The sequence below is a fragment of the Chloroflexota bacterium genome, from assembly GCA_016235055.1.
Taxonomy (GTDB): domain Bacteria; phylum Chloroflexota; class Anaerolineae; order JACRMK01; family JACRMK01; genus JACRMK01.
Window position 1 is genome coordinate 1 of sequence record JACRMK010000025.1, and the last position, 57,671, is coordinate 57,671.

General features: G+C 63.8%; 44 protein-coding genes (1 of these 44 running past the window's edge). 18 read left to right on the top strand and 26 right to left on the bottom strand.

Annotation, left to right across the window (positions count from 1 at the left end; translation table 11 throughout):
- The first annotated feature begins 293 nt into the window (after positions 1-293).
- From HZB53_06535 to HZB53_06580, 10 genes are all read left to right on the top strand, one after another.
- A complete protein-coding gene (locus HZB53_06535; GenBank protein ID MBI5877287.1) occupies positions 294-500 on the top strand; it encodes a hypothetical protein in 207 nt (68 codons plus the stop codon).
- Positions 501-742: 242 nt separating this feature from the next.
- Entirely contained in the window at positions 743-1,591 is an 849-nt protein-coding gene (locus HZB53_06540) for a transposase (protein ID MBI5877288.1), read from the top strand.
- A gap of 252 nt (positions 1,592-1,843) precedes the next feature.
- Positions 1,844-3,253, top strand: a complete 1,410-nt coding sequence (locus tag HZB53_06545) for a PAS domain S-box protein (protein ID MBI5877289.1) — start codon at positions 1,844-1,846, stop codon at positions 3,251-3,253.
- A 2-nt stretch (positions 3,254-3,255) separates the two neighbouring features.
- Positions 3,256-3,930 (top strand): response regulator transcription factor, encoded by a 675-nt coding sequence (locus tag HZB53_06550; GenBank protein MBI5877290.1) that lies wholly within the window; start codon positions 3,256-3,258, stop codon positions 3,928-3,930.
- Between the two features lie 71 nt (positions 3,931-4,001).
- Positions 4,002-5,939, top strand: coding sequence for an FAD-dependent oxidoreductase (locus HZB53_06555; protein MBI5877291.1), 1,938 nt, complete (start codon positions 4,002-4,004; stop codon positions 5,937-5,939).
- A gap of 65 nt (positions 5,940-6,004) precedes the next feature.
- Complete coding sequence (locus tag HZB53_06560) at positions 6,005-7,444, top strand: c-type cytochrome (GenBank protein MBI5877292.1); 1,440 nt, start codon at positions 6,005-6,007, stop codon at positions 7,442-7,444.
- A gap of 84 nt (positions 7,445-7,528) precedes the next feature.
- On the top strand, positions 7,529-8,278 hold the full coding sequence (locus HZB53_06565; protein ID MBI5877293.1) for a cytochrome b N-terminal domain-containing protein: 750 nt from the start codon (positions 7,529-7,531) through the stop codon (positions 8,276-8,278).
- Positions 8,278-9,072 carry a hypothetical protein gene (locus tag HZB53_06570; GenBank protein ID MBI5877294.1) on the top strand — a complete coding sequence of 265 codons (795 nt, stop codon included), beginning with the start codon at positions 8,278-8,280 and terminating at the stop codon, positions 9,070-9,072. Before HZB53_06565 ends, HZB53_06570 begins: the two co-directional genes overlap by 1 nt.
- A gap of 9 nt (positions 9,073-9,081) precedes the next feature.
- The gene (locus HZB53_06575; GenBank protein ID MBI5877295.1) at positions 9,082-9,579 is read left to right on the top strand and encodes a Rieske 2Fe-2S domain-containing protein; all 498 of its coding nucleotides are present in this window, start codon (positions 9,082-9,084) and stop codon (positions 9,577-9,579) included.
- Positions 9,580-9,588: 9 nt separating this feature from the next.
- Positions 9,589-10,713: a c-type cytochrome gene (locus tag HZB53_06580; protein ID MBI5877296.1), complete on the top strand. Its 1,125-nt coding sequence runs from the start codon at positions 9,589-9,591 to the stop codon at positions 10,711-10,713.
- 125 nt (positions 10,714-10,838) lie between these two features.
- Here the strand turns inward: HZB53_06580 and HZB53_06585 are convergent, their stop codons facing one another.
- Complete coding sequence (locus HZB53_06585) at positions 10,839-12,827, bottom strand: dehydrogenase E1 component subunit alpha/beta (protein ID MBI5877297.1); 1,989 nt, start codon at positions 12,825-12,827, stop codon at positions 10,839-10,841.
- A 1,094-nt stretch (positions 12,828-13,921) separates the two neighbouring features.
- Here HZB53_06585 and HZB53_06590 point away from each other — a divergent pair.
- Genes HZB53_06590 through HZB53_06600 form a run of 3 tightly spaced genes read left to right on the top strand, consistent with a single transcriptional unit; the run spans position 13,922 to position 18,320 of the window.
- On the top strand, positions 13,922-15,142 hold the full coding sequence (locus HZB53_06590) for a DegT/DnrJ/EryC1/StrS family aminotransferase (protein MBI5877298.1): 1,221 nt from the start codon (positions 13,922-13,924) through the stop codon (positions 15,140-15,142).
- A 5-nt stretch (positions 15,143-15,147) separates the two neighbouring features.
- Positions 15,148-16,668 (top strand): M81 family metallopeptidase, encoded by a 1,521-nt coding sequence (locus HZB53_06595; protein MBI5877299.1) that lies wholly within the window; start codon positions 15,148-15,150, stop codon positions 16,666-16,668.
- 29 nt (positions 16,669-16,697) lie between these two features.
- Positions 16,698-18,320: a thiamine pyrophosphate-binding protein gene (locus HZB53_06600; GenBank protein ID MBI5877300.1), complete on the top strand. Its 1,623-nt coding sequence runs from the start codon at positions 16,698-16,700 to the stop codon at positions 18,318-18,320.
- A gap of 270 nt (positions 18,321-18,590) precedes the next feature.
- Here the strand turns inward: HZB53_06600 and HZB53_06605 are convergent, their stop codons facing one another.
- From HZB53_06605 to HZB53_06640, 8 genes are read right to left on the bottom strand one after another with little or no spacing between them, the layout of a single operon-like run.
- The gene (locus HZB53_06605; protein ID MBI5877301.1) at positions 18,591-19,967 is read right to left on the bottom strand and encodes an ABC transporter substrate-binding protein; all 1,377 of its coding nucleotides are present in this window, start codon (positions 19,965-19,967) and stop codon (positions 18,591-18,593) included.
- A gap of 29 nt (positions 19,968-19,996) precedes the next feature.
- Complete coding sequence (locus tag HZB53_06610; GenBank protein MBI5877302.1) at positions 19,997-20,845, bottom strand: carbohydrate ABC transporter permease; 849 nt, start codon at positions 20,843-20,845, stop codon at positions 19,997-19,999.
- A gap of 7 nt (positions 20,846-20,852) precedes the next feature.
- Positions 20,853-21,752: a sugar ABC transporter permease gene (locus HZB53_06615; protein MBI5877303.1), complete on the bottom strand. Its 900-nt coding sequence runs from the start codon at positions 21,750-21,752 to the stop codon at positions 20,853-20,855.
- Positions 21,749-22,591 carry a sugar phosphate isomerase/epimerase gene (locus tag HZB53_06620; protein MBI5877304.1) on the bottom strand — a complete coding sequence of 281 codons (843 nt, stop codon included), beginning with the start codon at positions 22,589-22,591 and terminating at the stop codon, positions 21,749-21,751. Before HZB53_06620 ends, HZB53_06615 begins: the two co-directional genes overlap by 4 nt.
- A 2-nt stretch (positions 22,592-22,593) precedes the next feature.
- Positions 22,594-23,610 (bottom strand): ADP-ribosylglycohydrolase family protein, encoded by a 1,017-nt coding sequence (locus HZB53_06625; protein MBI5877305.1) that lies wholly within the window; start codon positions 23,608-23,610, stop codon positions 22,594-22,596.
- Positions 23,607-24,632 (bottom strand): alcohol dehydrogenase catalytic domain-containing protein, encoded by a 1,026-nt coding sequence (locus HZB53_06630; protein MBI5877306.1) that lies wholly within the window; start codon positions 24,630-24,632, stop codon positions 23,607-23,609. Before HZB53_06630 ends, HZB53_06625 begins: the two co-directional genes overlap by 4 nt.
- 22 nt (positions 24,633-24,654) lie before the next feature.
- Positions 24,655-25,665, bottom strand: coding sequence for an NAD(+)/NADH kinase (locus HZB53_06635; protein MBI5877307.1), 1,011 nt, complete (start codon positions 25,663-25,665; stop codon positions 24,655-24,657).
- Positions 25,662-26,654, bottom strand: coding sequence for a sugar-binding transcriptional regulator (locus HZB53_06640; protein MBI5877308.1), 993 nt, complete (start codon positions 26,652-26,654; stop codon positions 25,662-25,664). Before HZB53_06640 ends, HZB53_06635 begins: the two co-directional genes overlap by 4 nt.
- 88 nt (positions 26,655-26,742) lie before the next feature.
- Between HZB53_06640 and HZB53_06645 the strand changes: the two genes are divergently transcribed.
- The 5 genes from HZB53_06645 to HZB53_06665 all read left to right on the top strand — a co-directional run bounded on the left by HZB53_06645 (position 26,743) and on the right by HZB53_06665 (position 32,184).
- A complete protein-coding gene (locus tag HZB53_06645; GenBank protein ID MBI5877309.1) occupies positions 26,743-27,510 on the top strand; it encodes a hypothetical protein in 768 nt (255 codons plus the stop codon).
- A gap of 686 nt (positions 27,511-28,196) precedes the next feature.
- Positions 28,197-28,745, top strand: coding sequence for an MlrC C-terminal domain-containing protein (locus HZB53_06650; GenBank protein MBI5877310.1), 549 nt, complete (start codon positions 28,197-28,199; stop codon positions 28,743-28,745).
- 278 nt (positions 28,746-29,023) lie between these two features.
- Entirely contained in the window at positions 29,024-30,337 is a 1,314-nt protein-coding gene (locus HZB53_06655) for an aspartate aminotransferase family protein (GenBank protein ID MBI5877311.1), read from the top strand.
- A gap of 699 nt (positions 30,338-31,036) precedes the next feature.
- Entirely contained in the window at positions 31,037-31,876 is an 840-nt protein-coding gene (locus HZB53_06660; GenBank protein ID MBI5877312.1) for a hypothetical protein, read from the top strand.
- A 155-nt stretch (positions 31,877-32,031) separates the two neighbouring features.
- A complete protein-coding gene (locus HZB53_06665; GenBank protein ID MBI5877313.1) occupies positions 32,032-32,184 on the top strand; it encodes a hypothetical protein in 153 nt (50 codons plus the stop codon).
- Positions 32,185-32,802: 618 nt separating this feature from the next.
- Here HZB53_06665 and HZB53_06670 read toward each other — a convergent pair.
- From HZB53_06670 to HZB53_06750, 17 genes are all read right to left on the bottom strand, one after another.
- Positions 32,803-34,323: a glucosaminidase domain-containing protein gene (locus tag HZB53_06670; protein MBI5877314.1), complete on the bottom strand. Its 1,521-nt coding sequence runs from the start codon at positions 34,321-34,323 to the stop codon at positions 32,803-32,805.
- A 53-nt stretch (positions 34,324-34,376) separates the two neighbouring features.
- Positions 34,377-34,691, bottom strand: coding sequence for an FHA domain-containing protein (locus HZB53_06675; protein MBI5877315.1), 315 nt, complete (start codon positions 34,689-34,691; stop codon positions 34,377-34,379).
- A 180-nt stretch (positions 34,692-34,871) separates the two neighbouring features.
- Complete coding sequence (locus HZB53_06680; GenBank protein MBI5877316.1) at positions 34,872-35,525, bottom strand: FHA domain-containing protein; 654 nt, start codon at positions 35,523-35,525, stop codon at positions 34,872-34,874.
- 255 nt (positions 35,526-35,780) lie between these two features.
- Positions 35,781-40,388, bottom strand: a complete 4,608-nt coding sequence (locus HZB53_06685; GenBank protein MBI5877317.1) for a LamG domain-containing protein — start codon at positions 40,386-40,388, stop codon at positions 35,781-35,783.
- 119 nt (positions 40,389-40,507) lie between these two features.
- Positions 40,508-42,163 (bottom strand): protein kinase, encoded by a 1,656-nt coding sequence (locus tag HZB53_06690; protein ID MBI5877318.1) that lies wholly within the window; start codon positions 42,161-42,163, stop codon positions 40,508-40,510.
- A gap of 58 nt (positions 42,164-42,221) precedes the next feature.
- Positions 42,222-43,925 carry a hypothetical protein gene (locus tag HZB53_06695; protein ID MBI5877319.1) on the bottom strand — a complete coding sequence of 568 codons (1,704 nt, stop codon included), beginning with the start codon at positions 43,923-43,925 and terminating at the stop codon, positions 42,222-42,224.
- 113 nt (positions 43,926-44,038) lie between these two features.
- The gene (locus HZB53_06700) at positions 44,039-46,222 is read right to left on the bottom strand and encodes a hypothetical protein (GenBank protein MBI5877320.1); all 2,184 of its coding nucleotides are present in this window, start codon (positions 46,220-46,222) and stop codon (positions 44,039-44,041) included.
- 33 nt (positions 46,223-46,255) lie between these two features.
- On the bottom strand, positions 46,256-47,890 hold the full coding sequence (locus tag HZB53_06705) for a protein kinase (protein MBI5877321.1): 1,635 nt from the start codon (positions 47,888-47,890) through the stop codon (positions 46,256-46,258).
- 7 nt (positions 47,891-47,897) lie between these two features.
- The gene (locus tag HZB53_06710) at positions 47,898-48,557 is read right to left on the bottom strand and encodes a hypothetical protein (GenBank protein ID MBI5877322.1); all 660 of its coding nucleotides are present in this window, start codon (positions 48,555-48,557) and stop codon (positions 47,898-47,900) included.
- Positions 48,476-49,012: a tetratricopeptide repeat protein gene (locus tag HZB53_06715; GenBank protein ID MBI5877323.1), complete on the bottom strand. Its 537-nt coding sequence runs from the start codon at positions 49,010-49,012 to the stop codon at positions 48,476-48,478. Before HZB53_06715 ends, HZB53_06710 begins: the two co-directional genes overlap by 82 nt.
- A gap of 105 nt (positions 49,013-49,117) precedes the next feature.
- Positions 49,118-51,307 carry a PPC domain-containing protein gene (locus HZB53_06720; GenBank protein MBI5877324.1) on the bottom strand — a complete coding sequence of 730 codons (2,190 nt, stop codon included), beginning with the start codon at positions 51,305-51,307 and terminating at the stop codon, positions 49,118-49,120.
- Positions 51,308-51,340: 33 nt separating this feature from the next.
- Entirely contained in the window at positions 51,341-52,870 is a 1,530-nt protein-coding gene (locus tag HZB53_06725) for a protein phosphatase 2C domain-containing protein (GenBank protein ID MBI5877325.1), read from the bottom strand.
- Between the two features lie 86 nt (positions 52,871-52,956).
- Positions 52,957-54,315: a serine/threonine-protein phosphatase gene (locus HZB53_06730; GenBank protein ID MBI5877326.1), complete on the bottom strand. Its 1,359-nt coding sequence runs from the start codon at positions 54,313-54,315 to the stop codon at positions 52,957-52,959.
- Between the two features lie 8 nt (positions 54,316-54,323).
- Positions 54,324-54,581 carry a TM2 domain-containing protein gene (locus HZB53_06735; GenBank protein MBI5877327.1) on the bottom strand — a complete coding sequence of 86 codons (258 nt, stop codon included), beginning with the start codon at positions 54,579-54,581 and terminating at the stop codon, positions 54,324-54,326.
- A gap of 200 nt (positions 54,582-54,781) precedes the next feature.
- Positions 54,782-56,164 carry a Stp1/IreP family PP2C-type Ser/Thr phosphatase gene (locus tag HZB53_06740; protein ID MBI5877328.1) on the bottom strand — a complete coding sequence of 461 codons (1,383 nt, stop codon included), beginning with the start codon at positions 56,162-56,164 and terminating at the stop codon, positions 54,782-54,784.
- Between the two features lie 11 nt (positions 56,165-56,175).
- Positions 56,176-57,162 (bottom strand): hypothetical protein, encoded by a 987-nt coding sequence (locus tag HZB53_06745; protein ID MBI5877329.1) that lies wholly within the window; start codon positions 57,160-57,162, stop codon positions 56,176-56,178.
- A gap of 62 nt (positions 57,163-57,224) precedes the next feature.
- Positions 57,225-57,671, bottom strand: partial view of an FHA domain-containing protein gene (locus tag HZB53_06750; GenBank protein MBI5877330.1) — the end only. 3,564 nt of this gene lie beyond the right edge of the window; only the last 447 of its 4,011 coding nucleotides appear in the window; its start codon lies beyond the right edge, outside the window; it ends in the stop codon at positions 57,225-57,227.

The window sequence follows — 57,671 nt, forward strand, 5'->3', positions numbered from 1 at the left end:
GCGCACCTCCCCTAAGAATCTCGCCCCCTCCCAACGAAGTTGGGAAGGGGTCGGGGGGGAGGGCAGCGCCACTTTTTCGGCGGGCCAGCTTGCGTGACAAGCGCCTGAGAGCCAGCGCATCGCAAGCGGCATTGGAAAGTACCCGTACAAAGCCAAATTGAGAATTGCTGGACCCCACCGGCCAAAGTCACCGCTCGGCTCGGACCCGGTGAGTACAAGCCCGATACCGCGTATGCGCGCGTTGAAGACCTGCCCAAGCCGGTGCTCATCGCCATTGATCGCAACGCCAAGCAATGTACCTGCCCGCACTGCGGCTACGCCGCCCGGCGCAACCGGCACTACAGCGGCAGTTGCACGATCTGGGTGAGCTGGTGTCCGGTCGGACGCATGAATTGGTGGTCACCTATTCGCAGCATGTCTGTGCCGGCTGTGGCCGCACGTTCAGTATGGATCTGAGCGACCTGGCGCCGGCCAACGCGCGCTACACACACACCGCGTGATCAGCCTCGCGGTGCGCTTCGTGGTTTAGTGGTGGAAGACGGCTTACCCTACCGCGGTGCCAGTTGGCACCTCTGGCGTGATCATCGAGTGTTCGTCCCCTTCGCCACCATCCAGAACTGGGTGGAGGCTGGGGGGGAAAAGGGCGGCTGAACGATGGACGCGCGACTATCTGGACTGGGCGCTGACGGACTTTTCGGGCTATCTGAGCGCCGACGAGCTGTATGACGGTCCGTATTGTATCTTGTCGCTGGTCGACAATCGCACGTTCAAGCGGCTGTACTACCACGTGCTGACGCACAGCCCCACGCAGGCGGATATCATCGCCTTCTTCCAACCGTTTGCGGCCATGGTGCAGGCGCGCCAGTTGAGTGTCAAGGGCATCACGACCGATGGTTCGGCGTTGTATCCGGGCGCGATCCAAGCGGTCTGGGGTGAGCTGCCACATCAGATCTGCGTGTTTCATGTCAGCAAGGACCTGCACCAGGCTGTGGTACGTGCCGTGGCGCAGGTGCGCAAGCAGTTAGCGGCGCGCCAACCCGTGCTCAAGCGCGGCCGGCCCCGCGGCGCGAACCGCACGCGGGCGCAGCAGCGGCAACGCCTGCAGACCAAGATCGGCGACCTGTTTGAGCATCGCCACCTGTTCGTGCAGCGTGAGCTGACGGCCAACGAGCAGGCCACGCTCACGCGCATCACACGCGGCCAGCCGCAGTTGCGCGCGCTGCGTGCGATCTGCGATCAGATCTACCAACTCTTTGATCGCCGCTGCCGGACGGAGACGGCGCGGGCCAAATTGGCCACGTTGCGCAAACGCGTCCAGCGCTTCAAGTCCTTGCGCCAGGTGTTGAAAGGGTTGTTTGCGGCTCCAATCGAAAAAGCGCTGACCTTTCTGGACGATCGACTGATGGGCGCGACGTCGAACGCGGTCGAACGGTCGAATCGGCGCTTCCGCAAGATGCAGCAGACGGTCTACCGCGTGCGCACGGCGGCGCATGTCCGGGCGCGCATTGCGCTGGATCTCTTCCGCGAAGCCGACGCACCACCGCGGACTGCAACGCTCAACCAGCTTCACCAGCAACGGCGGCGGCCATAAACCCTGTGGCGCGCTACAGGGTCGTTTCAACCGCCGTTTTTGTGTCCAGTTTTTGGGGGTCACTACACCTGGTATCCTGTGGAATGTCAGTTCCTCCAGTATGCCAGAAAGTCGCCTAATCGCTTATTTGGAAAGGTATTGGGGTTAAAGCCCCACCCGCCGCTAACTGCTTTACTTGATTGCTCCGGCATGTCAAGTATAATCCTGCCATTGACCGCGCAGTAAGTTGTCGCTGCGCTTGGGAGGTTGCCTATGCTCCTCGCTCCACCGTCCGCGCGTATGCGTCGCATTCAATGGACGCTTCCTGTGGCGCTCGGCATCGTGGCAGTACTATTCGAATTTGGATTGGCGCACTGGGTGCACAATGTCTTCGGTGACGTCGCGTATTTCGGCGTGGACGTCGTTTTCTACGCGACCGTCGTGCCGCTGATTGCGTGGTTGATCACTCGCCGGCTCGCGTCCTGGCTGGAGGCAAAAGAAGGCGCCGAGCAACGAGCCCGCGCGACGGAGCGCCGGCTCGCCTCGATTAGCGCTGCGTCCGCCGACGCGATTCTCGGCCTTGATCCGGATGGACGCATTGGATCGTGGAATCGCGGCGCAGAGATGCTCTTTGGTTTTTCGCCTGCGGAGATTTGCGGACGGCCGCTGGCCGATTTGCTCGGCAGCGGCGATGCCGCGCAAGTCGAATCGCACTGGCTCACGGAGGCGGTGCAATCTGCGGGATTCGTGCGCGGGCACGAAACGACGTGCCAGGATGCCGCTCAACATCAAGTGGCCGTGGAACTGACCGCCACGCGCTTGACGGACGATGCGGGAAACCCGCTCGGCATGTCCGTCATCCTGCGCGATGTCAGCGAGCGCAAACGCCGCACCGAAGATATCCAGCGGCTCAACGACAGTCTGAGCGCACAGGTTGCTGCCCGCACGCGTGAACTCGCGGAGAAGGTCGAAGAACTCGCGCGCGCGAATGTCGAATTGCAGGAACTCGACCAGATGCGCTCCGATTTTGTCTCTCTCCTCGCACACCAACTGCGCGCCCCGCTGGCCAATATGGCCGGCGCCGTCGAACGCATCCAAACAGACTGCGGGGCGATGAACCCCACCTGCACGCGCATGGTGGCGATTCTGAACCAGCAAACTCAGCGGCTCGACCGGCTGGCGCGCGAGGTGCTCAGCGCGGCGGCCATCGAATCGGGCCAGCTCGCCTTGCATCCCGAACCCGTTTCCGTGCTGCCGATTGTTCAGCAAGTCGCCGAACAAATGCGCACACGCGGACGGGCGTTCCGCCTGCCGACCAAGCCCGGACTGCCGCTCGTCTTCGCCGATCGCGACCGCGTCGCCGAGGTGCTTGCCAACTTGTGCGATAACGCGGACAAGTACTCGCCGCCGGGCAACGACGTGCTGATCGAGGCGCGTGCGGACGAAACACACGTCACGCTCAGCGTGCGCGATCTCGGTCCCGGCGTGCCGCCGCACGCGCTGGAACGCATTTTCGACAAATTTTACCGTACTGACAGCAGCGACGCGCAGCCCGTCTATGGATACGGCCTCGGCCTCTACATCTGCCGCCGCCTGGTTGACGCGCAGGGCGGGCACATCTGGGCGGAGAATCATCCCGACGGCGGCGCCGTCTTCTCGTTCACACTGCCCGCCGCGAGGTGAGCATGCAGACGCTCCTCCTGATTGACGACGACCCCGTCCTGCGTGAACTGTTGTCCAGCCAGTTGCAGGCGGCGGGTTATCGCGTGCAGGCGGCTCCCGATGGACCCACCGGGCTGATACTCGCCGCCGAAGCCAGTCCTGACCTTGTCGTGTTGGACGTGATGATGCCCGGCATGGACGGCTGGGAAGTGTGCCGGCGGCTGCGCGAGAAATCGCCCGCGGCGGTCATCATGCTCACCGCGAAAGGCACAGAGATCGACAAGCTGCGCGGCTTTCGCCTCGGCGTAGACGACTATGTGACCAAGCCGTTCTCCTTCGCGGAACTGATGGCGCGCGTTGGCGCCGTCCTGGCGCGCGTTGAGCGTGGACGCCGCCCGACCCATCGCCTGACGAGCGGCGATTTGACGATTGATTTCGACCAGCGGCGCGTGAGCGTCGCCGGGCGCGCCGTCGAACTCACGCCGACGGAGTATCGCCTGCTCGAATTGCTCGCGCACCATGCGAAGCGCCCCGTGCCGAGCGAGACGCTCCTCGAACAGGTGTGGGGGGCGGAGTATGCCGGCGAAATCGAGCACGTCAAGCATTTTATCTGGACGCTGCGCAAGAAGATCGAAGCCGATCCGGGCGACCCCAAACATCTCATCACCGAGCGGGGGTTCGGCTATCGGTTAGAATAACCTCCACCGTCTTCACATTGTTCCTACACCTGATCTACACCTTCATCTGATATAGTGGCGGTAGGTGTCTGATGACCGAACCATCCTACCGCGTCGCCTGTCCCGACCTCACATTCTATCAGCAGGGTGTGGCGTGCCAGAACGCCTGTCCCGTGCGCACCGACGGGCGTGCCTACGTCACTGCGATTGCGCGCGGCGAGTACGAACGCGCCTACCTTATCGCGCGCGAGACGAATCCGTTTGCCTCGACGTGCGGCTGGGTCTGTGGCGCGCCGTGCGAAGCCGCGTGCCGGCGCGGCCAGATCGACGCGCCGGTCGCGATTCGCGCGCTCAAGCGGTTCGTCAACGACCGCTATGGCGTGTATCTCGGCGAGAGCGGTCAGCCGCGCCAAGCGCCAGCCTGGCCCGCATATGTCGGCGCGACCAATGCGTTCGACCTCGGCAACACGACATTCCCGACCAGCCGCAGCGGACTCGTCACCGCCCGCCAGCGCAGCCCCAAAACCGGCAAACGGGTCGCCATTGTTGGCGCCGGCCCCGCCGGCCTCTCTTGCGCTCACGATTTGGCATTGCTGGGTCACGAAGTCACGCTCTTCGACTCGGCGCCTATGGCGGGAGGCATGTTGCGCCTCGGCGTTCCCGCATACCGCTTGCCGCGCGAATTGATTGACCTTGAGATTCAAGCGATCCTCACACTCGGGCCCACACTCAAACTCAAGCAAGCCATTGGCCGCGACTTCACACTCGCGGATCTGCGCCGCGATTTCGAGGCGGTGTTCCTCGCGATTGGCACGTACAAGAGCCGCAACCTCAACGTCGAGGGTGAGCAATTCGACGGCGTATTGCGCGCGGTGGATTTCTTGATCAACGTCAACCTCGGCGGATACAACCTTGACCTAGGCAAACGCGTGCTTGTGATCGGCGGCGGCAACGTGGCGATGGACGTGGCGCGCACCGCTGCCCGTTTGGGTCATCCTGCTCAATCGGGCGGCGACCTCGAGGTCGCACTCGATGTGGCGCGCGCCGCGCTTCGCCTCGGCACGACGCGCGAGGTGCAGTGTCTCGTCGTCGAAGACCGGAGCGAAATGCTCGCGAATCCGGTGGAAATTGCCGAAGCCGAAGAAGAGGGCATCGCGATCCACAATCACTTTGCGCCCAAGCGCGTTCTCGGGGCGAAGGGGCATGCCATCGGACTCGAAACGCTGAATGTCGCACGCGCTTTTGACGAGCGCGGACGCTTTAATCCGCAGCTGACCCCGGGCACCGAGAAGGTTTGGGAATGTGACAGCGTGATCGTTTCCATTGGACAGACCGGTTCGTTCGAATGGGTGCATCCTGAAGACGGCCTAGAGGTTACGCCGCGCGGCACTTTGGCCGTTGACAGAGAAACGCTAATGACCAGCGCGCCGGGCGTGTTTGCCGGAGGCGATATTGCGTTTGGTCCGCGTCTGATCGTCAACGCGGTTGCCGATGGACAACGCGCAGCGCGCGGCATGCACTCGTATTTGCAAAACGTCCAGCCGCGCCTCATCCGCAAAGGTTTCTTCACGCCGATCGCCAAAAGCGAATATCCGAACGTCGGGCCGCTGCGCGGCTATCTACGCCAGGCGCGCCAACAGCCACCCGCGCTGCCGGTCGCGCGGCGCATCGGGGTCGCGCGCGTCGAAATGGGGTACGACGAGGCTACCGCGCGCGCGCAGGGTGCACGCTGTCTCATCTGCACGCTCAACCCGATTTTCGACGGCGAGTTGTGTATCGCGTGCAACGGCTGCGTCGACGTGTGCCCCATGGATTGCCTGAAACTCGTGCGCGCCTCCGCGCTGAGCGGCGACGACCACCTCGCCGCCGTCATCCAGAGCCGCACCCGTGAGTGGGGCGCAGCCTCCGCGATGCTGCTTGACCCGACACGCTGTGTTCGCTGCGGCTTGTGCGCCGCGCGCTGCCCCACTGAAGCGGTCCGGATGGAAGCGTTCCGCTTCACCGAAGCGATATCGTTCGAGCATGCCTGACGCGCCGGCCCGTCAGATCGTTCCCGGCAAATGATCGGCCACCAATACTCAACAGGAGGTGTTCGATGAAGCATTTCTTTTTCGTTTTGGGATGGTTGGTGTTGACGGGCGCGTGGGTGAATGGCTGTGCGCCATCGACCCCTGCGCCCCAACCTACGGCCGCCCAGCCCGCCGCCACGGCCGCAGCGAAATTGCAGGGCGATGGGACGCGCGGCGGCGTATTGTACGATGCGTGGTGGGAAGTCATCGAAGTCAAAGTGCCGGCGGGCGACCAGCCGCTCTGGAAGACGCAGACCACCAACACGCGCAAAGGCGCCGACACCTGGCGCTGCAAAGAATGCCACGGTTGGGACTACAAAGGCAAGGACGGCGCGTACGGCTCGGGCTCGCACAAGACGGGCTTCGTTGGCATCGTGGGCGCGAAGAGCAAAGCCGCCGACGATGTACTGGCCGCTCTCAAAGGCAAGACCAGCGCCGATCACGATTTCTCCAAAGTGTTGAAAGAGCAGGACCTGATTGACCTGACGCTCTTTATCACGCAAGTGCAGATCGACACGGCCACGCTCGTTAACGCCGACAAAACCGCCAAAGGCGGCGACGCGGCTGCGGGCAAGACTCAGTATGAAAAGGTTTGTGTCAATTGTCACGGGCCGAATGGCAATGCGATCAATTTCGGCACGATCGCGGAGCCGGAGGTTGTCGCACAACTCGCGGCGGACAATCCATGGGAATTCATCCACAAGGTGCGCGTGGGCCAGCCTGGCTGGCCGATGCCTTCGGGCATCAGCAACGAGTGGAAACCGCAGGATTATGCGAATGTGCTGGCTTACGCGCAGACGCTGCCCAAGACGGTCGGCGCGAGCGATGGCGGCCGCCTCTACGACGCGTGGTGGGAAGTAACGGGTGCGGAAGCTCCCACGACCGATCAACCGCTCTGGAAGACGCAGAGCACCAACACGCGCAAAGGCGCCGACAGCTGGCGCTGCAAAGAGTGTCACGGATGGGATTACAAAGGTAAGGACGGCGCGTACGGTTCCGGGTCGCACAAGACGGGGTTTGGCGGTCTGCTGAAATCCGCCACACTCTCGGCGGATGAGTTGACGGCCTGGCTCAACGGGAAGAAGAATGCGAACCACGACTTTTCCAAGGGGATGGATGCCCCCAGCCTCCAGGCGCTGGTCACGTTCATCCAGAAGGAAATGAAAGACCCGTCAGCCTACATCAACGCGGACAAGTCGGCGAAGGGCGACCCCGTGAAAGGCAAAGCCAGGTTCAGCGCGACCTGCGCCGCCTGTCACGGCAACGACGGCAAGAAGCTCAACTTCGGCGATGCCGCCGCGCCGGAGTTCGTGGGCACGCTGGCCGCGGACAACCCGTGGGAGTTTTTCCACAAGGTGCTGGCTGGGCAGCCCGGCGAGCCGATGCCTTCCGGTTATGGCATGAACTGGACGCTGGAGGATGTCGCCAACATCGCGGCGTACGCGCAAACCTTGCCCGTGAAGTAGACACTGAGACTTCCAAATCCCAACAACCGCCAGCCCTTGGGCAGTTGGTTGTTGGGATTTGGAGGTGGGGATTTGGACGTTACCATGACCCGCACATCGCTTCTGGCGCGCATCAGCGAATCGCGCGTGTGGCGCTCGTTTTTTCGACACGGCTGGCCGGACAATCCGCTTGACCGCTCGCTGGTGATGACCAGCAACGTCTTTCTCCACCTGCACCCGGTCAAGGTCAGCCGCAAGAGTTTGCACTGGGCGTACTCGTTCGGACTCGGCGTTATTTCCGCGATCCTGTTCGCCGTGCTCGTGTGGACCGGCGTTCTGCTGATGTTCTACTACGTGCCGTCCGTGGAGCGCGCGTACTCGACGATGAAGGAGATTCAGTTGTCCGTCCCGCTCGGCCAGTTCACACGGGACATGCACCGCTGGGCAGCGCACGCCATGGTGCTCGTCGTGATCCTGCACATGGCGCGCGTGTTTTACACCGGCGCATACAAGCCGCCGCGTGAGTTCAACTGGCTGATCGGCGTGGCGCTGCTCCTCTTCACGCTCGGCGCGAGCTTCACCGGCTATCTGCTGCCGTGGGACCAACTGGCGTACTGGGCTATCACCGTCGGCACGAACATCGCAGGCTACGCGCCGGTCGCGGGACCGGCGGCGCGCCAGATGCTGCTCGGCGGAGGCGAAGTCGGGCAGAACTCGCTCCTTCGGTTTTACACCCTGCACATCGCCATATTACCGCTGCTGATCACGCTGTTCGTGTCGGTGCACCTATGGCGCGTGCGCAAGGACGGCGGATTGGCGGCCAATGACCAGCGGGCCGCGAGCAGTGAACACTGATGGCCGACCACCAGGGGTCCAGTATGGCGAATCAAACGCCGATCACCGACGAGATTTTCCCCAAGCATACGAGCAAAACCTACGCGCTCGTCGAGCTCGTGCGCGGCGAGAGCGCCATGGTCGACAAAGGGCCGGATGACACGCTCTTTGCTTTTCCCAGCGTACTGCTGCGGGAAATCGTCTTGTTCCTCGGCGTGACGCTCGCGATTTTCCTGTTCTCGCTCGTCAAGCATGCGCCGCTGGAGGAAATTGCCAACCCGTTCGTCACGACCGACCCCGCCAAAGCGCCGTGGTATTTTCTCGGCCTGCAGGAACTGCTGGAACACATGCACCCGTTGCTGGCGGGCGTCATCATTCCCGCCGTCCTCGTTCTGTTTCTCGTCGTGCTGCCGTACATCGACCGCTCCAGCGCGGAGGCGGGCGTGTGGTTTGGCTCGGCGCGGGACAAGCAGATCGTCGCGTGGACGGCGTTGTACACGCTGTTCGTGATGAGCGCGTATGTCGTGCTCGACAACGCATTCAGTCTGCGTGAACTGCTGCGCGCGGGCGCCCCCCAGTGGGTGGCGCAGGGCTTGTTGCCCGGCGGCATCCTCGCGCTGCTCGTCGCGCTGCCCGCATTCGCCCTGCGGCAACGCCAGACGACGACGCATCAGATCATGCTGGTGCTGTTTACGGTCATGCTCGTCTCAGCCGTTGTGTTCACCGTGAGCGGCTTTCTGTTCCGCGGCCCGGGGTTCAAGTTGTACTGGCCGTGGCAAATGCCGGGCGGCTACAATCCGTGGGATGGGCTGTAAGGAGGTGGCATGATGGCAGAGACGATCAGAGACGATAAACTCACGCGTCGGAACTTCCTGCTTGTGCTGTGGGGCGCTTCGACCCTGGGACTGTCCGGGCAGGGCTTGGCCGCGTTGTTCCAGTTCTTGCAGCCGCGCGTTGACGCGGGCGGTTTTGGAAGCAAGGTGGTTGCCGGCAATCTGGACGAGTTCCGACCGGGCACGGTCACGTACGTCCAAAAAAGCCGCTGCTATATCTCACGCCTCGCAGACGGCGGCATGCTTGCGCTCTGGCAGCGCTGCACGCATCTCGGCTGCACGGTGCCGTGGCGCGAAGAGCAGGGTCAATTTCTTTGCCCGTGCCACAGTTCGGTGTTCAACCGGCAGGGCGAAGTGACCGGCGGTCCGGCGCCGCGCCCCCTCGACCTATTCCCGCTCAGCGTCAAGGATGGCAAACTGCTTGTGGACACGAGCCGGCCGACCGAGCGCGCGGCATTTGAACGCGCCCAAGTCTTCTACCCCGCATGAGGTCCGCCGATGCGACCGCGAGAGAATCATAACCCACTTGTCGCCGCAGGAGTCGTATTCACGCTGGCGATCGCCATTACGTTCCAGCTTACTCTGGGCTTCGAGCCGGCGCGCATTCGGAGCGTCGAGGCGGCGGACCGCGCCCAGGCCCGGGCCGCGGGGAACACACTGTACGCCGAAAACTGCGCCGCCTGTCACGGCGACCAGGGCGAGGGCAAACTTGGCCCTGCGCTCAACTCAAAAGCGTTCCTCAACGCGACGGCGGACGAGACGCTCGTCAGCTTGATTCGCACGGGCGTGCCGGGCTCGGTCATGCCGGCGTGGGGACAAGCGTTCGGCGGGCCCTTCACCGACCAGCAAGCCGCGCAGGTCGTCGCCTACCTGCGCGCCTGGGAGCCGACCGCGCCGGACGTCAAGCCCGTCACCAGTGCGCCCGACCCCGTGCGCGGCGCAGGCGTTTTTGCGAACACCTGCTTCATTTGCCACGGCGAAGACGGACAGGGCACCGCGCGGGCGCCCGCGTTGAACGATCCCAGGCGGCTCAAGGAGTTTGACGACGGGTGGTACCGCGATGTCATCGCGCACGGCCGCCCGGCTAAGGGGATGCCAACGTGGGGCACCGTCCTCTCGCCCCGGCAGATCAACGATGTGGTGGCACTGCTTGCCGCGTGGCGCGCAGGGCGCACGGTGACGCCCTCAGCGACACTGGCGACCCAGATCAACAGCGCACTATACGCGCTGCGCCAATTCGACCGCGTTGACGCGGCGTTTTTTCTGAGCGCGGCCATCCCATTGGCGAACTCCGCCCAACAAGCCGAGATCGTAGCCGTAGTGGACCTGGTCAAACAGAATCATCTGTCCGAAGCCGAAGCGCGCCTACTGCTTCTCCTGCCCCCATCCGAATTGGGCAAGGAGATATTCGAGAGCAACTGCGCGTCCTGTCACGCCTCGGATGGCAGCGGCGGCATGGGCAAGAACTTGCGCGGCAGCAATTTCGTCAAATCCAAGACCGATGCGGAACTCGTCACGTTTCTAGTGGCGGGCAGGTCCGGCACGGCGATGAACGGTTTCCAAGGCATACTGAGCGAAGAGCAACTCAAGTACGTCATCGCGTTGATGCGGACGTGGCGATAGTAGGATCGAGTCAATCGGCTAACAAGGTTCTGCGCGCCGATTCTCGCTCGGCGGGCAACTGCTGAACGAGGCGCGTGCGGCCTTCCGATGCAGTTCGTGCGGTTCGTCCCAATTGGCGTCGCCCATTACGCCTTGCGTTCGACGACCGCATGCACTGCGGCCACGATATCATCGGTATCGGGTAGGACGACCGGATGAAACGCCGGGCTGAACGGCACCGGCACGCCCGGGTTGGCGACGCGCCGAATGGGCGCTTTGAGCGCGGCCATGGCGTTCTCAGCCACCAGGGCTGCGATCTCCGCGCCCGGGCCGGCCGTCTTGACGGCTTCGTGGGCGATTACCAGCCGGCCTGTCTTGCGGACGGAAGCCAGGATGGCATCGGTATCGAGTGGCGCGAGGCTCCGCAAGTCGACCACCTCGACGTCGATGCCTTGTTCGGCGAGTAGCTGCGCCGCCTCCAGGGCGTAGGGTACCATACTGCCATACGTTACCACGCTGACATCGCGCCCGCTGCGCGCTACCGCTGCGCTCCCGAGTGGGACGACGACATTCCCCGCCGGCACGGCGCCGCGGCGAGCGTAGAGCGGCTTGCTCTCGATGAATACGACCGGGTTTGGGTCGCGGATGGCGGCTTTGAGCAGCCCTTTGGCGTCGGCGGCATTGGAGGGCGCGACGACCTTCAATCCCGGCACATGCATGAACCAGGCATCGAACGACTGGCTGCTGTACACGGTGCCGGAGCGCAAGTTGACGAGGCGTACGACCAGTGGCGCGGACATCCGGCCGTTGTGGACGTAGCTGACCTTCGCAGCCGTATTGACGATATGATCCAGCGCGATGGGGACCGCATCGGTGAACTGAATTTCAACCACGGGGCGCATACCCAGCATAGCGGCGCCCACCGCCATCCCCATGATGCCCGACTCCGAAATCGGCGTGTCGAACACGCGTGCCGGGCCGAATTCCGCCTGCAACCCGCGCGTGACGCTGGCGATGGCGCCGCCATAGGCAGCCACGTCCTCGCCAAACACAAATACGCTCGAATCGTGCCGCATCTCTTCGCGAAGGGCGGTATTGAGCGCTTCTTCAACGGTCTGCGACGTTTCGGCAGCGGATACGGCGGGTGCCGCGTTAGCCGGCGGCGCGGCCTGCTCGGCATAGATGTGCTGCGTTACTTCGCTCGGCTCCGGCCATGGGCTGTCTTCGGCATACTGGATCGCTTCGGCCAACTCCGCATGGATCGCCGCATCCATCTCTTCGGCGGCCTCGGTGCTCAGGATACCGCGTGAGCGCAAGGTTGCACCCAGCAGGTGGATCGGATCACGCGCCTTCCAGCGCGCGACCTCGTCGGCCGGGCGCTCTTCCGGGAAGGTGGGATAGTGGGTCTCGAAGCGGTAGGTCTTGCACTCGACGAGCGTCGGCCCGCCGCCGGCGCGCGCGCGCTCGACGGCAGTCTGTACAGCTTCGTGGACCGCGAGGACGTCCTGACCGTCCGCGATCACGCCGGGCATGCCGTACCCGGCGGCGCGCTGAGCGACATCGGCGATGCGCATGCCGATGCTGGCCGGCACCGTTTGGGCGTAGCCGTTGTTCTCGCAGACGAACACGACCGGCGCCTGGAGCACGGCCGCCAGGTTCAAGCCTTCGTGGAAATCGCCGCGATTGCTTGCCCCGTCGCCAAAGAAGTTGATCACGACGTTATCCGTACCCTGCATCTTGAGCGCCAGCGCGGCGCCGACGGAAACGGGGACGTGGCTGCCCACCAGGCCCGTGCCGGCCAGCACGCCGAGATCGGGATAGCCCGCGTGATGCGAGGTATCCTTGCCCCGCGAGATGCCGCCGATACGCCCATTCATGGCGGCGACATGCTGTCGCAGAGAGACGCCACGGACGAAGAAAGCCTCGGTCGTGCGCAACGATGGATGAACCCAGTCGCCTGCGCGCAGCCCGTAGCAAGCGCCGACCCCGACGGCCTCCTGACCGATGCTCGGGTGCAGACCCTGCACGAGCCGTCCCGCCCGGTACCAACCCAGCACGTGCTCCGTGTAGCGTCGCGTGAGCAGCATGAGACGGTAGAGTTCGATGAGATCAGTGTCCTTGAGCGAGTGAGACATGGCACGCACTCCTATCGGTCGGATAGACTGCAAGGTGATTCCGGTTTAGCTGATGAGCCGGGCGTGGGGCCGTTTGATCAGACATCTGACGGGCTGTGGAGCCGCTCTTCCGCGCGGCTGCCACGCGATGATCGAAGCGTGACTCAACGCAAACGATTATAGGAGATGTAACATATATCTGCCAACGGGTATACCGCCAAACTGTCGGGGCTGCGACCAATCGTCATGCCGGCATGTAGTTAGCCGGCATCCACTATTTCCATAACCGGTGCCACCTATTTGAGTGGATTCCGGCCAAAAACGTGCCGGAATGACGATTTGGCTGGCCATACGATCCCGACACTTTTGCGGTATACCCCTGCCAACGATTAGCTTGCTTACCTACAGCTCGTAAACGAGTGATGCGATTTGTAGATCCTTGACAATCACAATCGACTCTGCTACCTTGTTTGTCACCGAATCTACGAGACGAGTAAACAGTTGCAGCTTTGTGGATTCTGGGTGGACCTACGGCGGCTCCTGCAATCGCACAGCGAAGAGCTATGTGATACTGTGTGGGAGAGAACGTCAGGAGCCAGTGCGATGCGACCGGCGCTCACGCGGCGATTGACCGTGAGCGGTAGGTCGTGAGCGCGCCGGACGTGCGGTCCGGTCAAGCATCCCGACCGCCGCGCGGCCGGGCGTAAGAATGGACTGCTGATGCGCGCCAGTGCACATTGGATTGCGCTGGGCCCGCCGCTCATTTCCACCGAGAGCGACATCGATGATATGCTCGCCATCGTCGATAGCAGCATTGCCGAAGTCGCGCAGGAGCTCACAGGAGCCTGAAACGATTCACTCGCGCTCGCGCCGCGCCAATCATTTTCACGGCTGGATAATGGCAAGCAGCCTAGCGCAGTTTGCGGAATAATCCGACATATGCCGCAGGGCTGTACGCCGCATGTAGGGACAGGCCTTTGGCCTGTCCGACGGGCAGGTCAAAGACCTGCCCCTACACGGCGAACCGCATGGCGGGCCCGATGTTTTTGCAAAATGCGCTAGCATTGGGGGAGGCGAATCCTGGCGCAATCCCATCTGAGCCGAGGGAGCTTGGTATGAGCGACAGATTGAGCATCGACGGCGGAACACCAGTGCGGTCCGCGCCTTTGCCGTTCATTCGCGCCAGTTACGGTTACGAGGAACTGCGCGAAGTGCTGGATGTCTTTGAGAGCGGTGTCTTCTGCTCCGTCTATCCCGATGCGCCCAAGGTACGGGCGCTCGAAGCCGCCTTCGCCGCGTACGCCGGCGCCAAACACGCCGTCGCCTTCAATTCCGGCACCACCGCCCAGCACGCGTCGCTGGTGGCAGCGGGCGTCGGCCCGGGCGACGAGGTCATCGTGCCGCCGCTGACCTTCGCCTCCACGGCTTACACCGTCTTGATGGTGGGCGCGACGCCGGTGTTCTCCGACGTGGACGACAACACGATTTCGCTCGATCCGGAGTGTGTCGCCGAGCGGATTACGCCGCGCACGCGCGCGATCGTGCCCGTGCACTGGTTTGGCCATCCCGTTGCGATGGATGAGTTGATGGGGCTGGCGGGGGCGCACGGGCTGACGGTGATCGAGGACTGCTCCCACGCCTTCGGCACCGTCTATCGCGGACGGAAAGCCGGCACGATCGGCGCCATGGCCTGCTGGAGTCTTCAGGAATCCAAGATACTCACCGCGGCGGGCGAAGGCGGGATGCTGACCACCGACGACGACGCGTTGGCCGCGATCGCTCGTTCCATATGCGATCACGGGAAGGACAAAGGCCCGCAAGCCGCCGGCGCAGCCGGCTATCGCATCGTGCGGGTCGGCAACAACTACCGTATGTCCGAGTTACACGCGGCCTTCGCGCTCGCCCAATTGCGCAAGGCCGAGCGATTGCGCGCGGCGCGCCAGGCGCATAGCGAGTATCTCGCTGCGGGCCTGCACGGCGTGCCCGGGCTGCGCCGGACGCAGCCGTGGCCGGACGTCGAGTTGTCCTACGCGTACTATGCGGTGCGCTGCGACGAACGATGCTTCGGGTCAGATGGCGCGCCCTGGCAAGCCCTCAACCGGATCTCGGCGGCGCTGACGGCTGAGGGCATCGGTAATGTCGTCATGGGCCGCGAGGAGTTCCTGCCTCCCCATCCGCTCTTCCGTGAACGCTGCGGCGCAGCCAGCGTGCCCGTGGCCGAGCGTATCGCGCGCGAACTGCTGCTGCTGCCGCTCTACCCCGATCTAACGCGCGCCGATCTGGACGATATCATCGCCGCTGTACGCAAAGTGGTCGCAGCCTATTCGAAAGGGTGACGACAGTGACCATCCGCATAGCCATCGGTCGTTTTTGGACGGAGTCCCATTCCTTTTCGCCGCTGCTCACCAACCGGCAGATGTTTGAGTGCGGCGTGTTGGAAGAAGGCGATGCACTGCTGAAGAAACTGCGCGGCACCCGCACGGAAGTTGGTGGATTCTTAAGCGTCCTGGATGCTGAAGGCGTCACGGTAGCGCCGACGCTGGCGGCCCAGTGTATGTGTGGCGGTCCCATTGAGCAGCCGCTTTGGGAGCGATTGCGCGATGGGTTGCTGCAGCGCCTGTCTGAAGCGTTACCCGTTGACGGCGTGCTCCTATCACTGCACGGGGCCACGGTGGCGGAGCAGGAGGACGACTGCTGCGGCACGTTGCTGGCAGCCGTCCGGCGGCTGGTTGGTCCTCATGTGCCGGTGATTGCCACGCTGGACATGCATGGCAATGTGACCGCCGCGATGATCGCCAACAGCACGGCGCTCATTGCCTACAAAACCTATCCTCACCACGATTTCCACGCGCGCGGCGAACAGGCGGCTCGGCTCATGCTCAGAACCGTGCGGGGAGCAGTGCGGCCGGCCACGGTGATGACGGCGCTGCCACTCTCCATCGGCCGCTCGACAGACCTGCAACTGGAACTCATCGCCGAAGGCGCCGCGCTGGAGGAGTCGGGGCGCATCCTCGCCTGCTCGATTATGAACACCCACACGGGGCTGGACGTGGCGGAGATGGAGTCGTTCAGCGCGCTGATCGTCACTGACAACGATCCGGGCCTGGCGAGTCGCATCGGGCAGGACATGATGTGGAAGGCGTGGCAGCAGCGCCAGCGGGTGCGCGGCGGCACGGCGCCGTCGGGCGTCACGATGACGGAGGCGGTCCCTGCCGCGCTGGCTCACCCGCCGGGCACCGTCGTGCTCACCGAGTGGGGTGATGCGGTCACAGCCGGGTTTCCGGGCGACAACGCCGAACTGATCGCGCAGCTGCTGGAACGGCGAAGTCCGGCGCGCGCCTGCCTGCTCATCACCGATCCCGACCTGGTGCAGAGGGCGATTGCCGCGGGCATTGGCAACCCGGTGTCAGGTCCGATCGGCGGTCGCTGGGGCGGGACGTACTACAAGCCCGTGCCGGTCGATGGGCGCGTGCGGCTGCTGTTCGACGGCGTGCTGCCCCCGAGCCATGAGGCGCATCCAAGCCATCTGGCGGTGTCTAATACCAGCATGGGTCCGACCGCGGTGGTGCAGGTGGGCGACAACATTACCGTCATCGCCACGTCGGTGCCGGTGGCCTCGACTGAGCCGACGGTGTTTCGGGCGGCGGGCGTGGAGCCCGCAGACTACCGGCTGGTGCTCTGTAAGGCAATCATCCAGCACCGGGCACACTTTGCATCCATGGCTGTGGGCTTTGTGGACATCGACGGGGGTCGCTACGACAACAACACCCATCCCTGGCGCAAGCACGATCCCAAGTCCAGCTACCCCTACCGCGAATTCACCGATGACGAGATCCGCAGCCGCCTCGGTTACGAGGGCTGACCGCGTGAACGCGCACAACGGGAGGAGCCATGCAGCGGATGACGGGCGGTGAGGCGATTGTTGAATGCCTGGCGGCGCAGGGGGTAGATGCGGTGTTCGGCATCCCCGGTGTGCACAACCTGGCGATCTACGATGCGCTGCGCCGCCGCCCAACCATCCGCGCCATCACGACGCGGCACGAGGGCGGCGCAGGGTTCATGGCCGACGGCTACGCGCGGGTGAGCGGCCGGCCGGGCGTGTGCCTGACCATCACCGGGCCGGGCGCGGCCAACGCGCTGGCGCCCCTGACCAATGCGTATGCCGATTCGGCGCCGGTGATGCTCATCACGTCCGAGGTCGACTTGACAGTGCGCGGGCGCGGTTTGGGTGCGTTCCATGAGATCCCGAATCAGCTGGAGATGCTGAACGGTGCGGTCGGGCGGGCCAGTCGCGTGACGCGCGTCGAGGAGATCCCATCTGCATTTGAGCACTCGTGGGAAGCGATGCTGAACGGCCGACCGCGACCCGCTGCGCTGGAGATTCCGCTCAATGTATTGCAGGGCGAGGGAGACGTCGAGATTCCCTCACGGCATATCCCGGTACGCACAATGCCTGATCCCGAAGCGGTCGCGCAGGCCGCTGCGCTGCTGGCACAGGCAGAGCGCCCGATTATCTATGCGGGCCAGGGCGTGCTCGCGTCCGGCGCATCGGCGGCCCTCAGCCTTTTGGCCGCAGCGCTCGGCGCGCCTGTCTTCACTACGTGCCTGGGGCGTGGGGCCATCGCGGGCGATCACCCCCTGTGTCTGGGCTTTGGCTGGACGTGGCCCGAGGGCCCGTTTGCACCGCTGCTGGCCGAAGCCGACGTGGCGCTCGTCGTCGGGTCGAGCCTGGATGCATATGATACGGGCGTGGGTACTCTGCCGCTGCCGCCACGCGTGATCCAGATCGATATCGACGCGCGGGAGATCGGCAAGCTGTACAGGGTGAGCGTGCCGATGGTGGCCGACGCGCGACTAGCGCTGGAACAACTGACCGCGAGGTTGCCGGCCAGGCCTGAACGGCTCTCAGCCGTGACGCGCCGCGTAGCCGCGCTGCGCGCCGCCGGCCATCGGCAGGTTGCGGGTAAGGCCGGATGGCAGATGATGCAGGCAATTCAAGCGGCGGCGCCGCGCTCGGCGATCATCGCGGGCGATGCGGCATCGATCAATGCCTGGCAGATCTATCACCTGCCGATCTTCGAGCCACGCAGCGCGCCCTTCCCGATGCACAATGCCGCGCTCGGGTATGCGTTTCCGGCGGCGTTGGGTGCAAAGATCGCCCGGCCCGACCGGGCCGTGATCGCCATCTGCGGCGACGGCGGCGCGCTGTTCACCGCGCAGGAACTGGCGACGGCAGTGCACTACGGCATCCGCGTGGTGTTGATCGTGTTCAACGACGGCGGCTATCGCTCGATCGAGGCGTACCAGCGGAGGATGTACGGGCAGCCCTATGCGGGCACACTGACGAATCCCGACTTCGCGCTTTTCGCGCAGTCGTTTGGCGCGCTGGGACTGCGGGCGGAAACGCCGGAACAGTTACAGGCCGCCGTGCAGAAGGCGCTAACGGCATCCGGGCCGGCGGTGATCGAGGCGCCGGGCGCCATCGGACCGCCAACCTGGGCAGCGACGGGATGACCGGTGATGCCGCGCGCGGCCCGACGAACCCGCGCCGCCCCCCCATGGCGCTCTTCACAAGTAAACGGCCCGCCCGCAATATATCGGAGCTATGCGACTTTCGTAGGGGCCGACCCGTGTGTCGGCCCTCAGCTCATCAAGCGGGCGCACATGCTGGCGCGCCCGCGCTCGTGAACGAAGCGTGGAACACCCGGCGTCCCAATCACAAAAAAAGGCGCCGCGGCATTCAATGCCGCGGCGCACGCACGGCCTGCCACCGGGTAATTGCGGTTACGGTCCTGCCAGCGCCTTGTTGATCACAGCCGCGGCGGCATCCAGTGCATCCTTCGCCGGGGCGGTGCCCAACTCCACCTTCTCGACTGCCTTGCGGAGTTGCTCATCGCTGTTGCCCAGTTCGCTGAAGAGTGGGATCGCGCTGGCGTACTCCAGTTGCTTCACAACCGTCTCGGCATTCAGCGCCGTCTTAAAGTACTCCTTGATCGCCGGGAGGTTCGCCACGGACTTGCGGATCGGCACGTAGCCCGTCTGCATGAATAGGTCCAGCGAGTTTTCCGCGCTGGTCATCCACTGCACGAATTCCCATGACGCCTTCTGCCGTTCAGCGGTCGTCTTGAAGATGACGAGGCTCGCGCCGCCAATCGGCACCGAGCGCACCTTCTTCATCGGCAGGAACCCGACGCCGACCTTAAACTTGGAGTCCTTCTCGATGGTAGCGAGCGTTGCCGAGGAACGCATCAGCATGCCCAGTTTGCCCGTCGTGAAGTCGGCGCCCGCCTGCGCGTGCTGGTTCGCGGGCATCGCCTTGTGCACCGTCACCAGATCGCCCCAGAACTTGAGCGCCTCGACGCCTTCCGGGCTGTTATAGACGACCTTCTTGCCATCGTCGCTGAGGATCTTGCCGCCGTTCTGCATGATCATCGCGCTCAGGTACCAGTGCGTATCGGTGTGTGTATTGAAGCCCCACTGGTCAGGCTTGCCATCGCCGTTCGTGTCCTTGGTCAGCGCTTTCGCAGCCGTCACCAACTCGTCCCAGGTCTGCGGCGGCTTGTTCGGGTCCAGCCCCGCCGCCGTGAACAGGTCCTTGTTGTAGTACAACACCGGCGTGCTGTTGTTGAACGGCATCGTCACGATTTTCCCCTGGAACTTGTTGTAGTCCCAGAAGCCGTCGAAAATGTCGGCGCGTGCGGCGGCGTCGGCGAAGTCGGTGATCGGCACGATCGCGCCGGATTCGGCGAGCGTCGGCGCCCCGCCCATCTGGGCAACATCGGGCACCGTCTTGGCGGTTATCGCTGCCGTCAACTTCTGCGCGATGTCGGCATAGCTGCCCTGAAAAACGACCTCGACCTGCGTGTTGGGGTGGCCCTTGTTGAACTTCGCCACCATCTCCTCAATGACCTTGCCCTGCGCCCCGCTCAACGCGTACCAGAACGTCAGCTTGACCTGCCGCGGCGCGCTTGTGGCGGTCGGGGCGGCGGGCGCCGCCGTTGGCGCGACAGGCGCTGTCGTCGAGGCAACGGCCATCGTCGTGGGCGCCTGCGCAGGTGGACTGGTGGGGGCGGCGGTCGGCGCGCTCGTCGCCGATGGACCGCACCCCGCGAGCAGCGCCAGGACTAGCGCCAGGCACAACCCGCTACGGAACTTGAACATAGTCTGCTCCTCCTGGTGATGTGGTTTGACTACTGCCGGATGCCGGTGGCGGCAATACCCTGCACGAACTGCTTCTGCACGAACAAATAGAGCACGACGACGGGAATTGAGACAAACACGGCGGCGGCCATTAAAAGCCCCCATTGGCTCGCCCCCTCCTGCCCCACGAAGTAGCGCAAACCGATCTGCACCGTGCGCATGCTGTTGCTGTTCGTTACGATCAGGGGCCACAGGTAGCTGTTCCAATTGCCCATGAAAGCAAACAGCGCGAGCGTGGCCAGCGCCGGACGCGAGAGCGGCAGCACGATGCGCCACAGAAAGCCCAGCCGCCCGCACCCGTCGAGAATGGCCGCATCCTCCAGATCATTCGGGATCGTCAGGAACGATTGGCGCAATAGGAAGACGCCGAACGCGCTGGCGAGGAATGGGGCAATCAGCGCGAAATATGAATCCAAGCCCAGCGCGGGGCTGATCTCGCCCAGCGTGTTGAGCAGCAGAAACGAGGGGATAATCGTCATCTGGTGCGGGATCATCATGCTACCCAGATAGATCGTAAAAAGGGCGTCGCGCCCGGGAAAGCGCAGGCGCGCGAACGCGTACGCCGCCAGCGCGCCCGTCGCGAGCTCGCCTAGCGTCACGGCCACCGCCACAATTCCACTGTTGAGGAAGTAGCGTGGGAAGGGGGCTGCCTGCCACGCGCGCGCATAGTTGCTCCACGCGAACTCGGTCGGTATCCATTGCGGCGGGTAAGTGAGCGCCTCCGCCTGGCTCTTCAGCGACGTGCTGATCATCCACAGGAACGGCATCACCATGACTGCGGCGCCGGCGATCAGCAGTAGATGGATTACCACGCGCTCGAACTGTTTGGCGAACGTCATACCGGCCTCACTGGTAGTGGACTCGCGAACCCAGCATCTTCGTCTGGATCAACGTCAGGATCAAGATGATGCCGAACAGCACCATCGCAATCGCCGAGCCGTAGCCCATGTTGAACTGCTGGAACGCCTGCTGGTAGAGGTAGTAGACGATGACGGTGGTGGAGCCGAGCGGCCCGCCCTGTGTCATGACATGCACCTGCGTGAACGACTGGAACGAGTTGATCACAGCGACGATCAGGATGAGGAACGAGGTCGGCGTCAGCATGGGCCATGTGATGTAGCGGAACAACTGCCAGCGGTTCGCCCCGTCGATTTGTGCCGCCTCGTACAAATGCTGAGGGATGTTCTGCAGGCCCGCGAGATAGATGATCACGTTGTAGCCCATCCCGCGCCAGATGCCAAGCAGGATGAGAGCAGGCATGGCCGAGCCCGGCTCATTCAGCCAGCGCACGCCGGGCAGACCGACGGACTGCAAAAAGTAGTTCATCAAGCCCACGTCCGGGTGATAGATCCACATCCACACCACCGAAACGGCCACCAGCGAGGTGATCGTCGGCACGAAGTATGCCGTGCGGTAAAGCGCCAGCCCCCGCAGGGGACGGTTCAACAGCAACGCGATAAGCAGCGCCACCGCCATGCCGGTCGGGATCGAGCCCAGCGCGAAATAGAAGGTGTTCCACAACGCCTGCCAGAACTCCTCGGAACTGAACAGGAACTCGTAGTTGCCCAATCCGATGAACGCCGCCGGACCACGCAGGAGTCGCCAGCGCTGGAACGACAACCCGAACGCATAGACGACCGGGTAGTAGATGAAGACCGACAGCACGATAAAGCTCGGCAGCAGGAAGGCGTATGCGGTGAGCCATTCGCCCCACTGGCGGCGGCTGATGTTTCGTGAGGAGATCATGCCGCGTTCCCGTTCCAGGCGGCGCGCATCCGCGCGAAGCTTTCCGCCATCCGCTCATGTAGTCGTTCGACGCGCTGCGCGCGGTAGCCATTGATTTCCATCACCACCGCGCCGTCGAACCCGGCCCGTCGCAGCGCACGCAAATCGTCCGCCCAGGGCACGTTGCCATACACCAGGGGGAAGTGATCTTCGCCGGCGGCATCAATGTCGTGCACGTGCGCATGGCGCACCGCGCTCAGGAATGCGTCGTCCGGCGGGCTGTTATATCCAAGTAACACGTCGTGCCCGAAATCCCAGCAGATGTTCAGGCGAGCAGCGTCGATGTCCCGCACCACCGCGCGCACCTCCGCGCGGCTCTCACCCGTCCGCGTGAAGCCCGGCTTGGGCGGGAGATTTTCCAACATCAGGCGCGCCTGGCTCGTCTGCGCGAGCATCCATACCAGAAACGCCGTCGTGTCGGCGCGCAGCCGGGCGCGGACGTCAGCGCCGGATCCCGGCGCGTGCGCTCCATGGATGACGAGCGACGGGACGTAGCCACCATCCAACGCCAGCCGTTCGATGAGTTCGATGGCGGGTGCATACAATTGTTCGATTTCCGTGCGCCGCGTGCCGTTGAATCCGTCGGCGTTATACGGATCCTTGTAAGGCGCGTGGAAGTGGCAGCGGTAGCCGGCGCGCGTGCATTCCGTGGCGAGCGCCTTCAGTTCGGGCCACTCATCCCACGTGGGATGCAGGGTGAACTCGAGTACCGTCATGCCCGCTTTTTCCAGCGGCGACAGGAAGTCAGCCAGGCGGCCATCGCCCAGCCACTTGGGGTGCAACGCAAAACCGAGATCCATGGTCAGTTCTGCCCCATTTGCGACGGTACCCGCCGCTTCAACGCGCCCGCGATGGCGGCGCAGTCCAACCCGTTCACCCGCTCGACTTCGCTCACCAGCGGCGCGTCCAGTGCGGCGATCCCGCGCAACGCGCCACAGATACTTCCGGCAATCGCGGCAATCGTGTCGGTGTCCCCACCGATATTCGCGCCCGCCTCGATCGCGCGTTGGGGATCCCCGCGCGCCGCAACGACGATCCCGATGGCGCTCGCCACAGACTCGGCGGGGTCGAGCCCGACACCCACAAAGTCATGCAGGGCATCCAGGGCACGCTCCGTGTCCGCCGACTCGTCCACCAGCCGCACGGCAAGCGCAATACGGCGATCGAGCGGCGTCGCCCAAGACCACGCGCCATGCGCTCGGCCCTGCCGTGCGCCTTCCTGTGCCGCGGACACCACGGCCTCCACGATCGCGCCGGGTTGCATGGCGGCCGCAATCGCGAACGCCACGGCGACCGCGCCCTGCATCGCATTGTGCGTGTTGTGCGTCGGGATGCTCGCGGCGACCGCGTCGCGCAGCGCCCCGGCGAAATCCCCCGCATGGACGATGCCCACCGCCGCCACGCGCATCGCGCCGCCATTGGTCGTGCCCTGCCGTCCGGTTTGGTGGGGCGATGCGCCGCTCATCAGGGCCTGCAAGGCGCGCCGCGTGCTCGGTCCGAGATAGGGGTTATTCAACCCGTCATGCGATTGCGCCCACTCCACCAGCGCCGCCGCCATCCGTTCCGCTGTCAGCGGTTCGCCGCTCGCCAGCAGATGCGCAACAATCAGCGTCTGCTCGGTGTCGTCGGTGACCGCTCCCGGTGGCTGCGCATGCGCCGGGTGCGCGTCCGGCGGCGCGACAAGCCGGTTCAGCCAGCCGTAGCGCGCGCGGATCGCCTCACGCGACATGAACTCGCTGGCGCGTCCCAGCGCATCGCCTGTCGCGACACCCGCCAGGCAGCCGGTTGCCTTCTCAACGAACGATGGTGCGGCGTTCATCCCTCGAACTCCACCACCGTCTTGATACCCTGATATTGCGCGCCGTCTGCGAGCGCGCCTTCCACACCGTCAAGCGCGATCCGGCGGGTGATGAACTTCTGTGCATCAACCGCGCCGCCCGCGAGCGCATCCAGCGCATGGCGGAAGTGCGTCGGCGCAAAGCCGAAGGTGCCGAGCAGCCGGACTTCGTCGTAGTGAATGCGGTTCGGGTCCACGTTCATTCGCGAGCCGCCTGGCAGCCCGCCGAACAGGTTGATCGTCCCGCCGCGCCGCACAAGTCCCATGGCTTGCTCGGCCACGGCAACGGCCCCGACGGAGACCATGACGTGATCCATGCCCGCACCCGCACTCAACGCCTTGACGGCGTCGCCCAGATCGCGCTCGGCCACATTGATCACATGATCGGCAAGGCTTTCCGCCGCTTGCAGACGCTCCGGCGTCAATCCGGCGACCACGACCAGCGTCGCGCCCATTGCGCGCGCCGCGCTCGCCTGCAGCAGCCCCATCGGTCCATCGCCGATGATCAGCACGGAGTCGCCCGGTTGCAGACTCAACGCCTCCAGACCGTGATAGCAGCATGCCAGCGGTTCGGCCAGCGTGGCGGCGGCGAAATCCATGTGCGCGGGAATCCGGATCAAGCCATCGCGCACGATGCGCCCCGGCGCGCGCACGTATTCGCTGAATCCGCCCGGCTCGACCGACGCGCCAAACAGGTCACTGCAGAGCGAATGCTGTCCCCGCCGGCAGAAACGGCACACGCCGCACGGCACATAGGGCGCCACGACCACCCGCTCGCCCGCGCGCCAGCCGTCCGCCTGCGATTCGGCGATGACGCCGCTCATCTCGTGGCCGAGCACCGCGCCCGCCGTGATGAGCGGGTGTCCGCGCACATACGTCTTGATATCGGTCGCGCAGATGCCGCAGGCGCGCATCTGCACCAGCACCTCGCCGTCGCCGATTGCCGGGCGCGGCAGATCGCCGATTTCGACCCGGCGTGGTCCAAGATAACGCAACACTCTCACAGGTTGCCTCGCCTGACTGCGCTCACGTGACGGCCAGCGCCGTCGCCAGTCCGCGACGCACGCGGATCGTGGCGCGGTCGTTCGCGTTCAGCAGGCGCAGCGGGTTACCGTCGGCGCATAATGCCGCGCCGGCGCGGAAACCCCATCCCTCGACCCGCTCGTCCTCGCACAGGCCCGCATAGCGCGTCACGATCGGCTCCGTGCGCCGCAATTCATCGGCATCCAGTTGCGTGCGCACAATCAGATGACTGCATGCCAGACAGCCGGCGGGATCGCCGACGAGCGACGAGAGCAGGACCCCGCCCGCAATCGCTTTGCCGTAGAAACGCTCGTCGGGCAGCCCGACAATAACGGTCGCTGCCTCCACGCCCGTCGCGATCAGTGTTTCGCCGCGGCTCCCGTACTTGGCCACACGCGTCCGCTCCGTCCAAACCGCTTCCGGCGCCCGCGGCACATTCCGTCCCTGCATCTTCTGCGCCGCATCGACGTCCGTCACCCCGCCCGCGACGGTTGCCAGCACGGTGAAGCCGATCACGACATCGTTGAAGGCGAGTCCTAACAGGTCGCTATTGGCGCCGACCAGCAGTCCGTCGACGGCGCGCCGTTCGAAATGCGCCCCGGCGAGTCGTTCCGTCTCGTGTCCCAGGCACGTGACGAGCGGCCCGACATTGGCTGACCCGACGCCGACACCGCAGATCGGCGTCGCGGCGCGTCCGGGTTCAGTCGTTTGTGAACTCAGCGCAAACGCCACATCGGCCAGCGTGCCGTCGCCGCCGACGACGACCAGCGCATCCACGCCCTGCGCGGCAAACTCCCGCGCCAGCCATGCCGTGCGCGCTTTGCCGTGGTGCGGCGACCAGTCCACCGTTCGGAGTGTGACGGGCAAGTGGGCTAAAGCATCCGCGCCCATCTCACCCGCGCCCGCAAGCACTTCGCGCGGCGCCAGCGCGCGCAGCGCCTCGCGCGCCGCCGCCAAACCGTCGCCGCCGCCCGCGGTGGGATTGACGATCAAACCAACCTGGCGCAGGCTCACGTCGCCGCTGCCTGTCTGTGCAGGGCCAGCACGCGCCGCGCCGCCACCTCGTCGGTGATCAGCGCGTTCACAAAGCGCCCGCGCAATGCGCCGAGAATCGCCTCTGCTTTGGAGTCGCCGCCGGCCACCCCGACGACCCGCCGCGCGCGCTGGAGCTGGCCGAGTTCGGCCCCGACCACGCCCCTGACGACATCCGGGCACGGACGCCCGTGCGCGTCGAAGAAACGCACGCAGATATCGCCGACGGCGCGCGCCGCGAGCAGGCGCTGCTGGGTATCCGCGTCCAGATAGTTCACGAACAGCATCTGAATGCCCGATTCGAAATCGGCATTGCCAATGCCGACCACAGCGACATTCAACTGCTGCCAGAGCGCAGATACCTGCTGGAGGTCGGCGGACCCCAATAGGCGTTTCGCCATCTCATCCGATTCAGCCAGAGCCGGCGCATAAAAGCTATGCCAGGTTCCGCCAAACGCCTCCGCGAGCGTGCGCGCCAGTTCATGTACTTGAAAGACGGGCGCGATCTGTCCCAGCCCGCCCAGCAGTGGCGCTACGCTGATGCGTGTGCGCCGCCGCCGACCCGCGCGTGCGGGACGGCCCGGCTCCAGCGCGGAGACCATCTCGTAGAGCGTGCGCCCCCAGCCAATGCCGACCAGGTCGCCGTCGTGCAGTGTGCGCTCCAGATAGCGAGCGGCGGCTTGCCCGATGCGGCGCCGCACCAGCGCATGCTCCGCATCGCCCACGGCAACCACAGTGGCGTCTGCCAGATCGAACGCGGCGATCAATTCGTCCGCCAGCGCGCCGGAGGTGGCGGAGGGATCGGCGATACGGATCTGCACGATCCCCTCGTCGCGCGCCTGCTGCAAGAGGCGCGAGACGGTCGGGCGGGAGGTTTTCAGGACACGCGCCACTTCCGCCTGTGTGCGGTCGTCTTCGTAGTAGAGGCGCGCTGCCTTGAGCATGGCCGCACGCTCGGCGCGGGTTGTCATTTTGGGTCTGGCGTGTGAACAAATGTAAAATACATTTGTTCACATTATTATGTAATCAGCGCCAATTGTCAAACCCAGGAGGACACGCATGGAGACGGGCAAATCGCGCCGGCTGGCGCGGTTGTTTGGACACGGAGACCGATGTCTCATCGTGGCGATGGACCACGCGGGATTCATGGACAAGCCGCTCAAGGGGCTGGAGAATCCCGCGCCCCTGATCGTCGGCGTCGTGCGGGCGGGCGCGGGTGCACTGCTCGTCACGGCAGGCACGCTGAAGCGTTGCGTGACATCGATCGGAACGGCCGGCGTCTGGCTCAGCGTTGACGCACAGGTTCCCCTGCTGGAGCGCGCCGCCGAGTGGGCCGTGCGGCTCGGTGCCGATGGGCTGAAGTGCATGTTCTATGCGGGCGGCGCCGAGCCATCGGGCGGCGAGGCGGCGCTTGCCGCGCTGAGCGCGGAGTGTGAGCGTTGGGGGTTGCCGCTGATGGCGGAGGTGATTCCAGGCGGCTTCGGCGCGGGTGCGGAGGCCCGTACGCCGGAACGCATCGCCGGCGGCGCGCGCATGGCGGCAGAAATGGGCGCGGATGTGGTCAAGACGTTCTACACGGGCGATCCGCAATCGTTCCGTGACGTGGCGCGCTACGCCGGCGTGCCGGTCGTTGTGCTCGGCGGTGAGCGCGCAGCGACGGACCGCGACCTGCTGGTGGGCGTGCGCGGCGCGCTCGATGGCGGCGCGGCAGGGATCGCCATCGGTCGCAATGTTTGGCAGTCCGACGATCCGGGCGGGCTTGTGCGGGCGCTGGCGCGGCTCGTGTACGCGGACTCCACGGTCGAAGAAGCGTTGCAGAGCGCCTGAGCGTGGCGGCGAAGTCCGAAGGGCTGTTCGCATCGCACAGGTTGGGCACGCGATGGACTCGCGCGCCTTCCTTCGTATGCACGCCGGCGGGCATATCCACCAGCGGCTGCCAAGCCTGAGTGCCGACTAACCCGTGTTCGTCACGCGCGATGTCCCCGTGCGATACGACAAACGCCGCGATTCATCACCGCGGCGTTGTGTTTTGCTTTTCGCACAGCCTTACCGGTTGCTCTGCGTCTTGCTCCGCACGCGCTGCATCGTCTGCTCGACATAGCCGCCAAAACGCTCATCTTGCCACGGGTCACCGTGATGCCGTGTCCGGTAACGCTACGGTAATGTGGCGTTCCTGCAGCAACTCTCCGATGCATTAGATCTGCTGGATGGCTAACGTTCTTCAACGGTGGGCGTAGGCGCTATGTTGGGTCGGTCAACGCCCAAGGCAGTTAACGCTTATGCTCGACGACTCTGAACAAGGCATCCAGATCTTCGCGCACCAGGCGCTTTCCTCGTACGCCGTCGACCTCGCAGCAGTTGTAATTTCCCAGAAGGCACGAGCTTGCATAGCGTCTGGCGCGAGATCCCGAGATAACCAGAGGCCTCCTTCACATTCAGCCATGGTGCGTCTGGACATTGTGCACACAGCGCGTCTGGTTTGCGTTTGTAGCCGAAAGTGGAACCTCCAACCCATGTTTCGCAGTAAGAAACACCATGACTGCGCCGTGACCATCCGCGACTCGAACGTCATCCAAGCCGCCATGGCGGCCGGCGTCGGCGCAACGCTCACCGTCCCGATCGGCGCGTCCATTGACCAGCGCCTGGTCAAGCCGCTCGAGGTCACCGGACGTGTGAAGCTGGTTGACGACGGGAACTACAAGATCGTCGGTCCGACACACGGCGGTTGGGGCCGGGAAGTGCGCAAGGAATCGTTCCGCGATGTCAATGTGGGTCCGCGCGTCGTCTTGCGCATCGGCAACAAGATCGACGTCATCTGCAGTGAACGCACCACCGGCAAGGACCGCGACTTCTTCAAGAGCGCGGGCATCGTGTTGGAGGAGAAGAAGATCATCGTCGTCAAATCCAACCAGGCGCATCGCGCGTCGTTCGACCCGATCGTCGCCAAGACCTACAACCTGGACACACCCGGCACATCCACCGTCAACTATCTCAGTTTGCCCTTCACGAATCTCCCGCGGCCCATCTACCCAGTTGACCTCAACATGCAGTGGCAGGCATAATACCGTTTTACGGTAACAACGTCTTCATCGCAGGATGAAGTTTCTGGTCGGGTTGGGCATCACCCCTCATCCCCAAGCCCCTTCTCCCCGCTATGCGGGGAGAAGGGGAAGAGTTATTGGGGATTTGCGCGGCGGCTTTGCCGCCGCGCAAATCCCCTTTGAATCTCTCCCCCTCCCAACGAAGTTGGGAGGGGGTCGGGGGGTGGGCAAAACCAGCATGCATGTGTGACAATCGCATGCGGACAGACACATAGCGAAACAGCATAAGGAGCACGCTCGTGATATACAAACGCACGCAATCGGAGCAACTGCTGGAACGCGCCCGCGGCTCGCTGGCCGGAGGGGTCGGCAGCGGGGTGCGCCTGGGCGAACAGCCCGGACCCCTGTATTTTGAGCGCGGGCAAGGCGCGCGCATTATCGATGTCGATGGCAACGAGTACATTGACTACATCCTCGGGCAGGGACCGCTCTTGCTCGGTCACAACCCGCCCGAAGTGGTGCGGGCCGCACACGCGCAACTCGACGCGCTGATTATCTCCGCGGGTCAGCATCGGGTTGAAATCGAACTCTCCGAGCGTCTGCAGCGCATCATCCCCTGCGGCGAGCTTGTGCGCTACAACGGCTCCGGCTCGGAAGCGGTGGCGATGGCGCTCCGCCTGGCGCGGGCGCACACCGGTCGTCAAAAGTTCATCAAGTTCGAGGGACACTACCACGGCTGGCTGGACAGCGAAATCATCAGCTACTGGCCCACCCTGGAATCTGCCGGCCCACGGGAGTCGCCGCGCGCCGTGCCCGGCAGCGGCGGCATGGCGCAGAGCGTGTTTGCGGAGGTGATCGTCCTGCCCTGGAACGACCTGGCGCTGGTCGAACAGGCGCTCGAACGGCACGGCTCAGAAGTCGCCGCGCTCATCACCGAGCCGGTCATGGTCAACACGGGCGCTTGCCTGCCGCGTCCGGGCTTCCTGGCCGGCTTGCGCGAGTTGTGCACGCGCCACGGCGTCGTGCTCATCTTCGATGAAGTCATCACCGGCTTCCGCCTGGCGTTGGGCGGCGCACAAGAATTGTATGGCGTGACGCCCGATCTGGCGACATTTGCAAAAGGCATCGCGGCCGGCTTCCCATTAAGCGCGCTTGCCGGCAAGCGCGCCATCATGGACCTCATTGTTCGCGGTGATGTGCTGCACGGCGGCACCTACAACACGCATCCGATCGTCATGGCAGCCGCCAATGCCACCGTGGAACTGCTGGAGCGCGAGCGCGGGCGCATCTACCCGCAACTCGCGCAGATGGGCGAGCGGCTGCGCGCCGGGCTCAAGGAAATTGGCGCGCGCCAGGGCGTGCCACTGTTGATCGGCGGGGTTGGAGGCGTTGTGCAGGTCGCCATCACCCAGCGCGAAGCGTTCTACGACTACCGCGACTACCTCGATCGGGACACCGAGCGCTACGCCCGCTTCGTCGCCGCACTCGCCCGCCGCGGCGTGCGCACCATCTTGCGCGGCACCTGGTACCTTTCCGCCGCGCACACGGAGGCCGACATCGAGGAAACGCTCGATCGCGCCGAATTGGCGCTGACGGAGGTATCGTCTCGATAGGCGATCGCTATTCAATATGCGGGCAGAGCGTGGATGTCCAGATCAGCCATCCGCGCGCGAAACGACCAACGCCGCGATTCATCATCGCGGCGTTGTGGCTTGCAGGTCTGACAGCCTTATCGATTGCTCTGCGTCTTGCTCCGCACGCTCTGCATGGTTTGCTCGACGTAGCCCCCCAATCGCTCATTTTGCCAAGGGTCGCCGTGATACCGTGTCCGGTAACGCTACGGGTTATGTGAAATTTCTGCAAAGTCTGGCGGATGCGCTGGACCTATTGGATGCCTAGAGCACATTCCAAATGCGTTTACGCAGGAGCATAGCCGCAGTGAGCGAACCAAGCCCACGCGTCGACATCAGTCACGGTTTGCAGGGCTTGGGCCAATGCATTCAGCAATTCATCGAAGGTGCGCGCTTTGGCTGCGCGTAAAGCAGTCTCAGTAGATCCAAAATTGGCGTAGGCGGCGATTGAAGCGCTAGAAGCCATCGGCTTGCCAAAACCTTGTAAGATTGTTAGCGCCAACCAACAATCGCAAGGGAGCAAGCCGATGGCCCATGATACGCTGAAACTGACTGATCAGAAAGTGCTCGAGTCACCTCATCAAAAAAGACGACGTAAAGCTATCGTCGCGTCATGAGAAAAAGATACGGTTGAAACGGAGTAAATGGCCGACAATGAGCCTCTACCTCAGGAGGTTCATTGTGCAGCATATCAAACCTAGTCGCGCCCATCTGGAACAACTTCGCAAGTGCTATGCCAAAGCTCGTAAGCCGGAGCGGAGTAAGCTCGTCGATGAGTTTGTCAAGACCAGTCATTATGAGCGCAAGTATGCGCTCGCGCTGCTGAAGCGCAAGCGCAACTGGCGTGCGGCAGATCAGCCAATCCGACGGCGGCGGGCCATCTACACCGATGCGGACAAGCGTGCGGTGGCCTGGTTGGCTGCGGTATTCGATCGGATCGGCTCCAAGCGCTTGCGCGTGGCGATGGATAGCGAACTGGCCAATCTGCGGCGGCTGAAACATCTCGCGGTCAGCAGTGACTGCTATGCGCATCTGCAGGTCATTAGCGCCTCCACGATGGATCGCATGCGCCGCGCTGAACGGCGACCGGTTGGGCGCACGCGTGGCGGCACCAAACCGGGCCTGCTGCTCAAGACGCAGATCACGATTCGCACCTTCGCCCAGTGGGACGACAAACGACCGGGTTTCGAGGAGATCGACTTGATTCAACATGATGGCGGCAATACCAGCGGTTTTTTCGCCTGTATGCTGACCGTCACCGATATATCGAGCGGCTGGACCGAACTGCGTGCGGTCAGCACCAAAGCGCAAAGCCGGGTGTTCGCTGCGCTCAAACATATTCGGGCTGCGCTGCCCTTCGTATTACTGGGCATCGACTCTAACCATGGCGCCGAATTCATCAACGCGCAGCTCTACCGTTACTGCGTGCAAGAACAGGTGGCCTTTACGCGGGTCGGGCTGGGCGCAAGAATGACAACCCGTACATCGAGCAAAAGAATTGGTCCGTCGCACGTCGGTTAGTCGGACACGATCGCTTTGATACGCCGACGCAGGTGGCTCAACTCAATGCGCTGTACGCTGTCTACCGTCTATACGTCAATCACTTCCTGCCCGTGAGCAAACTCCAAGCGAAACACCGCGAGGGCAGTCGGGTCAAACGCATCTTCGATCAGCCCATGACACCGTACCAACGTTTGCTGAACTCGCCCGACATCCGCGCGCACCACAAAGCCGCGTTACGCACTGCGCATGCCAAACTCGACGTCTACCGGCTCAAACAACGGGTTGACGACCTGATCGCTCGCATACCCGCGAGCACGATCAGATAGTCTTTCTCTCATGAAGTGACGATACCTACTTCGTCGTCTTTTTCTCGTGACGCCACTCGTTGCTGGCGATTCACTCAAATGCCGCGCCGGGGCCGGCTTTGGTTGGACACCAAACGTTTCCAGCTCCGTCGCTTTCTTAACTTCGTCCGCTGTGCGCTTGAACGCGACTTTGACCCACTCAGCGCCATCACCGCGACCGTCGCACCCAGACCATGAAAATTGGATCTACTGAGTCTATACAAAGGATTCGCTCTTCAAGCTTCTGGAGCTGCCCAAGCTGGCGTAAATCAAGATCGATATGCTTAAACCAGAAGAACTCAGCAACTGTTGGAGAGTACCAACCCCAATTCGTTCATCGACGCACGGCTGTATGGCATGGTACTTGTACTGCTTGATACCAGTATCCGTCGCGGTGAACTGGCTTCGCTGAAGCTGGCCTCTGCCCAGGGTGACATCGCCACAGAGAAAAGATGCGCAGACGCCTGCGGTTTGCCCGGACACACGCGACGGCGCCGCGATTCATCATCGCGGCGCTTGTCATCTGCAGTCAGCCAAGTCGCCGATTGGCAGGCGCTTTGCTGCTTGGGAGGGAACTGTTGGAGCGAACGCCGCAGCCAACTACCGCGTATCGTATTGATACAGATTATACTGCTTCATGATGTTGATGAGCTTACTGGCATAGTTTGGATCGGTCGCATAGCCCGCTTTCGCGATTTGCCGCGCGAATTCGTCTGGATCGTTCGTGTGCTTGAGGGCTTCGGCATATCGGCTGTTCTCGATGAAGAAATTCGCGTGATCCCTGAATGAGTCAGCCATACTCTTGTACTTGCGAAACCTAGCCTGCGTAGGCGAGCATTTTCCGTATCGGTCGCATTCCTGCGTCGGTACTGAAACCCATCCGGTTGCAATAGTACCGACGTAGACCGAACCGTCAGGCCTTGTTTGCGCTTTGATCCCGAAGTAGTTGTTAGCGTCGCCGATGTGATCTCTCCCGCAAGTCGCTTCGAGAATCAATTGCGCCAGTGTTACTGATGCTGGAACCTTGAAATCCTTCCGGCCGGACTGCGCGGCGGGCACAAAGCTTCCCAGGCGTTGTTGACACGCGTCGCCGACGGGAGTGGCTGGCACTCTCACCTCGACATACATGTAGGGTCCGAAGTTGCTGCTTCCGTGCCTTATCATCCACGGCGTGCGGTAAGTGCCCGCCGCATTGGGCGCGGTCAAACTCAGACTGAAGCGCGTGGTCCCGCCTGGCGCAACATCGCCAGCCAGTTCTTGGCGATTGTTTGCGCCCAGCGTATTGCCTTGGGCCGCGAGGTAGTAATTGTCGCCGCGCCGCCACGTTGTGTTGCCGCTATTTCGCAGATCAAAATAGATCGAGAATCTCTGTCCGGCCTGCACGGTAAGATTGGGCGACTTGCCGACGAACGCCGCATCGTCGCGGGCCGGGCGCTGCGGGTCCCGAACGGTCACGATGATAAACATGTTCGGCCCGAAGTTACTGCTGCCGTGCCGCACCATCCACTGCGTCGCGTACACGCCTTCCGCCCTCGGCGCGGTCATGTTCATGGTGAATCGATACGACGCACCGGGCGCGACATCGCGGCTCAATTCTTGCCGCGCCAGGGCGCCGAGGGCAATGCTGTTGATGTTGCCCAGATAGTAGTTGTCACGTCGGCGCCATGTGGTGCTGCCCGTGTTGCGCACGTCAAAGTAGATCTGGAAACTCTGGCGTGGCGCTACGGTCAGATAGGGCGACTGAGTGACGAATGCGGCGCCGTCGCGCGCCGGACCGCCCACAAGGTCGAATACGATCTCGCCGTCTTCGTCGTCGCTGATGTCCACCATGTACGTCGAGGTGCCCGGCACGCCGTCGTCACTCAGCGACTGGAGCGAATCGGTGGAAATATCGGCGTCGTGCGCCGCGAGCGCGCTCACGGATTGTCCGCCGGTTGCGCTCGCGGCGAGGAGCACTACCAGGAGGAGTGTGCAAGCCACGACCAGCCCTGCCCAAACAGTCTGCTGCGACGACAAGCGACGGCGCACGCGCGGCGGTGTGCCGCCGGGTCTGTGTTTGAGACGCATCATGCGCGCCTCACTGGGCTGTGGGGTGCTAGGCTGCCGGATCTTGCGTTGCATGGAATCTACCTCCTGTGACAGGTTGCCTGCTGTTGCGCGATGCAAGGCATGGATCAATGACGCTGCTCGAACACGAACAGGTTTATGTGTGCGACACGTACTTGTTGACCGTGCACTAGCCGCTTCGCCCTTGTGATTAGTCTATCGTTGATGAAGGTGCCGTTGCGGCTCGCCAATGGCTCCAGAAAGTAGTGGCTCCGCCTCCAGATGACGCGCGCGTGTTGACGCGAGACGAACGGGTCGCCGATGACTATCATGTTGCTGCAATGCCGCCCGATCGAGATCGGGTTTCGAGATAAGCGTATGCGTGAACCCGACCGTTCCCCAGCCAGCATGATGAGTTGCGCGCGTTCGGAGTTTGCTTTCATTGCAATCAAATACTATGCGAAAACGCTCTGCGGTGCTTGATGCATTGACGATGTTTACCTGACGCTTGTCTGACGACTTCCGCGCCTGCCTGACGCTTCGCCGATGGCCGCATCGGCGGCAACATGCAAAAAAAAGGGAAGGCCATTTGACTTCCCTTTCTGCTCAGTGAAATCGGACTGTCACGCGCGCGGCACAAACTTGAAACCGTGCCCGCGCACGGTGACGATATATTCGTGTGTCGCGCCGCTCGCGTGCAATTTGCGTCGCAGGCGTGACACCTGCGCGTCAATCATCTCATCGGACACCGCATCGCTGAGTGCGCCGGGCCAGACGGTTGCCACCACCCTATCGCGCGCGCAGACTATCTCCGCATGCTGATAGAGCAGCTCCAGCAGCCTGAACTGCTGCGGCGAAAGCGGCGGATCGATCTTGCGTCCATCAACCCACACTTCGCGCTTTTCGGAGTTCAGCAGCAATCCATCCGCCGAGGCTTCGCTGCGATTGATCTTGCGCGTGGTATACGGATCGCAAAACTGGAAGACGGCGGCGCTGCCGGCAATCTGAATCTTGTCGTCGTGCTGCAGTTCATAAGCGCGCTCGGGTTCGAGCGGCTTGTCGTTCAAGCGCGTGCCGTTGCGGCTGCGCAGGTCCGTCACGAAGTATTGCATGTGCGACTGCGTGATGCGCGCGTGGTAGCGCGAGACGGCGTCGCTGGCAATCACGACGTGGTTGTCTGACTGCCGCCCAATCGTCACGGCGTCGCGCGTGAGCGCAATCCGTTTGCCAGGCCGCCGGCCGCGCAGCTCAAGGATATACGCATTCTGTCCAGACATTTGTTTCTCCGGTCGCACCCTATTCAACGCTGATCTGGTTCCAGCGGTCGATGAGAACTTGCATTGCCTTTGAATGGCGCCGACGCTGAACCGGCGGCGTCCAGTGCAATGGTGGTACTTGGCACGACAACATCGCATGCATTGTCCAGCCTGATCTGCAAGGCCAGCAGTCATGGCCGGAGTCCGGCGCAACAATGGTCGCTCTGCGCACGCGACAGTCACCGATGATGCCTAACGCCTACCTGGTCGACCGCACTATTGGACAGTCGCCGTTACGTCATCCACACAGGTCCAGCTATTGTAATAGCCATCCAGATAGGTCGTATTGATGAATTGCAGTTCAATGACCTGACCGCGATAGGCATCCAGCGACTTCGTCACAGTCGCAGGACCTACGATGACCGGACTGCCACACCCATAGGCGGACGTCGGATTGTCGTCAAACCACAGTCGATCACTCCCGGCGCCGGCCTTCTTCACCCGCACTTCAAAGAAGTCCGTGGTCTGGCCTTGTTGGTTGCGTTTATCATAGGTTTGATAGCGATAGCTGAATGTCAGGTTTACTGAGCCCGATGCCGGCACGCTTATGGATTGCGTGAGCGTCGCCTGCCGTGTCGCATTGATATTTAGATCAATGCAGGGCGCTGTGGGATCGCCCAGAACCGCTGAGAATCGGCCGTTCAGCGGTGCCATGTCTGTGACCCTTACCGGCCAGGTTGCTGCAGCATCGCTCGTTCCGGTCCAACCTGTCAGATCGCCGGACTCAAAGCCAGTGTTGACTATCAGTTGTTGGGGATAGTTCCGCAGCAACATCGGCAGGAACACGGTGTACGGTGTAGCGCCAGCTGCATCGTTGGCAATATCCGTCGAGGAGCGCGCGACACTATAGATACGCACCTCGTCCATCTTGCCGGGGAAGGTGGTGCCCACCTGCACGACAGACAGACCGTCATTGAGCGCCGGTGGGATCGTGCCGACGAAGTTGGTGGGGAGCAAGATGCCATCGGCATAGGTGCGCAGCCGGTCGGCGTTGACCGGCTTGGTGCCGTCATAGACGAACGCCAGGTGGTGCCACTGTCCATCGCGCAGGTCGACTCCAGTCGCGAGCCCACTGGTCACATCCAATGACTGACCGGCCGGATTCGCGTTGATCATCGTCATGATCGAGGAGTAGTTGAAGCCGAAGAACCACTGCTGATTGAAGGCTCCCCAAGCGGTGACCAGAGACGGCGTACCGACAAGGTTGCCTTCAAGCTTGACCCAAGCCTCAACGGTCAACTGGGTAATACCGACCGTGGCGGTCAACGGGAATGCGGTAGCATAATCGTCCGGACCGTCAAACGCCAGTGCGGCGGCGTTACCGCCCACGAGAGTGGGTTTGTCAGTCAGCGACCAGGTGGGATGCGGGACCCCAACCGGAAGGGTCAAGTCATGCCCATGACCAGACGAATCAACCACCAGGTCGCCGGTGCCGGCGTCCATCTTCCAGTACACGGGGGGGGCGCCGGGCACAGGCTGAGGCTGCGACTGCGTCGGAGGCGCTGGCACAACCGGCGCAGTCTGTCCACCCGCATCGTTGGCGATGTCGGTGGCCGAGCGCGCAACGGTGTTGATGCGCACCTCGTCCATCTTGCCGGGGAAAGTGGTGCCCAGTTGCAAGACGGGTAGACTTAGCGAAAGCGCGGGTGGTATTTGGCCAACTATGTTTGTCGCAACCAAACTACCGTCGACATAAAACTTGATCCGATCAGCATTAGCCGAAGCTGCGCCGTCAAACACAAACGCGACATGGTGCCACTGCCCATCCTGCAGACTGGTGCCGTTCCCGAGCGCACCGGGTGGATTATTGCCCTCATTGGCGCTTGAGGCCAGCATTGTCATGAGAGACGAGTTGTTGAATCCGAACCACCATTGCGTGTTCGCGAGCCCCCACGCAGTCACGATTGACGGCGTGCCATTGAGTGCCCCATCAACCTTAATCCAGGATTCGACAGTCAGTTGTGAAATGCCGACCGTCTCCGTCAATGGGAACGCTGTGCCGTAGTTGTCAGCGCCGTCGAAGACCAGTGCGGCGCTGTTGCCGCCTATCAAGGTCGGTTTGTCCAGGGCAGTCCACGTCGGATTGGCTGGCGCATTAGTTAGGCGCAGATCATGACCATGTCCCGCCGAATCCGTGATGATCGTGCCTATTCCTGCCTCCATCTTCCAGTAGAGCACCAGACCTCTCGAGGGATCGCCGATGATGCTCACTGCAGATGCAGCAGTTGCAGTCAGACCGCCTGAATCGGTAACGACGACAGTCACAGTTGCAACGCTGGAACCATTAGGTGGCGCGGAGAATAAGACACTCTGTCCACTTATCTCGAAGCTGCCGTTGTGGTCGAGGTCCCAGGCAAAGCTGAACGGCCCGCCCTGCGTCGACGTTGCCGATGCCGTCAGCGTGATCGAACTGCCCTCTGAAACAGTGTAGGGGCCACCCGCCGAGACGATGGGCGGGGAAGCGAGTTGTGGCACTCCGCCCGCCGCATCGTTGGCAATATCCGTCGAGGAGCGGGCCACGGTGTAGATGCGGAACTCATCCAATTTGCCGTTGAGGGGTCGTGATTCATAAGTTGGCCCTTCACCCAGGATGACGTTCGGTTGAGCATTGGACAACGTCACCGGAATTGGACTGGCATCCGAGTAATTCAGGGGGTAATTGACGCCATCTACATAAGCCTTGAGTCTATCCGCGTTCGTGCTGCCGGTTCCGTCGTACACAAACGCAACGTGGTACCACCGTCCCGGCTGCAAATTCACGCCAACCGTGTCGGCGCGCGGAGGTCGCACGCAGCAAACGAGGGCAAAGTTCGGCCGGTCGGCTATCACAATGCGCAGCTCGGGGCCGTTGATGCCAAACCACCAGTGCGTTGCGCTGGAATCGACCCACGCTTCTCCAAACGTCTCGAAGTTGGCCATCGGGTTGTCGAAATTCACCCAACCCTCGATAGTCAACTTGCGGCTGCCCGCAGTATCTGTCACGGGCTGGGAACTGCTAATATCGTCTACGCCGTCGAACGCAAGGGCACGCAGATTGCCACTAACCTGGGTCGGCACCGCAGTCGCCCAGGCCGGCGCAGTTGTGCCGCTTCCGAACTGCTGGGTCCGACCGCGTCCCGACGAATCGACGACCGTCTGGCCGTTCCCTTCATCCATCTTCCAGTACGCAACCGGACTGCCCGGCACCGGCGTAGGCGCAGGCGTTGGAAGCGGCGGAGGTGCGACAGATGTAACCTGGCCGGTTGCGTCGCTGGCGATATCCGTCTGCGAGCGCGCTACGGCATAGATGCGCACTTCATCGAGTTGGCCGTCAAGCCCGCGCCCTTCGTACGTTGGTTCGCGTCCAAGCCGAACTACGGGCGGCGTGTTCGTCAGCCGCGTGGGCATGGGATGTGTCTCGCCAAAGCTCAGCGGATACTCGATCCCATTCACGTATGCTCTGAGGCGTTCCTGATTGGTAGCTCGACGCCCATCATATGCGAAGGCCACATGGTACCATTGTCCCGGCTGCAGGTTCGCTCCAACGGTATCTGCATGGGCCGGGCGGTCGCAACATTCAAATCGATATTCGGGAATGTCTGAGATCACGATGCGAAGCTCATTGCCATCGCTCGCGCCAAACCACCATTGCGTTGTGACATAGCTGGCAAAAGCCGCCGCCATGGTTTGATAGTTTCCGATCCCACCATTGAAGCGGACCCATGACTCCAGCGTAAGTTGGTTGTTCCCGCCAGTTTCGGTGATCGGAACGGCATACGTGTAATCGTCCACACCATCGAACGCGAGGGAGAAACGATTGCCAGTGATCACCGTGGGTGTAAACGGCGACCACTGTGCAGTCACCGGTGCACCCACAACGTGCATGTCGCGCCCATGACCGGATGAATCGACGACCAGGTTGCCCGTTCCCTCATCCATTTTCCAATACGCAACCGGGCCTCCAGGCACGGGGCTTGAGGCCGGCGGGGGAGCTGAGATCTGTACGCTGGCTGTTGCGCCCGCGGCATCGGCGGCGATGTCAGTGTTGGATCGCGCCGTAGTATATACGCGAACTTCATCAAGTTGGCCGGCGAACATCGATCCAAACGGCGGATAACCATAGGAGCGCGCCAAGCGCACAACTGGCTGGGCCAGCGAGAGCGTCGAAGGAATCGGTTTGCTCGCATTGAACGTGAGGGGATAGCCGACGCCGTCGATGAAGACCTTTAGGCGGTCGGCATTGGTGGCACCGGTACCATCGTAGACAAATGCAATATGGTGCCACCGGTTCGGGTCGATGCTGGCGGTCGTCGTATCACCGTATGGCAGATTCACGCCCTGCGCAGCGTATCCGACTACATCGGCAATGACGACGCGGATGCCGCTGCCGCCGTTCAAACCAAGCCACCACTGACTCGAGTGCTCAAATTCCAACGCCGAGAGAATCGTGCGGTTGCCTGATACTGGGCTGTCGAATCGTGCCCAGGTTTCCACCGTCAACTGTGGGCTGCCCGCAGTCTGCGTAAGCGGGAAGCTGTACGCATAGTCATCGATGCCGTCAAAGGCAAGAGACTGCGTATTGGTAACTGTCAACGTGGGGCCTGACGGGTACGTGAGCGGTGCGCTGGACAGGCTGGCGAGCCTGAGATTATGAGCGTGACCGGAAGCGTCGGCGACTTCATTGCCAACCAGTTGATCCATTTTCCAATAGGCAATCAGGCCGGTTGATGCATCGCGGCCAGGGCTGGCCGATGGCGTGAGGGCCAATCCCGCGTGCACACCCGTAGCTGTGGCCGTGAATCCGAGGGCGATAGCGACAAACCATAATATTGATTTGCGATGCACGACAGTATCCTTTTCTCGTGAGGTTACTCGGTCGGGTAAGTTGATCGCTGACACAAAGCGGACCCATTTGGCCCGCAGCGATGGCATTCAACTGGCGCACTATGTGTTTCGTCTCGAACTCAGCGGCAGCCGCTCGGCGGGCACGGCGGCTCAGGTGGCTCGGGAGCCGGTGGCGCCCAATTGAATGTCCGCTCGATCGTTGGCATGTTCACCAGTACCGCCCCGGCGTCATAGATGACAACCCGCCAGCGGTACGTGCCCTTGCCGCCATTCTGTTTCGGATCCAGGCCGCACTGCTGTTTAGTCCCCACCGTAGTTGAGGACAGGCAGATGATATCGCTCCATGCGCCTTCGCCCGGCTTGATGATCTGAACGACAAACCGGTCGCCCGGTTGGAGCGATTGCTGGGGCTTGTCCCATTCCAGAAGCACACCGTCGCCCTGCTCGTTGTTCTTGTCGGGTGGTTGACTCAACGTGATAGCCGGGAAGCGGATCGCCGAGGTTGGCGTAGCTGTCGGCATAGGTATTCGTGGTCTCGTTGGCGAGGCCGTTGCAGTCGGAACGGGCGGCTCCGTCGGCGCCGCAGTTGGCGTGTTGGCGGCCGTGGCGGTCGCGCTCGGAGCCTGCGTCGGCGTGCCACTGGGCGTCGCGGTCGGCACCGTATGTGTGGGCGCCACACCAGCCGCGGTCGCCACCGGACTCGCCGGAGAGGGCGCTACCGCCGCCGGACTGCTCGTTGCCAGCAATCCCGCGTCCGCAGCGCGTTGCGATGCCGTCGCGCTCGGCGCGATCGTCGGCGGCGTCGCGGGCGTCGGTGCCGGCATGTTCGTCACTACGGCGATCACCAGTATTGCAAGCACCGCGACAACCCCGGCGATGAACGGTAGCCCGGCGCTCACCGCCTTGCGCCCCCGCACCGGCATCGCCACCGCTGCCGCGCCACCGGCCGCCGTCTTCCCCGGCGCCACCAGTGCCGCCAGCGCACCCGCCGAGTGCAGGCGCTGGCTGTGCTCCTTCGTCAGCGACTTCAAGATCGCCGCTTCCATCTCCGCCGGTATCTCCGCATTCAAGCTGCGCGGCGCTACCGGCTCATCTTGCAGAATCCGGCGCATCGTCACGAACGGGTTGTCCGCCTCGAACGGCCGCTGCCCCGTCGTCATCTCGTACAGCATCACCCCCAGTGACCACACATCCGTCCGCGCGTCTATCTCGCGGTCGCCGCGCACCTGCTCAGGCGACATGTAGCTCGGCGTCCCCAACCGCTCCCCGTCGCTGGTCAGCGTGCCCGCGTCGGCCAGGTGCGCCACGCCGAAGTCCGCCAGTTTCGCACGGCCGTCGCCGTCGAGCAGGATGTTCGCCGGCTTCAGGTCGCGGTGCACGATCCCTTGCGCGTGGGCATAGTCCAGCGCGCGCGCCACGTCGCCCACGACCTGCACGACCCGCGCGTGATCCAGCACTCGCTGGCGCGACAGCAAATCCGCCAGCGACCCGCCCGGCACGTATTCCATCGCCAGATACAGCGCCCCGTCGCTCTCGCCGCCTTCGAACACCTGCACAATGTTCGGGTGACGCAGGCGCGCGGCGATCTCCGCCTCGCGCAGAAAGCGCCGCCGAAACTCCGGGTTGCTCGCCGACTGCAGCAGCACCTTGAGCGCTATCTCCGCGCGCCGGCGCCGGTCGTACGCGCGATAGACCATCGCCATGCCGCCCGCGCCGATGCGCCCGCGTATCTGGTAAGGCCCCAACGTTCGCCCGCTCAGCGTGTCCTGGTTCATAGCACCGATGTTCGCAGTTCGCCTGAGGCACCGATCAGTATTATTGTGCGGTGGCTGTTCATTCGTTCAAATGCACAAACACGCCTTTGCTGTCGAACCCGCCGGCCATAGCATCGGAGACCAGATAGATGATCGGCATGACCGACGTCGGTATCAGCGCGATCAACAACAACTGCGAGTTGGAGCCGGATCTCACAAGCAGTTCGTACAGGCTGTTGCCGAGCGTGGGCGCGGACGGTTCGACCGCGCCGAGATATTCAAGCGCGAAAAACAGCCAGAGCGCCGCAAAGACGGACCCCAGGTACAGGGCGAGCGCGCCTCGCACAGCCGCGCCCCAGCGCGAGCCGGCCTGCGGGGCCGCCAGCCACAACGCGCGACCGGCGCGCACGACGCGCGGCGCCAGCACGCCGATGGCAACCGCTACAACGGCCGGCATTGAATCACCGGAGTGGGGCACGACGAACAATATCAACACAATGGCGCCGAGCACCGCCGGGAAAAACAGCATCACGTCGCTCGGCAGCAGCAGCAGGTCGGAGAGCGATTCGGACCACCACGTGCGCCGCGATGACAGCGCGCCGGTCAGCACGACCCCCAGCGCGGCGGCCAGGGTCGCCGCCAGCCCGGCCAACCCGGCGGTCCGCAGCGAGTTGGACGCCGCGACCACGAGCTTGGCCTGCAGGTCGCGCCCCTGGAAATCAGTCCCCCAGGGATGCTCCGGCGATGGGTCGGCGCTGGCATCAAATACATTGATGCGCATTGAGAGTCCGGCGAGCGTGAACCCGATCGGCACCAATACCAGCGCCACGAGAAGCGCCGCCCAGGCGATGCGCGCCATGCGGTGTGGTGGACGCTGTGGCATAGCCGCCGGGCGGGCGTCCGCCGGCGCTATGAGCCGCGCGAGCCACCAGCACAACTCGGCGGCGATCCGACTGATCAAAGTAAGGAACGCATAGGCGCCCAGCGCGGCGAACAATATCGGAAGATCGCCGATGCGCATCGCCGTGAGCGCGACACGTCCGATGCCGGGCCAACTGAACATCTGCTCGACAATCAGGCTGGCAGCCAACAGTCCGCCGGTTTGCGCCAGCAGGTCGCCGACGACGCCCAGCCCCAAGGAGACGCGAGCGCGGCCGCCGCCGGCCCACGCCGCACCGATTTGCCTCGCGGCTGCTTGCGCGATGATCAGCGCCGGGAACAGCGCCAGTGTCAAGCCGGGCAGGATCAAGGATTTGAACACATCAATGTAGTTCGGCGATTCGAAATCCATCGACATGCCGATGATTGGGAACCATCCCAGCCTTATGCTAACAACCACAATCAGAAAGATTCCGACTACAAGTCCCGGCAGGGGCGACCAGAAAAACACCCAGAGCTTGCCTGCTTTTGCGATGATGAAACCCGGGACGGCGAAACGGGATTCGAGCCTGGAAACCAGGCCGGACGCGACAAGCATCGAGGCCGCCAACACTACGGCCAGGACCATCGCCCCCGCGAGCAACAGGAGCGTCGGGTACATTGACGGCTCGACGATCTCGCTGACCAAATGCTTCGATTTGGTCGACATAGCCCAATCGATGGCCGCGCCCGCAGGGGAGGCCGCGCTCACCGCCTGGCGCAAAACGGCCAGCAGGAAGAGCGCCATCCCGTATGCAAGCAGCAGGAGCAGCAGCCGGCGCGGAAACTGAAGCCACCCGGCAAGCGGTATCCGGCGGGCCGGTGACGCGGCGAGCGGGTGCTCTTGAACGACGTCAGCTTCCATGGCTTCCTCCATTCATCGCTTGTCGACAGGCACAGATTGTCGCTCGTTGCCTTTCAGTTTTGGGTGCCTTCCATACGCGCGGCTGACTGCCTGCCCGGAGTGGCGCGCCTCGCTCATGGCCCCCAAGCCACTTTCAACGTATATGGCTGGCTGGCACTGCTGCCGCTCACGCGATAAACCAGGACGTAGTATCGGCCACTCACACCATTACCGCTATATACAATCTTCTCAGTGGGCCCGCTGCCCGAAGATACGCCTAGTTGCCGTAGATTTCCGTTGACCATATCCGCAAGGTACAGATCATAATCGGTGCCAGGTGGTATGCCTGTCAGGTCGATGGTGGCCGTGAATGGCGTGGTCGCGTCGAAGAAGTAATAATCATAGTTGTCCGCGCTCGATGACAGGTACGCTTTGTACTCAGCGCCGGATAGCAGCGGACCAAAGGCCGTCTGCCAAGTGTCGTTCAGCTCGTATGGATCCGCGCCGTTGAGCCAGGCGGTGAGCGTATACGGGTTCGCGCCGCCCGCGACGGTTACGGGATGAACATGCCCGTAATATGTTCCGGCAACAGCCTCGTAGACGATGTGCTCGCTGGAGCTCATCAGCCGCGTGGAACTGGAAATCACGGCGAACGTGCTACCAAGCAGTTCAAGGTCGTAGTTGGCGCCCGTCGTCAGCCCCGTCAACTCAAGCGCGATCACGCGCGGCGTGGTCACCACCAGGCGGTAGTAATCCTCGTCGTTCGAACGGCAAATCGTGCCGTTCACGACCGAGATATTGGTCAACACAAGCGGCGTCGTCTGTGGCGAATCGTTGGCCGGCTCGGATGGGTCGAGCAGGCACTCCGTGCTGACGTTGCGCAGCACGGTCGGTAGATAGGTCTTAAACGGTTTGACAAACACGGTCACTTCGGCGGTTTTGGCCGGCTCAACATTGCCGGCTAGATCGCGGGCCCGCGAGCGGAAGTAGTAGTAGGTATTGGCAGTGCCAAAGTTGTACGCCAAGCTCAAATCACAGGTTGTCGTGAGCAAACGCCAAATCAAGGAGGGCTCTGTGGCATACTCGATATCCGTGCTCTCGACGCCCAGTCTGTCGGTCACCACCCACGTCAACGTGATACTGGCGGGCGACTCCAGCGTATACGCCGATGTCGTCGTCAGCCGCGACACCGGCGCGATGCGATCGACCGTGACTATTGACGTAGCTGTATTGGTCAGACCGAACGTGTCCCAGGCCACGGCGGTCAGCGTGAACGTCGTTTCGGTGAGCGGCAACGTCCATAGCGCGGACCATGTCGAGATAGCCCCCGTATCGGTTAGCGTGGTCCACAACCATGACGACGTCCCGCTCGTGTACACCCACACCCAGGCAATGCCGTTATTGTCCGAAGCCGTGCCGGTGATCGATGCGAGCGACGGGCTGGCGAGGTTGTACGTAGTGCCGGTGATCGGTGTGACGATTTTGATGGTCAGCGCTGTGGTGTCCACCACCACAGGCACCGACGCTCCGGCGGCCTGTACGTTGCCCGCGTTGTCGCGCGCCACGCTCACAAACTCGTGCGATACGTTGTCCTCGATTGGAACATCCCACGTGATATACCATGTCCGCGTCACCGCCTGCGGGTCGCCGAGTAGCGTCCCCGTCAGCGGGGGGTTGCTCCCGTCAATCCGTACGACGACCATGGTCACAAACGACGTGGCGTCTGCCGCGCTCCCCCACAGCGTATAGGTCCCGGCCGTCGTGATGACGCTCTGCGGCGCGGTGATGAGCGACGTCGGTTGGGTGAGATCGGTCGGGAGCGTATAGGACGGGCTGGTCTGCGAGAAGCCGTTCGTGTCACTGATGACAAATTGGATCTGGTTGGCCGTGGCGGATTCCACCAGCGGAATATCGGTGATCGTCATCAGCGCCACGTTACCGGGCAGCGACAGCGAAAGCAGGTTCGTGACCCTCAATGGCGCGTTGGACAGATCACCCACATTCGTCGCTCGGTAACGCGCAGTCGGGAGCGATAGCGGTTGGATACTGGTCACAGCGATGGCCGCCGTTACGGAGGTATCAGTGAGCCAACCGCTCGGCGTGAGGGAGACGGCAAATGAGATTTGGCCGGATGGTCTAGCCGTCGCATCAAGCGTGCCGCCGCCAGAGTGCAATGGCGTGCCACGCGACCCGGCGGCATGGGCCGCGCCGGCGGATTGTGCGCCACCCAACGTAACGATCAGAACGATAATCAGCGCAAACGCCATGCCGACGAACGTGACGACGCGACCGGCGCGCCGGATAAAGGGTGAAACCACAGCTTGGCTCCTCAGCACGATATGACTGTCGCGCTATTGGACATCGACTTCCCGACTATCTTCTTGAATACACTCGCCCGTGATCGGACTTTGCTTCACGCACATGGTGACGATCTTGAAAAGCTGCAACCTGAACGTCCATTCGTTGCCGACCGCGCTCACAAACTTGCCGGCGTTGTCCCGCACCATCACCCGCCAGCGATGCTCACCCGTGCCACCTAGCTTGGCCGGATCCATTGTGCACTGGTGCTGTGGATAGTCGCCCCTCATCGCGCAGTCGACATCGAGCCAATCGTCGGTGCCTGGCTTGGCAGTCTGCACCACCAAGTGATCGCCAGACACCATATCTCTGGGTGGATAGACCCAATCGAACAGCACGGCGAAGCCTTGCTCCACACGCTTGACACTCTTGTCAGGCGGCTCAGCCAACATGATCCCCGCATAGCGCGTGGCGACCACTAGCGCCGTCGGCGCTGGCCGCTCTGTTGGCGTGGGCCGCACGAGCGTTGAGGTGGGCACCAGAGTCGCTGGCACCGTTGCTGTTGGCGCTTGCGTCTCTGTTGCGGTCGGCACGCGGTTGGCGCCTGCTGCCAGCGTCGGCGCAAGCGTGGACGTGGACGTGGCCGTCGGCGCACGCGTCTCGCCCGGCGTCGCGGTCGGGCCGGCGCGCGTGACCGTCCGCACCAGCGTGGCCGTTGCAGGTGGCGGGTTCGGCGGCCCGCCCGCCAGCATGAACATGCCGAGGATCAGCGCGGCGATCGCGATCCCGGCGATCAGCGGAGCGTTCTGTTCGCCCCTTCTGCGCCCGGTGCGCGCAGCCGTCGCACCTTCTGTGCCTTCCGCCAGCAGCGCCGCGACCGCGCCCGCCGAGTGCGGGCGCCGCTGGACGTCCTTCTCCAGCGCCTGCAGGATGACCTGCTCGACGTGGCGCGGGAGCGCCGGGTTGAGCGCGCGCGGCGGCGTGGGCGCCGCCTCCAGAATCAACCGCAGCAGCGCAAACTCGTTGTCCGCCGCGAACGGCTTCTCGCCGGTCAGCATTTCGTACAGCATCACGCCGAACGCCCAGACGTCGACGCGATGGTCAATCGCGCGCGCGCCGCGCACCTGCTCGGGCGCCATGTAGGCGGGCGTGCCGACTCGCGCGCCGGTCGCGGTGAGGGCGCTGGCCGCCAGCATGTGCGCGATGCCGAAGTCGGCCAGCACCGCCTGCCCGTTGGCGCGCAAAAGCACGTTGCCCGGCTTGATGTCGCGGTGAACCACCGGGTGCGGACGCCGGTTGTGGGCGTAGTCGAGCCCGGCCGCCACGTCGCCCGCGATGCGCACCGTCGTTGCCAGATCGAGCCGCCGCCGACGCGCCAGCAGGCTGTCCAGCGAGCCGCCCTCGACGAGTTCCATCGCCAGGTAGAGCAGGTCGTCGTGCTCGCCGGACTCGAACACGCGCACGATATTGGGGTGACGCAGGCCGCGCGCCAGCTCGCACTCGCGCAGGAACCGCTCGCGGAAGCCGCCGGCGTGCATGGTCGGCGGCAGCACCTTAAGCGCGACCGTCTGCCCGCTCCGCGCGTCCACCGCGCGATAGACGACCGCCATGCCGCCCGCGCCGATGCGCGCGCGCACCTGATAGTGGCCCAGCGTGCGGCCCAGCAATGGATCAGTCGATGTCGCCATAGTCTCGTCAAACCGCGGGTGCGATTACCTTGCTCGCCATCACGACCGCAAACCAGATGAGCACCGTCGCGACGCCCACGACCAGTCCCCCGATTGCCCACCAGCGATGCGCCTTCGTTCCGACGATGCCCGCCGTGCACACGCCGACGGCCAGCACGCTCAGGTTGGGGATGGCTGAGAATGCACGATCGACCCACGCGAACTCCGTCGCGCCGCTCAGACCGGCAAGCAGCGCGCCGCCCAGCACGCCCGGAATCGCCAGCAGGCCGAGGGCGCTCAACAACGCGCCGGATACCGCCAAGCGATCGGCCATGCGAGCGCTCTCTCTGGGCGGGAGGATGCCTTTCGGCCAGTCGCGCTTTGAGAATAGCTCGCGCATGGGCAACCTGGCATGAGTGCGATACTGCGCCAGAAGTGTGAGCGCCCAAAACACCTGGAACCCACCCACGATCAGCCAGTGTACTCCGGCAGCACCCGCGAAACTGCCCAGCAGATTCTGCGCAGCCGCCCAACCCATGGTCACGGCCATAGTGAGCAAAATGGCCGGACTTCGAATCCGCCAGAGCAGGATGGCGAGTACGACCATCACCACGCCCCAGACTGGGTCCATCTCCCGATTGGCGGCCACCGACAAGATGCCGCCCAGCGCGGACCACTGGGCGAGCATAATCGCCCGGTTGTGATACCCCACAACGGTTTTTCGCTGCTCCAGCCACGGCGCGAGCTTCTTCTGGATTGCCGCGCTCGTCGCGGGATTAACAGCATAGGGCAAGCCGTCAGCATACGCCGCATCGCCCGCAGCGTGCGTTTCTGCTCTTCATACAGCGCGCCCAGGTTGGTGTACGCGACGAAGTAGTCGGGGCGTGCGGCGATGGCAGCGCGGTAGTGCCGCTCGGCCTCAGCCGACTCGTCCAACTCCTCGCAGGCGATGCCAACGCCGTTGTGCGCTGCCGGATTATGCGGATCCAGGCGCAGGATTTCTTCATACAATGCGCGCGCCTCGGCCCACTGCTCGTGCTCGGCGAGCAAATCGGCCTGCGCCAGTATGCCCGCGATATCATCCGGCCGCGCCGCCGCGGCCGGCGCCGGTTCAAGCGCCACCGGCTCGTTGTCAGCACTCATGGATCCTCCTGGATTTGCGCACGCCGGTTGAAAGCCATGTTGCCGTACCGACGCGGGGGCAAAGCGAATGGTGGCCCTGCGCACGGTCTATGAATGAATCCCAGTTCATGGCCCCCAAGTCACTTTCAATGTATAGGGTTGGCTGGGGTTGCTGCCAGCGTAACGATATACCAACACGTAGTATCGGCCGCTCGCACCATTACCGTTATATGTAATCTTCTCACTGGGACCACTGCCTGCAGATGAGCCAAGCGGCCGGAGAGTATTGCCATTTACTACGTCGTATAGATACAGGTCATAGTCGGTGCCCGGGGGTATGCCCGTCAGATCGATAGTAGCCGCAAACGGCGTGCTCACGTCGAAGAAGTAATAGTCATAGTTGTCCGCGCTCGAGGGCAGATACGCCTTGTACTCAGAGCCAGAAAGCAGCGGTCCATGGGCCGTCTGCCACGTGTCGTTCGGCTCGTATGGATCCGCGCCGTTGAACCAGGCGGTGAGCGTGTACGGATTCGCACCGCTCGCCACGGTTTCCGGATGAACATGCACGTAATATGTTCCGGCAACAGCCTCGTACGCGATATGCTCGCTGGAGCTCAGCGGGCGCGTGGAACTGGTAATCGCGTTCGACGAACCATCAAGCAGTTCCAACTTGTAGTTCGCGGTCGTCGTCAAGCCGGTCAACTCGAGCGCGATGACGCGCGGGGTGGTCACCACCACGCGGTAGTAATCCTCGTCGCTGGGGCGGCAAATCGTGCTGGTCATGACCGTGATATTCGTCAGCGCGATTTCCGTCGTCAGTGGCGAGTCGTTTTTGGGCTCAGATGGGTCGGGCAGGCACGCCGCGCTGAAGTCGCGCAGCACAGCCGGCAGGAAAGTCAGGTATGGTTTGACAAAAACGGTCACTTCGGCGGTCTTGGTCACTGGCTCGACGTTACCAGCCAGATCGCGAGCCTGCGAGCGGAAGTAGTAGTAGGTGTTGGCTGTGCTAAAGTTGTACGTTAGGTTCAAGTCATGGGTCGTCGTGAGCCAACGCCAATCGGTGGAAGCTGTTGTGTAGTATTCGATGTCCGTGCTCGCGACGCCGAGCCCGTCGGTGGGCACCCACGTCAAGGCGATGCTCGCGGGCGACTCCAGCGTAAGAGCCGACGACGATTCCAGCCGCGATACCGGCGCGATGCGATCGACCGTGATGACCGCTGTACCTGTAACGGTGTGGCCGCTGTTGTCGCGGGCCGTGGCGGTTACGATGAACGTCGATTCGACAAGCGGCAACGTCCACAGCGCGGACCACGTTGAGATATCGCCGGTGGCCGTCAGTGCGGCGGTCATCCATGCCGCCAGCCCGTTTGTGTAAACCCGCACGTAGGCAATGCCACTATTGGCCGACGCCGTGCCGGATATCAACGCGATCGACGGGCCGGCGAGATTGTACGTAGTGCCGGCGGTCGGTGTGACGATTTTGATGGTCAGCGCCGTAGTGTCAACCGGCACCTTCGTTGGCGCGCCGGCAGTCTGCACGTTACCGGCCTTGTCGGTCGCAACGCTCACCAACTCGTGCTGTGAATTGTCATCTACCGGAACATTCCACGTGACATACCACGTCCGCGTCACCGCCTGCGGGTCGCCGAGGAGCGTCCCTGTCAGCGGGATGTCGTTCCCAACCATCAGCACAACGACCGTGGACACCAGCGACGTGGCGTCTGCCGCGCTCCCCCACAGCGTATAGGTCCCGGCCGTCGTGATGACGCTCTGCGGCGCCGTGATGAGCGACGTCGGCTTGGTGAGATCGGTCGGGAGCGTGTATTCCCGACTGGTCTGCGAGAAGCCGTTCGTGTCGCTGATGACGAATTGGATCTGGTTAGCCGTGGCCGATTCCTCGAGTGGGATATCGGTGACCGTCAGCAACGCCGCGTTGCCCGACAGCGACAGCGGCAGCAGGTTCACGTTCGTCAGTGGTGCGCTGGACAGATCATCAACTTTTGTCACGCGGTAGCGCGCCGTCGTGATATTCAGCGGCTGGACGCTGCTCACTGCGATCGTCTCCACTACGGAGGCACCGGTGAGCCACCCGCTCGGCGTGAGCGAGACGGAAAATGAGATTTGGCTGGATGGAGTAGGCGTCGCATCAGGCGGACCGCTTTCGGGGCGCACAGACGCGCCGCGCGGGCCGGTGGCGTGGGACGCGCCGGCGGATTGCACGCCGCCCAGTGCAACGATCAAAACGATGACCAGCGCAAACGCCATGCCGACGAACGTGACGACGCGTCCGGCGCGCCGGATAAAGGGCGAAACCATAGATTGTCTCCTCAACGCGATCTGACCGCCGTGCTATGGGACGTCGACTTCCTGATCAGCTTCAGTAATACACTCTCCCGAAACCGGGTTTCTCTTCACGCACACGCTGACGATCTTGAAAAGCTTCAACATAAACGTCCATTCGTTGCCGACCGCGCTGGCTAGCTTACCGGCGTTGTCCCGCACCATTACCCGCCAGCGATAGTCACGCGTACCGCCCAGCTTGGCCGGATCCGCGTTGCACTGGTGCTGTGGGGTGTCGCCGGTCATCGTACATTCCACATCGCTCCACTCGTTGGTGCCGGGCCTGGCGATCTGTACGACGAAATGATCTCCGGACGCCAGTTCTTTGGGCGGATAGCTCCAATCAAACAGCAGGGCGAAGCCTTGCTCCACGGGCTTCGTGCTCTTGTCAGGCGGATCAGCCAACGTGATGCCCGCATAGCGCGTGGCGACTGTCGGGGCTAGTTGCGGCACCACGGTTGCGGGTGCTGGCGTGTTCGTCGGTGTCGGCGATGCGGATCCGCGGCTTGGGCCTGTGGCTGCTGTCGGCGCAAGAGTGGGCGTGGCCGTCGGCGCGCGCGTCTCGCTGGGCGTCGCGCTCGGCCCAGCCACCGCAGTGACTGCGTGCGTGACTGTGGGCACAGGCGCGGGCGTGGGGGGCGGTGGCGGCGGCCCGCCGGCCAGTGCGAAGATGCCGATGACAAGCAACGCGACCACCACTCCGGCAATGAGCGGCATGTTTCCGGTCAGCGGTTTGCGGCCGCCCGCCCGCCCGGCGGCCGCGCCGCCCGGCGCGCGCGCCGGGCCGAACGTATCGAGCTCGACCAGCAGCACCGTGATGTTGTCGGGGCCGCCGCGCTTGTTCGCCAGGTTGATCATCTGCTGCGCGCCGGTGTTCAGCGCGGCCTGGCGCGCCATACGCGCCAGTTCCGCGTCCGACGCCAGGTCGCTCAAGCCGTCCGTGCACAGCAGTAGGCGGTCGCCGGGCTGGAGCGCGCGCGGCGCGACGCTCAGCTCTGGCTCCAGGCTCGCCTCGCCGCCGACCGAGCGGGTAATTATATTGCGCTTGTCGCTCTTCTCGGCTTCCGCCAGCGTCAGCGCGCCGATGCGCACCTGGTCATAGACCCACTTGTGGTCGGTGGTCAATCGCTCGACGGCGCCGTTGCGGTGCAGCAGATAGGCGCGGCTGTCGCCGGCATGTGCGACATAGAGATAGCCGCCGAGCGTGACGGCGCACACGACCGTTGCCGACATCTTCTCGGTGCGTACGTCGCCGCTCTTTGCCTGGGTGTAGATCGCCGTGTTGGCGCGCTGAATCGCCGCACGCAGACGCTGCGCGGGGTCGGGCGTCGCGTCGGCGTAGTACGCTTGCGGGATCAATTCCACCGTCATGCGGCTGGCCAGTTCACCACCGGCGTTGCCGCCGACGCCGTCGGCGACGATGAAAAGGGCGCCCTGCTGCGCGATCTGCTGGGGTTGGATGCCCGCCGGGAAGTAGGCATTGTCCTGATTGTCGGTGCGCTGCTTCCCCTGGTCGCTCAGGTACCCAACGCCGGGCATTGTCTTTCCTTGCATCAGCGGCGGCATACATTCTCCTTGCACAGCATCGTATGGACTGGCAGCATAAGTGATCCGGCTGTGTGTGATCAGTTATGCGGCAGCGGTGTCGGCGGCACCGCTGTTGGCGGCACGGGTGTCGGCGGTATCGCCGTCGGCGGCACGGACGTGGGCGGTATCGCAGTCGCCGCGACAGTCGGCACAATCGCGGTCGGCGGCGGTGTCACCGATGGCGGCGCGGGTTTTTCGGTCGGCGGCGGTGTAACCTTCGGCGTGCCGCTGGACGGTGTTGGTGTCATGGATACGACGGCTGGTTTCGTCTCAGTCGGCGCGACCGAGACAGTCGACGGCGATGGTGTGGCCGTCGCTGTTGGCCCGGGCAGTGGCGCTGTCGTCGCGGTGGGCGCAATGGGCGCGGCCGTCGGCGCGGGTGACGGCGATGGCGTCAATGCCAGCGGCGCGGCCGTGGTCGGCGCGCCGATCGTCATGATTGCAGTGGCCGGCGGCGTCGCAATCGCCGTCTGGCTGCGCGCCGGCGTTAGCGCCGCCGTCGGCGTGGCCGTCGCGATCGCCAGCAAGGTATTCAGCCCGCCGGCGACGGGGAATATGAACACGATCGCCAGCAACGCGATCATCGCGCTGATCAGCAGCAGCGGCGTGAGCGGCGCCGGTGCTCGACCGGGCATGCGCACGACGACGGCGGTGCTGTTGTCAGGGCCGCCGTGCCCGTCGGCCAGTGCGACCAGCCGTCGAGCCGCCTCCAGCGCCGACGGCGCGTCAAGCGCGCGGCGCATCTCGGCATTGCTCACCGGTCCATGTACGCCATCCGAACAGAGCAGCAGGATATCGCCCGGCCGCAATGCCTCCCGCGCCGAGACGGTGACCGCCACCTCCGGCTTAGTGCCGAGCGCTTGGAGCAGTTGGTTGCGCATCACGCTCCGCCGTGCCTGTGCGCGGGTTAGCGTGCCCGACTGCACCTGCGCCTCGACCCAGGTGTGGTCAACCGTCAGCGCTTGCAGGCGATTGCCGCGCCGGCGGTAGGCGCGGCTGTCGCCGACGTGCGCGATCGTCAGGCCGTCCGCCCGCGCGACCGCCGCGACGATGGTGCAGCCCATCTCGTACTGGCTCAGATCGGCCGACGCCTGTGCGTAAATGGCGCCGTTGGCCTGATGGACGGCGCGCTCCAGCGCGGCGGCGGGTCCGTCGAACGGCTCGGACTCGTAGTAGGCGTGAAAGAGCGTCTCGATCGCGATGTGGCTGGCGACTTCGCCGGCGGCGTGCCCGCCCATGCCGTCGGCCACGGCGACCAGCAGGCCGCGCGCGGCCACGCGCGCCGGATCCGCGCCCAGCGCGGCGGACGGCACGCCGTAGAAGTCCTCCTGGTGGTCGCGCGCGAGCCCGATGGACGATGCGGCGCCGATCTCGGGTGCGGACGGCGATGGTGGCATAGGCGTGGCTAGAACCAGCCCCTCCGGTGGACGATATACGTGTTCGTAAACTCCGCGTCCGTCTTCGTCAGATACATGATGCCCTCAATGATGCCGATGATCGCCATAGCCGCGCCCGGCATATTGGTCCACGTCCACAGCAGACCGGCGACAGTGACCGCCGCCATGATCGCGCCTTCGGCCATGTAGCCGAGCAGGAACTTGTGGATGCCGAGCGCCCCCAGCACGATGGCGCACAGGCCCGCCGCCGTGCGCGTAGCGCCCATCGCGGACCGGCGCGCGCTCAAGTGCCGCGGCGCGCCGGGGGCAAAGCGCGTGCGGAAGCGGTGGCCGCAGTTGCGGCAGACCATCGCATCGAGCCGCGCGGTCGCGCGGCAGCGCGGGCAGTGTTTCATGTTGGACATGGCATGCTCTACGTTTCGTTGGGTTCAGGCTCCATCACGAGCACATTGGCGTTCGTGCAATACTACCCCCCCCGGACAACGATTGTGTAGCCAGCCCAGAGATAACCGCAAAAATTCCGATACCCAACGATGTACCATCGCGGATTCCCAAAATACGGTACGCCGTTCTCTTCCACGCCGTAGTAGTAGAGTTCTGACTTATATGCAAGTTTTGTCAAAGCGCTCCCCTCGTTTCTTGGACCAATCATCAGTCCAGGCTGAGACATAGGCTTCTTGCTCCGCTCGTCAACCATAATGAGACTACCCAGTGGCGTGCGCTCACACGGCCCGGCACTTGGCGGCGTTTGTGTGGTTGACGGGACGGCTGTTGCCGAGGTGATAGCCGTTGCTGTTGGCACTGGCGGTGCTACCGTAGGGACTGCCTTCGTCGGAGTCGCGGTGGCTGCGCGCGTTGGTGTCGGTGTGGGCGGTGGCGTTTCTGGTACGCGTATCGGACCCGTCACCGCGGTCGGCGTGGCGGTCGGTATGAGTGCCACGGCCGGCACGGTGGGCGTCCCGGTGTCGCCACGCCACGGGCCGTCGACGCTTAGCAACGCAATCAGCACGACGACCAGCGCGGCGGCCAAACCGGCGCCCATCCAGAGCGGAACCGGCAGGCGCGCCGCCATACCCGCGCCGCCCGGCATGCGCGCGACCACCGCGCTGATGTTGTCGGGCCCGCCGCGCTGGTTTGCCAGTTGGATCAGCCGCGTGACCGCCTCGTGCGGCGGGCGCGCCGCCGCCTCGCGCGCCAGTTCGGCGTCGCGCACCTGGCCGTGCAAGCCGTCGCTGCACAACAGGACGACATCGCCCGGCGTCAGGTCGACCGTGAACGTGTCGACCTCAACCGCCGGTTGGCGGCCCAGCGAGCGCGTGATCTGATTGCGGAGCGGGTGCGCGCGCGCCTCCACGGCGGTCAGCACCCCGGCGCGCAACTGCTCGGCCACCCACGAATGATCGTGCGTAATCTGGCGGCTCCGGCCGCCGTGCACGACGTAGGCGCGGCTGTCGCCGACGTTGGCTACCAGAAGTCGGTTGCCCAGCAGCACGGCCGCCACGATGGTCGAGCCCATCTCCGCATGATCGGCCTGCTGTTGCGCCTCGCCGTAGATGGCGGCGTTCGCCGCTTCCACGGCGCCGCGCAGCGCGGCGAGCGCATCCGGCGACGGATCGGCGGCGTACGTCTGCGCGACGCGCTCGACCGCGATTTCGCTGGCGCGCGCGCCGCCCTGGTAGCCGCCGATCCCGTCGGCGACGATCAGCAGGCGGCCGTGGGCAGCGTCCGCCGTCGGCGCCCAGTACACGTGGTCCTGGTTGTCGGGCCGCTTCTGCCCGGGGTCGGTGTCGCCATACACAGCCGGCTCGGCGATGGCCGCGGCGGTGCGAGTGGGTGCCTGTGGGTTCACGGGTTTGCTCCCTAGCGCGGCATTACAGCGTTCGGATTGATCAGTTGCCCGCGCGCATCATATTCGGCGGTATAGGTTACACCCTGCACGGTGACGGTGACGAAGCGGCAATACTCCCCGGGCGCCCCGGTCGATGAGTACCAGGTCCACGGAAACGAGTCTTTCCCGGCCGGGATCGTGGGCGGCGTGCCTTTGATACCGTTCTGCCAGCCCTGGTCAACGCTGTAGTAGTTCGCGCGGTACAAGATGCGGATCGAGCCATCCGGGCGGGCCACGGCGATCGCCGGCTGGTAATCGGGCCAGTCGAGGTTTTGCGCGCTCAGATTGTGATAGATGTTCTTCATCTGGCACCAGCGCATGTCGCCCGTGCGGTTTTCATAGTCCATATTGCCCTGCCACTCCACTGTGACGACGCCGCGGAGCGGCCCGGGCGTCGGCGGCACGCTCGTGGAGGCTGCGGCGCCGGCACGCGTGGGCGCCGGCGCCGGCGTCGGGGTCAGTGCGCGGAGCGCGGCCAGCGCTTCCGGGCCGCCCGGCACAACCGCCAGCGCCGCCTGATACTCGGTGGCCGCGCCGTTTTTGTCGCCGCGACTTTCCAACTGCTTGCCGTAGTTGTAATGCGCCGTATACAACTTGTCGCGCGCCGTCGTGTCGGTGGGCGCCAGGCTCCGAATTTGCTCGAGTAGCTGAATCGCGCGCGGCCAATCGCCCGCGCCCCATGCCACGTCGAGCGCGGCGCGCGCGCCGGCCAACGCCTGCTCGGGAGACTGGGTACCCGAGGGTGCCGGTGATGGCGCCGCCGTCGCACCGGGGGTAGCGCTGCGTGTGGCGCCGGCGGCCGGCGGTGTACCCGTGGGCCCGGCGGTCGCGGTGGTGCCGGCCGCGGTCGGCGTTACGGCCGTGGTCGGCGTCGGCGACGCGAACATCATGATCGCGACAATCAGTCCGACGGCGACGAGCGCCCCCACCAGCACGGGCATCGAATTGCTATTGGGCATCATAGGCTCCTTTCCGGCATGACCAGTGAGACGGATAATCGGCGCGGGCAAGCCCGGCGCCGCTAATGCACATGCTTTGCGCCACCGGGCGCGTGATGCGATGAAGGCGGCGCTGACGTCTGGCGGAAGACCAGCCGCGCGCGGCCGATCTCGATCCGGTCGCCATCGCGCAGCAGCACGCTTTCGACTTTGCGGCCCTGCACGCGCACGCCGTTCGGGCTGTCCAAATCGTGGATCGCATACCCGCTGCTATGGCGCACGATGCGCGCGTGCCGGCGCGAAACCTGCCGGTCGTTCAGCCGCAGATCGCAGCCCGGATCGCGGCCAATCGTCAGGCTATCGTGCCGGATGGCGACGAAGTGCCCATCGGCCAATTGGACGCCGACGCCAGATTGCGCCGCATCGGTTCGACTACGCGACGCGCCATGCGGCCCCACATAACGGAATTCGGTCGTTCCCACCCGGAGGCGGTCGCCGTCCTGCAGACGGTGGCGCTTGACCGGTTGCCC

What these genes read in the sequence shown, in the direction of transcription:
- HZB53_06535 (MBI5877287.1), top strand. Translation starts at nt 294, where the DNA reads ATGTACCTGCCCGCACTGCGGCTACGCCGCCCGGCGCAACCGGCACTA.
- HZB53_06545 (MBI5877289.1), top strand. Translation starts at nt 1,844, where the DNA reads ATGCTCCTCGCTCCACCGTCCGCGCGTATGCGTCGCATTCAATGGACG.
- HZB53_06550 (MBI5877290.1), top strand. Translation starts at nt 3,256, where the DNA reads ATGCAGACGCTCCTCCTGATTGACGACGACCCCGTCCTGCGTGAACTG.
- HZB53_06555 (MBI5877291.1), top strand. Translation starts at nt 4,002, where the DNA reads ATGACCGAACCATCCTACCGCGTCGCCTGTCCCGACCTCACATTCTAT.
- HZB53_06560 (MBI5877292.1), top strand. Translation starts at nt 6,005, where the DNA reads ATGAAGCATTTCTTTTTCGTTTTGGGATGGTTGGTGTTGACGGGCGCG.
- HZB53_06565 (MBI5877293.1), top strand. Translation starts at nt 7,529, where the DNA reads ATGACCCGCACATCGCTTCTGGCGCGCATCAGCGAATCGCGCGTGTGG.
- HZB53_06570 (MBI5877294.1), top strand. Translation starts at nt 8,278, where the DNA reads ATGGCCGACCACCAGGGGTCCAGTATGGCGAATCAAACGCCGATCACC.
- HZB53_06575 (MBI5877295.1), top strand. Translation starts at nt 9,082, where the DNA reads ATGATGGCAGAGACGATCAGAGACGATAAACTCACGCGTCGGAACTTC.
- HZB53_06580 (MBI5877296.1), top strand. Translation starts at nt 9,589, where the DNA reads ATGCGACCGCGAGAGAATCATAACCCACTTGTCGCCGCAGGAGTCGTA.
- HZB53_06585 (MBI5877297.1), bottom strand. Translation starts at nt 12,827, where the DNA reads ATGTCTCACTCGCTCAAGGACACTGATCTCATCGAACTCTACCGTCTC.
- HZB53_06590 (MBI5877298.1), top strand. Translation starts at nt 13,922, where the DNA reads ATGAGCGACAGATTGAGCATCGACGGCGGAACACCAGTGCGGTCCGCG.
- HZB53_06600 (MBI5877300.1), top strand. Translation starts at nt 16,698, where the DNA reads ATGCAGCGGATGACGGGCGGTGAGGCGATTGTTGAATGCCTGGCGGCG.
- HZB53_06605 (MBI5877301.1), bottom strand. Translation starts at nt 19,967, where the DNA reads ATGTTCAAGTTCCGTAGCGGGTTGTGCCTGGCGCTAGTCCTGGCGCTG.
- HZB53_06610 (MBI5877302.1), bottom strand. Translation starts at nt 20,845, where the DNA reads ATGACGTTCGCCAAACAGTTCGAGCGCGTGGTAATCCATCTACTGCTG.
- HZB53_06615 (MBI5877303.1), bottom strand. Translation starts at nt 21,752, where the DNA reads ATGATCTCCTCACGAAACATCAGCCGCCGCCAGTGGGGCGAATGGCTC.
- HZB53_06620 (MBI5877304.1), bottom strand. Translation starts at nt 22,591, where the DNA reads ATGGATCTCGGTTTTGCGTTGCACCCCAAGTGGCTGGGCGATGGCCGC.
- HZB53_06625 (MBI5877305.1), bottom strand. Translation starts at nt 23,610, where the DNA reads ATGAACGCCGCACCATCGTTCGTTGAGAAGGCAACCGGCTGCCTGGCG.
- HZB53_06640 (MBI5877308.1), bottom strand. Translation starts at nt 26,654, where the DNA reads ATGACAACCCGCGCCGAGCGTGCGGCCATGCTCAAGGCAGCGCGCCTC.
- HZB53_06645 (MBI5877309.1), top strand. Translation starts at nt 26,743, where the DNA reads ATGGAGACGGGCAAATCGCGCCGGCTGGCGCGGTTGTTTGGACACGGA.
- HZB53_06650 (MBI5877310.1), top strand. Translation starts at nt 28,197, where the DNA reads ATGTTTCGCAGTAAGAAACACCATGACTGCGCCGTGACCATCCGCGAC.
- HZB53_06665 (MBI5877313.1), top strand. Translation starts at nt 32,032, where the DNA reads ATGACACCGTACCAACGTTTGCTGAACTCGCCCGACATCCGCGCGCAC.
- HZB53_06670 (MBI5877314.1), bottom strand. Translation starts at nt 34,323, where the DNA reads ATGCAACGCAAGATCCGGCAGCCTAGCACCCCACAGCCCAGTGAGGCG.
- HZB53_06675 (MBI5877315.1), bottom strand. Translation starts at nt 34,691, where the DNA reads ATGAAAGCAAACTCCGAACGCGCGCAACTCATCATGCTGGCTGGGGAA.
- HZB53_06680 (MBI5877316.1), bottom strand. Translation starts at nt 35,525, where the DNA reads ATGTCTGGACAGAATGCGTATATCCTTGAGCTGCGCGGCCGGCGGCCT.
- HZB53_06690 (MBI5877318.1), bottom strand. Translation starts at nt 42,163, where the DNA reads ATGAACCAGGACACGCTGAGCGGGCGAACGTTGGGGCCTTACCAGATA.
- HZB53_06695 (MBI5877319.1), bottom strand. Translation starts at nt 43,925, where the DNA reads ATGGAAGCTGACGTCGTTCAAGAGCACCCGCTCGCCGCGTCACCGGCC.
- HZB53_06705 (MBI5877321.1), bottom strand. Translation starts at nt 47,890, where the DNA reads ATGGCGACATCGACTGATCCATTGCTGGGCCGCACGCTGGGCCACTAT.
- HZB53_06710 (MBI5877322.1), bottom strand. Translation starts at nt 48,557, where the DNA reads ATGCTCGCCCAGTGGTCCGCGCTGGGCGGCATCTTGTCGGTGGCCGCC.
- HZB53_06715 (MBI5877323.1), bottom strand. Translation starts at nt 49,012, where the DNA reads ATGAGTGCTGACAACGAGCCGGTGGCGCTTGAACCGGCGCCGGCCGCG.
- HZB53_06720 (MBI5877324.1), bottom strand. Translation starts at nt 51,307, where the DNA reads ATGGTTTCGCCCTTTATCCGGCGCGCCGGACGCGTCGTCACGTTCGTC.
- HZB53_06725 (MBI5877325.1), bottom strand. Translation starts at nt 52,870, where the DNA reads ATGCCCGGCGTTGGGTACCTGAGCGACCAGGGGAAGCAGCGCACCGAC.
- HZB53_06730 (MBI5877326.1), bottom strand. Translation starts at nt 54,315, where the DNA reads ATGCCACCATCGCCGTCCGCACCCGAGATCGGCGCCGCATCGTCCATC.
- HZB53_06735 (MBI5877327.1), bottom strand. Translation starts at nt 54,581, where the DNA reads ATGGGCGCTACGCGCACGGCGGCGGGCCTGTGCGCCATCGTGCTGGGG.
- HZB53_06745 (MBI5877329.1), bottom strand. Translation starts at nt 57,162, where the DNA reads ATGCCCAATAGCAATTCGATGCCCGTGCTGGTGGGGGCGCTCGTCGCC.